This window comes from Nocardioides segetis (assembly GCF_051390595.1).
Classification (GTDB): domain Bacteria; phylum Actinomycetota; class Actinomycetes; order Propionibacteriales; family Nocardioidaceae; genus Nocardioides.
In genome coordinates this window covers 1-57671 of record NZ_JBNINR010000002.1, presented here as the reverse complement: position 1 = coordinate 57671, position 57671 = coordinate 1, and the positions used below count along the sequence as shown (strand labels likewise).

General features: G+C 72.1%; 46 protein-coding genes and 1 tRNA gene (1 of these 47 running past the window's edge). 35 read left to right on the top strand and 12 right to left on the bottom strand.

Going from position 1 to position 57671, the window contains the following annotated elements; genetic code table 11:
* Positions 1-1777, top strand: the 3' portion of a protein-coding gene (locus ACPZVR_RS03885; protein ID WP_436698262.1) for an ABC transporter ATP-binding protein. Its footprint begins 44 nt before the window's first position; the window shows 1777 of its 1821 coding nt (coding positions 45-1821); its start codon lies off the left edge, out of view; it ends in the stop codon at positions 1775-1777.
* 11 nt (positions 1778-1788) lie between these two features.
* On the opposite strand, the gene ACPZVR_RS03880 is transcribed toward ACPZVR_RS03885, so the two are convergent.
* A complete protein-coding gene (locus tag ACPZVR_RS03880) occupies positions 1789-5220 on the bottom strand; it encodes a fibronectin type III domain-containing protein (RefSeq protein ID WP_436698261.1) in 3432 nt (1143 codons plus the stop codon).
* Positions 5221-5384: 164 nt separating this feature from the next.
* Between ACPZVR_RS03880 and hisI the strand changes: the two genes are divergently transcribed.
* The 4 genes from hisI to ACPZVR_RS03860 are packed head-to-tail and all read left to right on the top strand — an operon-like array spanning position 5385 to position 7078.
* Entirely contained in the window at positions 5385-5735 is a 351-nt protein-coding gene (gene hisI / locus ACPZVR_RS03875; RefSeq protein WP_436698260.1) for a phosphoribosyl-AMP cyclohydrolase, read from the top strand.
* A complete protein-coding gene (locus tag ACPZVR_RS03870; RefSeq protein ID WP_436698259.1) occupies positions 5719-6390 on the top strand; it encodes a Trp biosynthesis-associated membrane protein in 672 nt (223 codons plus the stop codon). Before hisI ends, ACPZVR_RS03870 begins: the two co-directional genes overlap by 17 nt.
* 42 nt (positions 6391-6432) lie before the next feature.
* On the top strand, positions 6433-6633 hold the full coding sequence (locus ACPZVR_RS03865; RefSeq protein WP_436698258.1) for an HGxxPAAW family protein: 201 nt from the start codon (positions 6433-6435) through the stop codon (positions 6631-6633).
* Positions 6634-6637: 4 nt separating this feature from the next.
* Positions 6638-7078: a DUF2752 domain-containing protein gene (locus ACPZVR_RS03860; RefSeq protein ID WP_436698257.1), complete on the top strand. Its 441-nt coding sequence runs from the start codon at positions 6638-6640 to the stop codon at positions 7076-7078.
* 92 nt (positions 7079-7170) lie between these two features.
* On the opposite strand, the gene ACPZVR_RS03855 is transcribed toward ACPZVR_RS03860, so the two are convergent.
* Positions 7171-7503 carry a DUF4190 domain-containing protein gene (locus tag ACPZVR_RS03855; RefSeq protein WP_436698256.1) on the bottom strand — a complete coding sequence of 111 codons (333 nt, stop codon included), beginning with the start codon at positions 7501-7503 and terminating at the stop codon, positions 7171-7173.
* Between the two features lie 182 nt (positions 7504-7685).
* Between ACPZVR_RS03855 and trpC the strand changes: the two genes are divergently transcribed.
* From trpC to pyk, 8 genes are all read left to right on the top strand, one after another.
* Complete coding sequence (gene trpC, locus ACPZVR_RS03850) at positions 7686-8510, top strand: indole-3-glycerol phosphate synthase TrpC (protein ID WP_436698255.1); 825 nt, start codon at positions 7686-7688, stop codon at positions 8508-8510.
* A complete protein-coding gene (gene trpB / locus ACPZVR_RS03845) occupies positions 8507-9721 on the top strand; it encodes a tryptophan synthase subunit beta (RefSeq protein ID WP_436698254.1) in 1215 nt (404 codons plus the stop codon). The genes trpC and trpB overlap by 4 nt, the downstream gene beginning before the upstream one ends.
* On the top strand, positions 9718-10527 hold the full coding sequence (trpA, locus tag ACPZVR_RS03840) for a tryptophan synthase subunit alpha (protein ID WP_436698253.1): 810 nt from the start codon (positions 9718-9720) through the stop codon (positions 10525-10527). The genes trpB and trpA overlap by 4 nt, the downstream gene beginning before the upstream one ends.
* A complete protein-coding gene (locus ACPZVR_RS03835; protein WP_436698252.1) occupies positions 10520-11113 on the top strand; it encodes an SCO family protein in 594 nt (197 codons plus the stop codon). Before trpA ends, ACPZVR_RS03835 begins: the two co-directional genes overlap by 8 nt.
* A gap of 39 nt (positions 11114-11152) precedes the next feature.
* Positions 11153-12202, top strand: coding sequence for a prolipoprotein diacylglyceryl transferase (gene lgt / locus ACPZVR_RS03830; RefSeq protein WP_436698251.1), 1050 nt, complete (start codon positions 11153-11155; stop codon positions 12200-12202).
* Positions 12203-12347: 145 nt separating this feature from the next.
* Positions 12348-16928, top strand: coding sequence for a glutamate synthase large subunit (gene gltB / locus ACPZVR_RS03825; protein ID WP_436698250.1), 4581 nt, complete (start codon positions 12348-12350; stop codon positions 16926-16928).
* A complete protein-coding gene (locus ACPZVR_RS03820; protein ID WP_436698249.1) occupies positions 16921-18402 on the top strand; it encodes a glutamate synthase subunit beta in 1482 nt (493 codons plus the stop codon). Before gltB ends, ACPZVR_RS03820 begins: the two co-directional genes overlap by 8 nt.
* Before the next feature lie 109 nt (positions 18403-18511).
* The gene (gene pyk, locus ACPZVR_RS03815) at positions 18512-19975 is read left to right on the top strand and encodes a pyruvate kinase (protein WP_436698248.1); all 1464 of its coding nucleotides are present in this window, start codon (positions 18512-18514) and stop codon (positions 19973-19975) included.
* A gap of 12 nt (positions 19976-19987) precedes the next feature.
* On the opposite strand, the gene ACPZVR_RS03810 is transcribed toward pyk, so the two are convergent.
* Positions 19988-20071: transfer RNA gene (locus tag ACPZVR_RS03810), tRNA-Leu, on the bottom strand.
* 78 nt (positions 20072-20149) lie between these two features.
* Between ACPZVR_RS03810 and ACPZVR_RS03805 the strand changes: the two genes are divergently transcribed.
* From ACPZVR_RS03805 to ACPZVR_RS03780, 6 genes are all read left to right on the top strand, one after another.
* Positions 20150-20767 carry an ANTAR domain-containing response regulator gene (locus ACPZVR_RS03805; RefSeq protein WP_436698729.1) on the top strand — a complete coding sequence of 206 codons (618 nt, stop codon included), beginning with the start codon at positions 20150-20152 and terminating at the stop codon, positions 20765-20767.
* Positions 20768-20942: 175 nt separating this feature from the next.
* Complete coding sequence (locus tag ACPZVR_RS03800; protein WP_436698247.1) at positions 20943-22091, top strand: branched-chain amino acid ABC transporter substrate-binding protein; 1149 nt, start codon at positions 20943-20945, stop codon at positions 22089-22091.
* Positions 22092-22184: 93 nt separating this feature from the next.
* Positions 22185-23174 carry a branched-chain amino acid ABC transporter permease gene (locus ACPZVR_RS03795; protein WP_436698246.1) on the top strand — a complete coding sequence of 330 codons (990 nt, stop codon included), beginning with the start codon at positions 22185-22187 and terminating at the stop codon, positions 23172-23174.
* Positions 23171-24304, top strand: coding sequence for a branched-chain amino acid ABC transporter permease (locus ACPZVR_RS03790; RefSeq protein ID WP_436698245.1), 1134 nt, complete (start codon positions 23171-23173; stop codon positions 24302-24304). Before ACPZVR_RS03795 ends, ACPZVR_RS03790 begins: the two co-directional genes overlap by 4 nt.
* Positions 24297-25076, top strand: a complete 780-nt coding sequence (locus ACPZVR_RS03785) for an ABC transporter ATP-binding protein (protein WP_436698244.1) — start codon at positions 24297-24299, stop codon at positions 25074-25076. The genes ACPZVR_RS03790 and ACPZVR_RS03785 overlap by 8 nt, the downstream gene beginning before the upstream one ends.
* Positions 25066-25785 (top strand): ABC transporter ATP-binding protein, encoded by a 720-nt coding sequence (locus ACPZVR_RS03780; RefSeq protein ID WP_436698243.1) that lies wholly within the window; start codon positions 25066-25068, stop codon positions 25783-25785. Before ACPZVR_RS03785 ends, ACPZVR_RS03780 begins: the two co-directional genes overlap by 11 nt.
* 166 nt (positions 25786-25951) lie before the next feature.
* Here ACPZVR_RS03780 and ACPZVR_RS03775 read toward each other — a convergent pair whose 3' ends face one another.
* From ACPZVR_RS03775 to ACPZVR_RS03765, 3 genes are read right to left on the bottom strand one after another with little or no spacing between them, the layout of a single operon-like run.
* Positions 25952-26713 (bottom strand): amino acid ABC transporter ATP-binding protein, encoded by a 762-nt coding sequence (locus ACPZVR_RS03775; RefSeq protein WP_436698242.1) that lies wholly within the window; start codon positions 26711-26713, stop codon positions 25952-25954.
* Entirely contained in the window at positions 26710-27516 is an 807-nt protein-coding gene (locus ACPZVR_RS03770; RefSeq protein WP_436698241.1) for an amino acid ABC transporter permease, read from the bottom strand. The genes ACPZVR_RS03775 and ACPZVR_RS03770 overlap by 4 nt, the downstream gene beginning before the upstream one ends.
* 26 nt (positions 27517-27542) lie before the next feature.
* Positions 27543-28337: an ABC transporter substrate-binding protein gene (locus ACPZVR_RS03765; RefSeq protein ID WP_436698240.1), complete on the bottom strand. Its 795-nt coding sequence runs from the start codon at positions 28335-28337 to the stop codon at positions 27543-27545.
* 214 nt (positions 28338-28551) lie between these two features.
* On the opposite strand from ACPZVR_RS03765, the gene ACPZVR_RS03760 reads away from it, so the two are divergent.
* The gene (locus tag ACPZVR_RS03760) at positions 28552-29142 is read left to right on the top strand and encodes a GNAT family N-acetyltransferase (protein WP_436698239.1); all 591 of its coding nucleotides are present in this window, start codon (positions 28552-28554) and stop codon (positions 29140-29142) included.
* Positions 29143-29184: 42 nt separating this feature from the next.
* Here ACPZVR_RS03760 and ACPZVR_RS03755 read toward each other — a convergent pair whose 3' ends face one another.
* Positions 29185-29607: a hotdog fold thioesterase gene (locus ACPZVR_RS03755; protein ID WP_436698238.1), complete on the bottom strand. Its 423-nt coding sequence runs from the start codon at positions 29605-29607 to the stop codon at positions 29185-29187.
* Positions 29608-29660: 53 nt separating this feature from the next.
* Between ACPZVR_RS03755 and polA the strand changes: the two genes are divergently transcribed.
* The gene (gene polA, locus ACPZVR_RS03750; protein WP_436698728.1) at positions 29661-32345 is read left to right on the top strand and encodes a DNA polymerase I; all 2685 of its coding nucleotides are present in this window, start codon (positions 29661-29663) and stop codon (positions 32343-32345) included.
* 63 nt (positions 32346-32408) lie between these two features.
* On the opposite strand, the gene ACPZVR_RS03745 is transcribed toward polA, so the two are convergent.
* The gene (locus ACPZVR_RS03745; RefSeq protein WP_436698727.1) at positions 32409-33662 is read right to left on the bottom strand and encodes an oligosaccharide flippase family protein; all 1254 of its coding nucleotides are present in this window, start codon (positions 33660-33662) and stop codon (positions 32409-32411) included.
* 128 nt (positions 33663-33790) lie between these two features.
* On the opposite strand from ACPZVR_RS03745, the gene ACPZVR_RS03740 reads away from it, so the two are divergent.
* The 7 genes from ACPZVR_RS03740 to ACPZVR_RS03710 all read left to right on the top strand — a co-directional run bounded on the left by ACPZVR_RS03740 (position 33791) and on the right by ACPZVR_RS03710 (position 43705).
* Positions 33791-37897 (top strand): alpha-(1->3)-arabinofuranosyltransferase domain-containing protein, encoded by a 4107-nt coding sequence (locus ACPZVR_RS03740; protein ID WP_436698237.1) that lies wholly within the window; start codon positions 33791-33793, stop codon positions 37895-37897.
* A gap of 29 nt (positions 37898-37926) precedes the next feature.
* A complete protein-coding gene (locus tag ACPZVR_RS03735) occupies positions 37927-39585 on the top strand; it encodes an MmpA family trehalose lipid delivery protein (protein ID WP_436698236.1) in 1659 nt (552 codons plus the stop codon).
* 68 nt (positions 39586-39653) lie between these two features.
* Positions 39654-39785 carry a hypothetical protein gene (locus tag ACPZVR_RS03730; RefSeq protein ID WP_281285791.1) on the top strand — a complete coding sequence of 44 codons (132 nt, stop codon included), beginning with the start codon at positions 39654-39656 and terminating at the stop codon, positions 39783-39785.
* A gap of 106 nt (positions 39786-39891) precedes the next feature.
* Entirely contained in the window at positions 39892-40656 is a 765-nt protein-coding gene (locus ACPZVR_RS03725) for a dolichyl-phosphate beta-glucosyltransferase (protein WP_436698235.1), read from the top strand.
* The gene (locus ACPZVR_RS03720; RefSeq protein WP_436698234.1) at positions 40656-41891 is read left to right on the top strand and encodes a glycosyltransferase family 4 protein; all 1236 of its coding nucleotides are present in this window, start codon (positions 40656-40658) and stop codon (positions 41889-41891) included. The genes ACPZVR_RS03725 and ACPZVR_RS03720 overlap by 1 nt, the downstream gene beginning before the upstream one ends.
* Positions 41892-41905: 14 nt before the next feature.
* Positions 41906-42877 carry a cell envelope lipid trafficking protein PgfA gene (gene pgfA / locus ACPZVR_RS03715; protein WP_436698233.1) on the top strand — a complete coding sequence of 324 codons (972 nt, stop codon included), beginning with the start codon at positions 41906-41908 and terminating at the stop codon, positions 42875-42877.
* Between the two features lie 21 nt (positions 42878-42898).
* Complete coding sequence (locus ACPZVR_RS03710) at positions 42899-43705, top strand: class I SAM-dependent methyltransferase (protein ID WP_436698232.1); 807 nt, start codon at positions 42899-42901, stop codon at positions 43703-43705.
* On the opposite strand, the gene ACPZVR_RS03705 is transcribed toward ACPZVR_RS03710, so the two are convergent.
* From ACPZVR_RS03705 to ACPZVR_RS03695, 3 genes are all read right to left on the bottom strand, one after another.
* Positions 43690-44409 (bottom strand): class I SAM-dependent methyltransferase, encoded by a 720-nt coding sequence (locus ACPZVR_RS03705; RefSeq protein WP_436698231.1) that lies wholly within the window; start codon positions 44407-44409, stop codon positions 43690-43692. The genes ACPZVR_RS03710 and ACPZVR_RS03705 overlap by 16 nt on opposite strands.
* Before the next feature lie 74 nt (positions 44410-44483).
* The gene (locus tag ACPZVR_RS03700; protein ID WP_436698230.1) at positions 44484-47306 is read right to left on the bottom strand and encodes a beta strand repeat-containing protein; all 2823 of its coding nucleotides are present in this window, start codon (positions 47304-47306) and stop codon (positions 44484-44486) included.
* A gap of 177 nt (positions 47307-47483) precedes the next feature.
* Positions 47484-48326, bottom strand: coding sequence for a class I SAM-dependent methyltransferase (locus ACPZVR_RS03695; protein ID WP_436698229.1), 843 nt, complete (start codon positions 48324-48326; stop codon positions 47484-47486).
* A gap of 149 nt (positions 48327-48475) precedes the next feature.
* Here ACPZVR_RS03695 and rpsA point away from each other — a divergent pair, with 149 nt between their 5' ends.
* Entirely contained in the window at positions 48476-49957 is a 1482-nt protein-coding gene (rpsA, locus tag ACPZVR_RS03690; protein ID WP_436698228.1) for a 30S ribosomal protein S1, read from the top strand.
* A gap of 120 nt (positions 49958-50077) precedes the next feature.
* On the opposite strand, the gene ACPZVR_RS03685 is transcribed toward rpsA, so the two are convergent.
* Positions 50078-50344 (bottom strand): hypothetical protein, encoded by a 267-nt coding sequence (locus ACPZVR_RS03685; RefSeq protein WP_436698227.1) that lies wholly within the window; start codon positions 50342-50344, stop codon positions 50078-50080.
* Between the two features lie 93 nt (positions 50345-50437).
* Between ACPZVR_RS03685 and ACPZVR_RS03680 the strand changes: the two genes are divergently transcribed.
* From ACPZVR_RS03680 to ACPZVR_RS03655, 6 genes are all read left to right on the top strand, one after another.
* The gene (locus tag ACPZVR_RS03680; protein WP_436698226.1) at positions 50438-51379 is read left to right on the top strand and encodes a helix-turn-helix domain-containing protein; all 942 of its coding nucleotides are present in this window, start codon (positions 50438-50440) and stop codon (positions 51377-51379) included.
* A 17-nt stretch (positions 51380-51396) separates the two neighbouring features.
* On the top strand, positions 51397-52746 hold the full coding sequence (locus ACPZVR_RS03675) for a helix-turn-helix domain-containing protein (protein ID WP_436698225.1): 1350 nt from the start codon (positions 51397-51399) through the stop codon (positions 52744-52746).
* A gap of 134 nt (positions 52747-52880) precedes the next feature.
* A complete protein-coding gene (locus ACPZVR_RS03670; protein WP_436698224.1) occupies positions 52881-54320 on the top strand; it encodes a purine-cytosine permease family protein in 1440 nt (479 codons plus the stop codon).
* Positions 54320-55642, top strand: a complete 1323-nt coding sequence (locus tag ACPZVR_RS03665) for a flavin monoamine oxidase family protein (RefSeq protein ID WP_436698223.1) — start codon at positions 54320-54322, stop codon at positions 55640-55642. Before ACPZVR_RS03670 ends, ACPZVR_RS03665 begins: the two co-directional genes overlap by 1 nt.
* Complete coding sequence (gene speB, locus ACPZVR_RS03660) at positions 55639-56577, top strand: agmatinase (protein ID WP_436698222.1); 939 nt, start codon at positions 55639-55641, stop codon at positions 56575-56577. The genes ACPZVR_RS03665 and speB overlap by 4 nt, the downstream gene beginning before the upstream one ends.
* A 63-nt stretch (positions 56578-56640) precedes the next feature.
* Positions 56641-57671: DUF222 domain-containing protein (locus tag ACPZVR_RS03655; RefSeq protein ID WP_436698221.1), on the top strand; the 1031-nt coding region annotated here is incomplete at its 3' end.

Below are 57671 nucleotides of genomic sequence, written 5' to 3'. Positions count from 1 at the left end.
CGGCGAGGACATCGGCGCGTGGGAGACCATCCGCCGCGGCGTACGGCACTCGCCGGAGCTGGTGGAGGGCATGGGCTGGACCCTCGTCCTCGCCGTGCTGGCGTCGGTCGGCCAGGTCGTGGTGCCGATCGCCGTGCAGCAGACCGTGGACAAGGGCCTGCGCGGCCCCGAGGGGCCCGACCCCTCCTTCACCGCCTGGCTCGCCCTCGCCGCGGCCGTCGCGATCGTGGTGACCAGCTGGGCGTCGTACGCCATGACGGCCCGGCTGTTCTCCTCCGCCGAGCGCGGTCTGGCGACGCTGCGGATCAAGGCGTTCCGGCACGTCCACGACCTGCCGCTGCTCACGCAGAACACCGAGCGCCGCGGAGCGCTCGTCTCCCGGGTGACGAGCGACGTCGACCAGGTCAGTCAGTTCCTCGTGTTCGGCGGGCTGATCTTCGTCGTCAGCGTCGGGCAGATCCTCATCGCGACGGTCGTGATGATCTTCTACAGTTGGCAGCTCGCGCTGGTCGTGTGGATCTGCTTCGCGCCGCTCTTCTTGAGCCTGCGCTACTTCCAGCGCAAGCTGTCCGCCGCCTACGGCACCGTACGACGCCAGGTCGGCGTGCTGCTCTCCGCGGTCTCCGAGCCGGTGGTGGGCGCGGCGGTCGTGAAGTCGTACGCGATCGAGGCGCGCACGCAGGAGCGGATCGACACCGCCATCGACACCCACAAGGCGGCGAGCACCCGTGCCCAGGGCTTCACGGCCTTCTCGTTCAGCCTCGGCGGCATCTCGGCCGGCGTCGCGAACGCCGGCGTGCTGATCGTCGGCATCTGGCTGGGCCAGGGCTTCGCCTGGGGGGAGGGGATCACCGCCGGCGAGGTGCTCGCGTTCGCGTTCCTGGTGACGCTGTTCGTCGGCCCGGTGCAGATGGGCACCCAGATCCTCACCGACGCACAGAACGCCATCGCGGGCTGGCGGCGCGTGATCGGCATCCTGGACACCCCGGCCGACCTCGTCGATCCCGGCCCGGACGGGCAGGTCCTGCCGAAGGGCGCGATCGACGTCCGGTTCGACGGGGTCTCGTTCGCCTACCCCGGCGGGTCCCCGGTCCTGAGCGACATCGACCTGGAGATCCCCGCCGGCCAGCGGGTCGCGGTCGTGGGCGAGACCGGCTCGGGCAAGTCGACGATCGCCAAGCTGCTGACCCGGCTGATGGACCCCGGTCGCGGCCGGGTCCTGCTCGACGGCATCGACCTGCGCGAGATCGCCGAGCACGCGCTGCGCCGCAGTGTCGTGCTCGTGCCGCAGGAGGGCTTCCTCTTCGACGACACCCTCGCCGCCAACGTCCGCTACGGACGGCTGGGCGCCACCGAGGCCGACATCCGCGAGGCCGCCGAGACGATCGGCCTCGGCGACTGGCTGGCCGGACTGCCCGCCGGGGTCGAGACCCGGGTCGGTCAGCGCGGGGAGGCGCTCTCAGCGGGGGAGCGGCAGCTCGTCGCGCTGCTGCGTGCCCAGCTCGCCGACCCGGACCTGCTGGTCCTCGACGAGGCCACCAGTGCGGTCGACCCCGAGCTGGAGACCCGGATCGGCCGGGCGCTCGAGCGGCTGATGAGCGGGCGCACCTCGGTGACGATCGCCCACCGGCTCTCGACGGCCGAGGCCGCCGACGTCGTGGTCGTCGTCGACCGCGGCCGCATCGTCCAGCACGGACCGCACGACGTGCTCGTGCGGCAGGAGGACACGCCCTACGCCCGGCTGCACGCGTCCTGGGTCGCCCAGCACGGCCGGTAGGCCGTCCTCTCCTAGGAGCGCTGGACCCGGATGGTCGTGGCGCGGCTCGCCTTCGCCTCGCCCACCTCGTTGGCCGCGACGACGCTCACCCGGTAGGTGCCCGGGACGACGTTGCGGAGCACGAAGCGGTGCTTGGTCGGCGCGAGCTCCCAGGACCTGCCGTTCACCCGGACGACGTACCGGGTCAGCGGTGCGCCGTGCTCGGCGGGCTGGCGCCACCGCACGACCAGGCGCGCGCGCTCGCCCTTGACGGCGACGCTCGGCTTGGCGACGCGTCCCGGCCGGCGGGAGGGCACGACGCCGTTGGACGGGGCCGACGCCTCGCTCGTGCCGGCCGCCGACGTCGCGGCCACGGTGAAGGTGTAGGTCGTCCCGTTGACCAGGCCCGGGACGACGACCTCGCGGGCGTCGGCACCGACCATCGTCCGCTGGCCGCCGGGGAGGGTGGTCACGACGTAGCCGGTGATGGGGGAGCCGTTGCCGTCCGCCGTCGTCCAGCGGACCGTCGCGGAGCGGTTGCCCCGCTCGGCGCTGACCGAGGCCGGCGCGTCGGGCGTGCCCGGCGTCTGCCCGGGTGCCGGGGCCGGCGTCACCGGGGCGGACGCGGCGGACGGCGTGCCGTTGCCGACGTCGTTGGTGGCGATGACCGTGAAGGTGTACGCCGTGCCGTTGGTCAGGCCGGTGACCGTGCAGGTGAGCTCGGTGGCCGTCGCGCACGCGCCGCCCGCGGGCGAGCTGAGGACGGTGTAGCGCTCGACCGGCGCACCGTTCCCGTCCGCGGCACTCCAGGTCACGACAGCGGAGGCGTCGCCCCCGACGGCACCGGGCCGGGCGACCGTGCTCGGCACACCCGCCGGGGTGATCGCGCTCGACGGCGTCGAGGCCGGTCCGTCGCCGAGAGCGTTGGTCGCCAGCACGGTGAAGGTGTAGGCCGTCCCGTTGTCGAGTCCGTCGACGACGGCAGCGGTCGTGGTGCCCGCGACGACGACCTGTCGTCCGCCGGGCGCCGCCTTCACGGTGTAGGCCGTGACGCTCGAGCCGTTCCCCGACGCCACGTCCCAGGTGACGGTGGCGGCGCGGTCCCCGCGGGTGGCGGCGACCCCGGTCACCCGCTGCGGGACCGCGGCCGGGGTGACCGCGGCGGACGGCTGCGAGGGGGTGCTGTCGCCCGCGACGTTGGTGGCGACGACGCTGAACGTGTAGGCGGTGCCGTTCGTCAGGCCGTCCACCGTGGCGGTCGTGGCGTCCCCGGCCACGGACGCGGTCCTGCCGCCCGGCGCCGCGGTGACGGTGTAGCCGGTCACGACGGCACCGTTCCCGCTCGGTGCGCTCCAGGTGACGGTGGCGGAGGCGTTGCCACGGACCGCGGTGGGCCGGGCGACCTGGCCGGGGCGTCCGGCCGGGACCACCTCGTTCGACGGGGCGGAGACGGCACCGGAGCCCAGGGTGTTCGCGGCGGTGACGGTGAAGGTGTACGCCGTGCCGTTGGTCAGGCCGTCGACCGTCGCTGCCGTGGAGGTGCCGTCGACGATGACGGTCCGCCCACCCGGCATCGCCCTGACCGTGTACGCCGTGACGGCGTACCCGTTGCCGCCCGCGGCGGGCCAGGTGATCCGGGCGCCCCCGTCGCGCCGCTCGGCGCTGGGCGCGGCGACCTGATCGGGCACCGCTCCGGGCACGACGCCGGACGACGGGTCGGACGCCGCCCCGTCGCCGATGGCGTTGGTGGCGCGCACGGTGAAGGTGTAGCTGGTGCCGTTCGTGAGGCCGGGCACGGTCGCGCGGGTGGTGGAGCCGTCGACGGTCACGCTGGCGCCGCCGGGGGCGGCGACGACCGTGTAGCCGGTCACGGGCGATCCGTTGCCGTTCGCGGCACTCCAGACGACGGTCGCCGACCGGTCGGCGCGGGCCGCGATCGGCTGGGCGACCTTGAGCGGGACGCCCGCGGGCGTCACGGCGCCGGACGGCTCCGAGGCGGGGCCGTCGCCACTCGCGTTGGTGGCCCGCACGGTGAAGGTGTAGGAGGTGCCGTTGGTCAGCCCGGTGACGGTCGCCGCCCGCTTGGTGCCGTCGACCGTGACGAGGTTGCCCCCGGGCGACGTGGTCACGGTGTATTTCGTCACGTCCTGGCTCTCGTTGCCCTCATCGGTCCACGTCACGGTCGCGGAGCCGTCACCGGCGGTGGCGGTCGGCGTGGCGACGCGGTGGGGAGGTCCGACCGGGACGACACCGCCCGACGGGGCGGACGGGGCGCCGGTCCCCACGGCGTTGGTGGCCCGCACGGTGAAGGTGTAGCCCGTGCCGTTCGTCAGACCGGTCACCGTGGCGCTCGTCGTGTCGCCGTCCACGCTCACCTCGCGGCCCCCGGGGCTCGCGGTCACGGTGTAGGCGGTGATCTCGGCGCCGTTGCCGTCGGCCGCAGCCCAGGTGACGGTCGCGGACTCGTTGCCCCGCGCGGCGACGGGGGTGCCCGGCGCGCCGGGCAGCCCGGCCGGAGTGGTCGCCTCGGAGGCGGGGGACAGGGGGCTGTTGCCCAGCGCGTTGCTCGCCACGACGGTGAAGGTGTAGGCCTCGCCGTTCTGGAGTCCCGTGACCGTGCAGCTCAGGCCGTCGGTCGCGGCGCAGGCCTTGCCACCGGGGCTGGCCACGACGGTGTAGCTGGTGATCGGCGAGCCGTTGTCGGCGGGCGCCGTCCACGACACGGTCACGCTCCCGTCGCCGCGGGCGGCGGTCGGCCGGGCGACGCGGCTGGGCGGCCCGACCGTGGCGTCGGTCGGTGCGGAGGTCGCGATGCCGGTCAGGTCGCCGACGGTGTTGTAGACGCGGACCGAGATCTGCTGGCCGGCGTCCGCGGCGAGCGGCGTGTACGACGTCCCGGTGGCCCCCGGGACCGGGATGCCCGCCACCAGCCACTGCCGCGCGAAGGTGCCGGTGGCGCTCCAGGTGCCGTGGTCGGCGCTGAGGGGTACGCCGACCACCGGCGTACCACCGCCCGCGCTGGTGATCGCCGGAGCCGTGGTGCTCGTCGGCGAGGACGCGCCCGTCGAGGCCTTGACCGTCACGGTGCCCGAGGTCGCGCTGGCGTCGGCGTAGCCCTCGTGCGAGGCCGTGACCCGCACGCTGAACTTGCGCCCGCCGATGACCCAAGGGCTGACCGTTGGCGTGTACGTCGGTGCCGTCGCCCCTGCGATCGCGTCGCCGTTCATCAGCCACTGATAGGCGAACTCCGTGTCCGACGCCGGCTCCCACACGCCTGGATCCGCCCGGAGCTCCGAGCCCGACCCGGCGGTGCCGCCGATCGTCGGCGGCAGCGCGTTCGTGACGGGCGGCAGTGGGTCCGCGGTCGCGGAGCCCGCGGGGACCACGAGCACGGCGAGCGCCAGCAGGAGGGTCGTGACCGGCGCGAGCAGGATCAGGGCTGCGCGACGAGCGCGGGGGGACATGGTGCCTCCAGGGACAGGGATCGGTACGGCGCAGCCGAGCCCCCGATGGCGCGGTGACGTTGCGGCGCTCAACGAGAACGTGTTCACATTCGTTACGGACGCCGGGTGACGCCGGCACGGACGCCGGGCGACGCCCGCTGGCCCGGTTCGCGATACTGGAGCCTGTGAGTTCCCTCGACCCGGCCCTGGCCGACCGCCTCCACCGCACCCCCGACGGGCTGGTCCCGGCGATCGTGCAGCAGCACGACTCCGGGGAGGTGCTCATGCTCGCGTGGATGGACGACACCGCCCTGCACCGCACGCTCACCACCGGCCGGGCGACGTACTGGAGCCGCTCGCGCCAGGAGTACTGGGTCAAGGGCGAGACCTCGGGCAACCCGCAGCTGGTCAAGGAGGTGCGCCTCGACTGCGACGGCGACACCCTGCTCGTCAAGGTCGACCAGATCGGCGTGGCCTGCCACACCGGGACCCGCACCTGCTTCGACGACGGACTGCTCGATGGCTCCGCGGACTGACGCGCGCGCCACCTTCGGTCCCGTCGTCCTGCTCGGACTCGCGGCGAGCGGCTTCGCCGCGGTGGCGGGCCACCGGGAGATGCTGTCGATCCCCGAGGCGACCGTGACCGCCGCCGGCGGGCTGGCCCCCAGCGTGCAGGAGCGCTCCGTCGAGTTCCCCCTCGCCGGCGCCCTCGCCCTCGTCGCCCTGGCCGCCTGGGGTGTGCTGCTCGTGACCCGCGGCGTGACCCGCCGCGTCGCGGCGCTCCTGGCGCTCGCGGCGTCCCTCGGCATCGGCGTCGTGGTGGTCGTCGGCGGATTCGTCCAGGACGGCGACGCGGCGGCGGACCTCGCGACCCGGCTCGGGCTCAACCTCGCGGCGGTCGACGTCGAGCGCACCGTCTGGCTGTGGGTCGCGCTCGGCTGCTCCCTGCTGGCGGTGGTGGCCGCGGGAGCCGCGGTCCGCCTGGTCCCCGGCTGGCCGGAGATGGGCAGCCGGTACGACGCCCCGACCTCGACCTCCGCACCGGGCCGGCCGGACGCGTCGTCGGCCACGGACCGGACGGCGGCCGAGCAGTCCAACCTCGATCTGTGGAAGTCCCTGGACGAGGGCCACGACCCGACCGACGACCCGACCGACGACCCGACGGGCGGTCGCGGTCCGGCGACCCCCTAGAATCGGCCATGATCCACCCGTACGAGCGAGGAGTTCCCACCCATGGCCGACAACCACGGCAACACCCCCGCGGCCTGGACTGCCGTCCTGGTCTCGCTGGTCGGCTTCGTCCTGGGTGCGATCGGCATGTCCATCAGCCCGCTCAACTGGGTGCTGTTCTGGGTCGGCACCGCGGTCATCGTCGCCGGTGGCGTCGTCTTCCTGGTGATGGCCAAGATGGGGCTGCACGAGTCGGGTCACTGACCCCGTGAGCCTCGCGGCGACCGCCGTCCGGGCCACCGACGCGAACTCGCGCCGGCGGCGGATGACGGCGCCGCTCCTCGTCGCCGGCGGCATCGCGGCCGCGACGATCGCCCTGCACCTCCGCGACCCCCACGACCAGGGGAGCTGGGGGATGTGCCCGTCGGCTGCCCTCGGCTTCGCCTGCCCCGGCTGCGGCGGGCTGCGCGCGGTCAACGACCTGTCCCACCTGCGGCTCCTCGAGGCCGCGTCGAGCAACCTCCTCTTCGTGGCGACGATCCCGCTGTTCGGGTGGGTCTTCTGGCGCTGGGCCGCGGGCCGCTGGACCGGTCGCGCCTGGGAGCCCGACACCCGCACCGTCGCGCGGGTCTCCGCGGTGCTCATCGCGGTCATGGTGGTCTTCGCGGTCGTACGCAACATCCCCGCGGGCGCCTGGCTCGCTCCCTGAGCCGCTCCGAGCCCGCCGCCTCCTCCGGCCCGGACGCACGACGCCCCCTGTCCCGACCGGGACAGGGGGCGTCGTGAGGTCCGCCGACCGGCTCAGCTGTCGCCGAGCGCCAGGGCGAAGATGATGCCGTAGACCACGATGCCGACGACCATCAGGATCGTCGCGATCATGCCGCAGATCCGGCCGGCGTTGATCGTGCCGCGGTTGGTGTAGGCGGTCGGGTTGGCGTCGATCTCCTGGATGGCCTTGTTGCCCATCACCCACGCCGCGATGCCCAGCGGGCCACAGCAGACGAGGCCCAGGATGCCGAGGATCAAGATGGTGGTGCCCTGCGGGTGGTCGCCCCCGCCGAAGCCCCCGGCGCCGTAGCCGCCGGCCGGCGGCGGGGGCGGGGTGCCGTAGTTGGGCGGCTCGTTGTAGCTCACGTTGGGTCCCTTCTCAGGTCTGCAGGTGTCGTGGGGCCCGACCGAGTTCCGGGCGGTGTGTGGAACCCTAACGGCCGCGTGCCACACTCGACACCATCCGTCGGTGTTTCGGTGTCGTCGGACCTTGCCCACCCGGGCGGGCTTTGAACCTGCCCACGCCAGAAACGTCACGGAGGCGTCAGATGTCGGCCCCCCAGGCCCCCCAGCCCACGGTGCTCGACGGGATCGTCGCCGGAGTCCTCGACGACCTCGCCGTCCGCCGGGAGATCACCTCCGAGGCCGACCTGCGCGCCGCCCTCGCCGACGTCGACCCGCCGCGGGACCCGATGCCGCACTTCCGGGCGCCCGGCTCGAGCGTGATCGCCGAGGTGAAGCGGCGCAGCCCCAGCAAGGGCGCGTTGGCCGAGATCCCCGACCCCGCCGCGCTGGCGCGGGAGTACGCCGCCGGCGGCGCCGCCGCGATCAGCGTGCTGACCGAGCAGCGTCGCTTCGGCGGCAGCCTCGACGACCTGCGCGCGGTCCGGGCGGCCGTCGACGTGCCCGTGCTGCGCAAGGACTTCATCGTGACCGAGTACCAGCTGCTCGAGGCCCGCGCGGCCGGGGCGGACCTGGCGCTGCTGATGGCGGTCTCCCTGCCGGGCGACCTGCTGCGCCGGCTCCACGACTACGCCCGCGAGCTGGGGCTGACGGTCCTCCTCGAGGTCCATGACGAGGAGGAGACGGCTCGCGCCGTCGAGGTCGGCGCCGAGGTGATCGGCGTCAACGCCCGCGACCTCAAGACCCTCGAGGTCGACCCGTCCGTCTTCGGCCGCCTCGCGCCCCACATCCCCGACGACCGGGTCAAGGTCGCCGAGTCCGGCATCTTCGGGCCCGCCGACGTGGAGCGGTTCGTCGGCGAGGGCGCCGACGTGGTCCTGGTCGGGGAGGCGCTCGTGAAGGACGGTGCCCCCCAGCGGGCAGTGGCGGCCATGACAGGCCTGCGGAGGATGGAGCAGAGGCAGGGATGAGCACGTACGAGGCCGATGCGCTCGGCTGGTTCGGTGGTCCGGGCGCGTTCGGCGGCCGCTTCATGCCGGAGGCGCTGATCGCGGCGCTCGACGAGCTCGACGTCGCCTGGCGCGAGGCGATGGCCGACCCGGCCTTCACCGCGGAGTTCGACCGGCTGCTTCGGGAGTACGCCGGGGTGCCCAGCATGCTCTACGACGCGACCCGGCTCTCCGAGCACGCCGGTGCCCGGATCCTCCTCAAGCGCGAGGACCTCAACCACACCGGCGCCCACAAGATCCGCAACGTGCTCGGCCAGGCCCTGCTGACCCAGCGGATGGGCAAGACCCGGGTCATCGCCGAGACGGGTGCCGGACAGCACGGCGTCGCGTCGGCCACCGCCGCGGCGTACCTCGGGCTCGACTGCACCGTCTACATGGGCGAGGTCGACACCGAGCGCCAGGCGCTCAACGTGGCGCGGATGCAGCTGCTCGGTGCCGAGGTGATCCCGGTGACGAGCGGTTCGCGGACCCTCAAGGACGCCATCAACGAGGCGTTGCGCGACTGGGTCGCCAGCGTCGACGAGACCGCCTACCTGTTCGGCACCGCCGCCGGGCCCCATCCGTTCCCGAGCCTGGTGCTCAGCTTCGTGCGCGGCATCGGTGACGAGGCGCGCCGGCAGTGTCTGGACCAGTTCGGTGCCCTGCCCGACGCGGTCGCGGCGTGCGTGGGCGGCGGGTCCAACGCGATCGGCCTGTTCGCGGGCTTCGTCGACGATCCCGACGTCGCGATCTACGGCTTCGAGGCGGGCGGCGACGGCGTCGAGACCGGTCGTCACGCGGCGACCATCTTCGCCGGCTCGATCGGCGTGCTGCACGGGGCGCGCACCTTCGTATTGCAGGACGACGACGGCCAGACCATCGAGTCGCACTCGATCTCCGCGGGCCTCGACTACCCGGGCGTCGGGCCCCAGCACTCCGCGCTCTCGGCGGCCGGCCGGGCGACCTACCTGCCGGTGACCGACGCCGAGGCGATGGACGCGATGGCGCTGCTGGCCCGCACCGAGGGCATCATCCCGGCGGTCGAGTCGGCGCACGCCGTCGCCGGTGCCCTGCGGATCGCGAAGGAGCAGCCGGGCCGGACCATCCTGGTCAACCTCTCCGGGCGCGGTGACAAGGACATGGGCACCGCCCTGGAGTACTTCGGGCTGGGCACGGCGGGGGAGAAGAAGTGAGCAGCACCAGCACCGCGTTCGCGAAGGCGCGGGCCGAGGGACGTGTGGCGCTCGTCGGCTACCTGCCGGCCGGATTCCCCGACGTCGACGGCAGTATCGCCGCGCTGAAGGCCATGGTCGCGGCCGGCTGCGACGTCATCGAGATCGGCCTGCCCTACAGCGATCCCGTCATGGACGGCCCGACCATCCAGGCCGCCGCGCAGCAGGCGCTCGACGCGGGGGTGCGGACCTCCGACGTGCTGCGCGTCGTCGAGGCGGTCGCCGCCACGGGCACGCCGACGCTCGTGATGACCTACTGGAACCCCGTCGAGAAGTACGGCGTCGAGCGCTTCGCCCAGCAGTTGGCGGATGCCGGGGGAGCGGGGCTGATCACGCCCGATCTCACGCCCGACTTCGCGCCGGAGTGGATCGCCGCGGCCGACGCGCGCGACCTCGACAAGGTCTTCCTCGTCGCGCCGTCCTCGACCGACGAGCGGATCGCGATGACCACGGCCGCCTCGCGCGGCTTCGTCTACGCGACCGGCATCATGGGCGTCACCGGCACGAAGCAGGCCACCGCGGCGGGGGTGGCGCCGCTGATCGCCCGGACCAAGGCACTGAGCCCCGCCGGGAGCGACCTGCCGGTCGGGGTCGGTGTCGGAGTCAGCTCCGGCGCCCAGGCGGCGGAGCTGGCGTCGTACGCCGACGGGGTGATCGTGGGCTCCGCCTTCGTCCGCGCCCTGCTCGACCACCCCGGCGACCGCGCGGCCGGACTCGCGGCGCTCGCCGCGCTGACCGAGGAGCTGGCCGGGGGTGTCCGTGCGTAGGCTCGCTGTGCTGGTCGCCCTGGTCGGGCTCCTCGCCTCCGGGTGCAGCGCTGCGCCGGAGGAGTTCACCGGCAGCCGGCTCAAGAACCCCTACCAGGCGGCCGACATCGCGCTCACCGACACCAGCGGGGCGCCGTACTCCCTCGGCTCCGACACCACCAAGCCGCTCACGGTCGTGTTCTTCGGCTACACCCACTGCCCCGACTTCTGCCCGATGGTCATGAACAACCTCGCGGCGGCGATGAACCGGCTCGACTCCGAGGACCGCGAGGCCGTGGACGTCGTCTTCGTGACGACCGACCCCGCCCGGGACGACCAGCAGACGCTGCGGACCTATCTCGACCAGTACGACAAGGACTTCATCGGCCTCACCGGCGACCTCGACACCATCATCGACGTGGGCGATCCGCTCGCCATCTACGTGAACGACGGCGTCAAGCTGCCCTCGGGCGGCTACGACCTCGGCGGCCACTCCACCTTCACCCTCGCCATCGACAGCAGCCACCAGGCGATCGCGCTGTGGAACCAGGAGACCTCCAGCGCGGAGTTCGCCGCCGACATCCACACGCTGCTGACCGAGGACTGATCCCCGCCCATCGTTGGCCCGCACCCGTCAGGAGTCGCCGTGCTTCCCGAGATCCCCACTGTGATCGCCGCCAGCATCCCGAGCCCGTCCGAGGGCGTCTGGAACCTCGGGCCGTTCCCGCTGCGCGGCTACGCCCTGTGCATCATCCTCGGCATCGTCGTGGCGATCTGGATCGGCGAGCGCCGGTGGCGGGCGCGCGGCGGCACGATCGGCGAGGTCCAGGACGTCGCCATCTGGGCGGTGCCCTTCGGCCTCGTCGGCGCGCGGCTCTACCACGTCGCCACCGACTGGAAGAACTACTTCGGCGCCGACGGCGACCCGGTGGAGGCCCTCTACGTCTGGCACGGCGGGCTCGGCATCTGGGGCGGCGTCGCCCTGGGGGCGGTGGGCGCCTGGATCGGCGCGCGGCGCAAGGGGATCAAGCTGCTGCCGCTCCTCGACGCGCTCGCGCCCGGCGTCCTCGTCGCGCAGGCGATCGGGCGGTGGGGCAACTGGTTCAACCAGGAGCTGTACGGACGCCCGACGGACCTGCCCTGGGGACTGAAGATCGACAGCGACCACTTCAGCAGCGCCTACCTGGCCAGCACGGACTACCGGGACGCCCTCGCCGCCAACGGCGGGATCCCGCCCGAGTTCGTGACCTTCCACCCGACCTTCCTCTACGAGTGCCTGTGGAACCTCGCGGCCTTCGCGCTCATCATCTGGCTCGACCGCCGGTTCCGGCTCGGTCACGGTCGGGTGATGGCGATCTACGTGATGGCCTACACACTCGGCCGCGGGTGGATCGAGTACATCCGCATCGACGACGTCCAGCTCAACGACGTCCTCGGACTGCGGTTCAACGTGTGGACCTCGATCGTCCTCTTCGTGCTCGCCGCGGCCTACTACGTCTGGTCCGCGAAGAACCTCCCCGGCCGTGAGGAGAGCGTCTACACCGACGCGCGCCCGGCCGGCGAGGAGACCGACGGCCTCGAGTCTGCTGAGACCGAGCCCGCCGACGAGCCCGCTGAGCCCGTCGAGGCCGGGTCCGCCGAGGCGGCGCCCGCCGCCGATGTGACGGGCGACGCATCCACCAAGGAAACAGAGTGAACACCGGCAGTTGACATGCTGCTAACCTGAAGCCTCCGCCGCGTGGGCCAACGCCGTCCCTTGCGCCCCACCTTCTGTGGTTCCGAACGCCCGCTCCGGCCGGCGTGCAGCGCGAGCACAGACAGTCGTCGACGGGAGGCTTCCCATGCCTTATCTCCACAAGTTCCCGCCGCCCCAGGGTCTCTACGACCCCCGCCACGAGAAGGACGCCTGCGGCGTCGCCTTCGTCGCGACACTGACGGGCGAGGCCAGCCACGACATCGTGGCCAAGGCCCTCACCGCGCTGCGCAACCTCGACCACCGCGGTGCCGCGGGCGCGGAGGTCAACTCCGGCGACGGCGCCGGGATCTTGATGCAGGTCCCCGACGCCTTCCTGCGCGCGGCCGCGGCCGAGGCGGGCTTCACCCTGCCCGCCGCCGGTGGCTACGCCGTCGGCACGGCCTTCATCCCCGGGGACGACGAGGAGGTCGCCAAGACCCGGGGCCGGATCGAGGAGATCGCCGCGGAGGAGGGCCTGAGCGTCCTCGGCTGGCGCGAGGTCCCCGTCGACCCCACCATCCTCGGCACCATGGCGCGCAGCGTCATGCCGACGTTCACCCAGCTCTTCGTCCAGGCCGCCGGCGGCCCGCTGAACCAGAGCAGCGCGCAGGACATGGGCCTCGAGCGGCTCGCCTTCTGCCTGCGCAAGCGCGCCGAGCACGAGACCGACGTGTACTTCCCGTCGCTGTCCTCGCGCACGCTCGCCTACAAGGGCATGCTGACGACCGACCAGCTCGACCACTTCTTCCCCGACCTGGTCGACGAGCGGATGGCCTCGGCCCTCGCCGTCGTCCACTCGCGGTTCTCGACCAACACCTTCCCGAGCTGGCCGCTGTCGCACCCCTTCCGGTTCATCGCCCACAACGGCGAGATCAACACCGTCATGGGTAACCGCAACTGGATGCGGGCCCGCGAGGCGCTGCTCGCCTCCGACGCGATCCCCGGCGACCTCGAGCGGCTCTTCCCGATCTGCACCCCCGGCGCGTCCGACTCGGCGTCGTTCGACGAGGTGCTCGAGCTGCTCCACATGGGCGGTCGCAGCCTGCCCCACGCCGTGCTCATGATGATCCCCGAGGCGTGGGAGAACCACACCGAGATGGACGAGCGGCGCCGTGACTTCTACCGCTTCCACTCCACGATGATGGAGCCGTGGGACGGGCCGGCCTGTGTCGTCTTCACCGACGGCACCCAGATCGGCGCGGTTCTCGACCGCAACGGGCTGCGCCCCTCCCGCTTCTGGGTCACCGACGACGGCCTCGTCGTCCTCGCCTCCGAGGTCGGCGTGCTCGACCTCGACCCGGCCACGGTGGTCCGCAAGGGCCGGCTGCAGCCGGGCCGCATGTTCCTCGTCGACACCGAGGAGCACCGGATCATCGAGGACGAGGAGATCAAGGACGAGCTCGCCGCGGAGCACCCCTACGGCGAGTGGCTGCATGCCGGCCTCGTCGAGCTCGACGACATCCCCGAGCGCGAGCACATCGTGCACACCCACGCCTCGGTCACCCGGCGCCAGCAGATCTTCGGCTACACCGAGGAGGAGCTGCGGGTCCTGCTCACCCCGATGGCGAACACGGGCGGCGAGGCGCTCGGCTCGATGGGCACCGACGCGCCGATCGCGGCGCTGAGCGAGAAGCCGCGGCTGATCTTCGACTACTTCAGCCAGCTGTTCGCCCAGGTGACCAACCCGCCGCTGGACGCCATCCGCGAGGAGCTCGTCACCTCGCTCTACGGGTCCATCGGTCCCGAGGCCAACCTGCTCGAGCCCACCCCGGCGTCGTGTCGTCAGGTCGTGCTGCCGTTCCCGGTCATCTCCAACGACGACCTGGCCAAGATCCGGCACATCAACCGTGAGGGCGACCACCCGGGCTTCGTGACCCACGTCTCGCGCGGCCTCTACCAGGTCGAGGAGGGTGGCGCCGCGATGGTGCGGCGGATCGACGAGATCTGCCAGGAGGTGTCCGACGCGATCGCCGGCGGCGCACGGATCATCGTGCTCTCCGACCGCCACGCCGACCAGTTCAACGCCCCCATCCCGTCGCTGCTGCTCACCGCCGCCGTGCACCACCACCTGGTGCGCGAGAAGACCCGGACCCAGGTCGGACTCCTGGTCGAGGCGGGCGACGTCCGCGAGGTCCACCACGTGGCCCTGCTGGTCGGCTACGGCGCGGCCGCGGTCAACCCGTACCTCGCCATGGAGACGGTCGAGGACCTCGCTCGCGAGGGCTACTACGTCAAGACCGACCCGGAGCAGGCCGTCAAGAACCTGATCAAGGCGCTCGGCAAGGGCGTGGTCAAGGTGATGTCGAAGATGGGCGTCAGCACGGTCGCGTCCTACACCGGCGCCCAGATCTTCGAGTGCGTCGGCCTCTCCCAGGAGGTCATCGACCGCTACTTCACCGGCACCACCTCCAAGCTCGGCGGCATCGGCATCGAGGAGATCGCCCGCGAGGTCAAGATGCGCCACGACGTGGCGTACCCGGTCAGCGGCATCCCCGCTGCCCACCGCGAGCTCGAGATCGGCGGCGAGTACCAGTGGCGTCGCGAGGGGGAGCCGCACCTGTTCAACCCGGACACGGTGTTCCGCCTGCAGCACTCGACCCGGACCGGTCGCTACGACATCTTCAAGCAGTACACGAAGGCCGTCGACGACCAGTCCGAGCGGCTGATGACACTGCGGGGGCTGTTCCGGTTCAAGGACGCCGCCGCGTACGGCCGCGCGCCGATCTCCATCGACGAGGTCGAGCCCGTGTCCGAGATCGTCAAGCGGTTCTCGACCGGCGCCATGTCCTACGGCTCGATCTCGCGTGAGGCGCACGAGACGCTCGCCATCGCCATGAACCGGCTGGGCGCGAAGTCCAACACCGGCGAGGGAGGCGAGGACTCCGAGCGCCTGCACGACCCCGAGCGTCGCAGCTCGATCAAGCAGGTCGCCTCCGGACGCTTCGGCGTCACCTCGGAGTACCTCACCAACGCCGACGACATCCAGATCAAGATGGCGCAGGGCGCGAAGCCCGGCGAGGGTGGGCAGCTGCCCGGCAACAAGGTCTATCCGTGGGTGGCCAAGACCCGGCACTCCACGCCGGGCGTGGGCCTGATCAGCCCGCCGCCGCACCACGACATCTACTCGATCGAGGACCTGGCGCAGCTGATCCACGACCTCAAGAACGCCAACCCATCGGCCCGCGTCCACGTGAAGCTGGTCTCCGAGGTGGGCGTCGGGACGGTCGCGGCCGGCGTGTCCAAGGCGCACGCCGACGTGGTGCTCGTCTCCGGTCACGACGGTGGCACCGGGGCCTCGCCGCTGACCTCGCTCAAGCACGCCGGCGGTCCGTGGGAGCTCGGTCTCGCCGAGACCCAGCAGACCCTGCTGCTCAACGGCCTGCGCGACCGGATCGTCGTGCAGACCGACGGTCAGCTCAAGACCGGTCGCGACGTCGTGATCGCCGCGCTGCTCGGTGCCGAGGAGTTCGGCTTCGCGACGGCTCCGCTGGTGGTGTCCGGCTGCATCCTGATGCGGGTCTGCCACCTCGACACCTGCCCGGTGGGCGTGGCGACGCAGAACCCGACCCTGCGCTCGCGCTACAGCGGCAAGGCGGAGTACGTCGTCAACTTCTTCGAGTTCGTCGCCGAGGAGGTCCGCGAGCTGCTCGCGCAGCTGGGCTTCCGCTCGATCGAGGAGGCCGTCGGCCAGGTCGACGTCCTCGAGACGGCCGACGCCGAGCGCTACTGGAAGGCCCGGGGGCTCGACCTGGCGCCGATCCTGCACAAGGTCGACGTCGCCGACACGCACTTCCCCGACCAGGACGTGCGCAACACCGGCGGCCAGGACCACGGCCTGGAGAGGTCGCTCGACGTCACGGAGATCCTGCCGATCGCCGCACCGGCGATCGAGTCCGGAAAGCCGGTGCGGGCGCAGCTGCGCATCCGCAACGTCAACCGGACGGTCGGCACGATCCTGGGGCACGAGGTGACCAAGCGGTACGGCGGCGCCGGACTGCCCGACGGGACGATCGACCTGACCTTCCTCGGCTCCGCGGGCCAGTCCTTCGGCGCGTTCGTGCCCCGCGGCATCACGCTGCGGCTCGAGGGCGACGCCAACGACTACGTCGGCAAGGGGCTCTCCGGCGGTCGGATCGCGATCCGGCCCGACCGGACCGCGACCTTCCCGGCCGAGGAGCACGTGATCGCCGGCAACACCATCGCCTACGGCGCGACCTCCGGTCAGATCTTCATCCGCGGCGGTGTCGGCGAGCGGTGCTGCGTGCGCAACTCGGGCGCCACCGTCGTCACCGAGGGTGTCGGCGACCACGGCTGCGAGTACATGACGGGCGGCCGCGTGGTCGTCCTCGGGCCGACCGGCCGCAACTTCGCGGCCGGCATGTCGGGCGGCATCGCCTGGGTCCTGGACCTCGATGAGGCCCGGGTCAACGGCGAGCTCGTCGACCTGACCCCGGTCACCGGCGCGCGGGCGGCGGAGCTGGAGCAGATCGTGCGCACGCACCTGGAGGAGACCGGCTCGGCGGTCGCCGAGGCGCTGCTGACCGACTGGGGCGCCGCGCTGACGCGGTTCACCGAGGTCATGCCGCGCGACTACGCGAAGGTCCTGGCGGTCCAGGCCGAGGCGGAGGCCGAGGGCCTCGACGCCGACGCCGCCGCCAACCGGATTATGGAGGTGCTCCATGGCTGACCCGAAGGGCTTTCTCAAGCACACCCGCGAGGTGGCCGGGCGTCGTCCGGTCGAGGAGCGGGTCGGCGACTGGGACGAGGTCTACCCGGGCGGGATCGGCCGCGCGCTGCTGCCGATCATCAACGTCCAGGCCAGTCGCTGCATGGACTGCGGCATCCCGTTCTGCCACTCCGGCTGCCCGCTGGGCAACATCATCCCGGAGTGGAACGACCTCGTCTGGCGCGACGACTGGGACGGCGCGATCGAGCGCCTGCACGCGACCAACAACTTCCCGGAGTTCACCGGTCGTCTGTGCCCGGCACCCTGTGAGACGGCGTGCGTCCTCGGCATCAACCAGCCGGCGGTCACGATCAAGAACATCGAGGTCTCGATCATCGACCGGGCCTACGACTCCGGTTTCGTCCGGCCGCAGCCGCCCGAGTGGCTGACCGGAAAGACGGTCGCCGTCATCGGCTCGGGGCCGGCGGGCCTCGCCGCGGCCCAGCAGTTGACCCGCGCCGGCCACACCGTGGCCGTCTACGAGCGCGCGGACCAGCCGGGCGGCCTGCTGCGGTACGGGATCCCCGAGTTCAAGATGGAGAAGAAGCACCTCGAGCGCCGCCTCGACCAGATGCGGCGCGAGGGGACGGTCTTCCGCTCCGGGGTCGAGGTCGGTGCCGGCAAGCTCACCGGGGCCGCGCTGCGCGACCGCTTCGACGCCGTCGTCCTCGCCATCGGCTCCACCGTCCCGCGGGACCTGCCGGTCCCCGGGCGCGAGCTCGCCGGCATCCACCAGGCGATGGAGTTCCTGCCGCAGGCCAACCGGGTCGCGCTGGGACAGCCCGCGACGGCCGACGGCTCGGAGCAGATCCGCGCCGACGGCAAGCACGTCGTCATCATCGGCGGCGGTGACACGGGCGCCGACTGCCTCGGCACCTCCATCCGCCAGGGCGCGGCCTCGATCACGCAGCTCGAGATCATGCCCCAGCCGACCGAGGACCGTCCGAACGGCCAGCCGTGGCCGACGTACCCGATGATCTACCGGGTCTCCTCCGCGCACGAGGAGGGTGGCGAGCGGGTCTACTCGGTCTCGACCAAGGAGTTCCTGGGCGACGCCGACGGCAACGTCAGGGCGCTGCGGCTGGTCGAGGTCTCCTTCGAGGACGGCCGGCTCGTCGAGCACGAGGGCACGGAGCGGGAGATCCCGGCCGACCTGGTGCTGTTCGCGATGGGCTTCGTCGGTCCCGAGCGCGACGGCATCGTGGAGCAGCTCGGTGTCGAGCTCGACGAGCGCGGCAACATCCGGCGCGACGACGACTACGCCACCAACGTGGACGGCGTGTTCGTGGCCGGTGACGCCGGCCGCGGCCAGTCGCTCATCGTGTGGGCGATCGCCGAGGGCCGCGCGGCCGCGGCGGGTGTGGACAAGCACCTCACCGGCAGCACCCAGCTGCCGGTGCCCATCCCGCCGACCGCCCGGCCGCTGGTGGTCTGACTGGTCTGACCGACCGGTCGCATCGAACCGGTCCACCGACGCCGGCCCGCCGCGTGCCCACGCGACGGGTCGGCGTTTGCACGTTCCAATCGACCGATAGGCTCTGATCGTGCGGAGAGCCAAGATCGTGTGCACCCTGGGCCCGGCCACCAGCTCGGAGCGGAGGATCCGCGAGCTGGTCTACGCCGGGATGGACGTCGCGCGGCTCAACATGAGCCACGGCAGCCACGAGCAGCACGCCGAGGCCTACCGTCTCGTGCGTGAGGCCTCGGACGCCTCGGGCCACGGTGTCGGCATCCTCGCCGACCTCCAGGGCCCCAAGATCCGGCTCGAGACCTTTCCCGACGGTCCCGTGGTCCTGGCCCGGGGGCAGCAGTGGACGATCACCACGCGCGACGTCGCCGGCGACGCCCGAGCCTGCGGCACGACGTACAAGGGCCTGCCGGGGGACGTCGCGCCCGGCGACCCGATCCTCATCGACGACGGCAAGATCCGGCTGCGGGTGACCGAGGTGACCGACACCGACGTCGTCACCGAGGTGCTGGTGGGCGGCAAGGTCAGCAACCACAAGGGCATCAACCTGCCCGGTGTCGCCGTGTCCGTCCCCGCCCTCTCGGACAAGGACACCGAGGACCTGCGGTTCGCGCTGCGGCTCGGCGTCGACTTCATCGCCCTCAGCTTCGTGCGCAACGCCGCTGACGCGGAGGACGTGCGCGCGATCATGCGCGAGGAGGGCGTCCTGGTCCCGGTGATCGCGAAGATCGAGAAGCCTCAGGCCATCGAGAACCTCGACGAGGTCGTCGACGCCTTCGACGCCTTCATGGTCGCCCGCGGCGACCTCGGCGTCGAGTGCCCGCTGGAGGAGGTGCCCTTCTTGCAGAAGAAGATCATCGTCGCGGCGCGCCGCAACGCGAAGCCGGTCATCGTCGCCACGCAGATGCTCGAGTCGATGGTCGCCAACCCCGCGCCGACGCGCGCCGAGGCGAGTGACGTCGCCAATGCGGTGCTCGACGGTGCCGACGCGGTGATGCTGTCGGGCGAGACCAGCGTGGGGGAGCACCCCGTGCACACGGTCGAGACCATGGCGCGGATCATCACCGCCACCGAGGCGCACGCACTGGTGGACGAGAGCTTCAGCCGGTTCGGCCGCATCGAGTGGGACCCCCACACCACCTCCGGGGTGATCACCAAGGCCGCCGAGGAGGTCGCGCAGCGGGTCGGCGCGAAGTACGTCGTCGCCTTCACCCAGTCCGGTGACTCCGCCCGGCGCCTGGCCCGGCTGCGCAGCCCGATCCCGGTCCTCGCCTTCACCCCGGAGGCCCGCGCCCGCTCCCAGCTCGCGGTCAGCTGGGGGGTCGAGGCGTTCAAGACCTCCACGGTCGAGCACACCGACGAGATGGTCCGCCAGGTCGACGAGGAGCTGCTCAAGATCGGCCGGGTCAAGGAGGGCGACCGGGTCGTGATCGTCGCCGGCAGTCCGCCCGGGATCCCCGGCTCCACCAACGCGCTGCGGGTGCACCGCATGGGCGACGCGATCAACGAGGTCGCGCCGGCCTACCGCCGCAGCCGCTGAGTCGCGATCGAGTGCCGAGTGTGGGACTCGAACCCACATGCCCTTTCGGACAACGCTTTTTGAGAGCGCCGCGTCTACCGATTCCGCCAACCCGGCTGGGTCGGGTGACACCGTAGCCGAGACGCACCCGACGGCCCACACCGGCCGGCCCGATAACCTGACCCCGTGACCGAGATCGTCCCGACCGAGCCGCCCGCACCGTCGCAGCCCCGCACTGTGGTCATCGCCGAGGACGAGACGCTGATCCGGATGGACCTCGCCGAGATGCTCGCCGAGGAGGGGTACGACGTCGTCGGCCAGGCCGGCGACGGGCAGAAGGCGATCGAGCTCGCCGAGCAGCTGCGGCCGGACCTGGTCATCCTCGACGTCAAGATGCCGGTGCTCGACGGGATCGCGGCGGCGGAGGCGATCGCCGGCCAGCGGATCGCCCCGGTCGTGATGCTGACCGCGTTCTCGCAGCGCGACCTCGTCGAGCGGGCGCGGGAGGCGGGGGCGATGTCGTATCTCGTGAAGCCCTTCTCACAGTCCGACCTGGTGCCGGCTATCGAGATGGCCGTGAGCCGCTTCGCGGAGATCCGGCAGCTCGAGAGCGAGGTGAGCGACCTGACCGAGCGCCTCGAGACGCGCAAGGCGGTCGACCGCGCCAAGGGCGTCCTGCAGGAGCAGCTCTCGCTCTCCGAGGCCGAGGCGTTCCGCTGGATCCAGAAGACGGCCATGGACCTGCGCATGTCGATGCGCGAGGTCGCCGACGGCATCGTGAGCCACGGTGTCCCGGGCAGCCCCGCCTCCTGACGTGACGTAAATCGTCCGACGTTCGTGTCCTCTAGGTAACAGATTCGTCATGATTTGTGACCTGGACCACTGAGTTGCTTCCCCGCGCCGCGGTGCCGGTGTAGGTTCCCGCGGCAGGAACCACCGGTGGGCGGCGACCGCTGCCGGCCGGCACGAACAAGGAAGCGGGACTGTCTTGAGGCGTAACAACGTATTCGCGGCCGGTGCTGCGGCGCTGGCTCTCGGCCTGAGCCTGACGGCATGTGGCACGACGGACGACAACGACGGCGGCGACGCCGGTGGCGGTGGGGACGCCGCCTGCGACCTGAAGCTCGCGTTCTTCGGACCGGAGACCGGCCCCGCGGCCGGCCTCGGCAAGCCCATCATCCAGGGCGCCCAGCTGGCGGTGGACCAGTACAACGAGGACGCCGACTGCGAGGTCGAGCTGGTCAAGTACGACTCCCAGGGCTCGCCGGACGAGGCGCCGTCGCTGGCCACCGAGGTCGCCGGCGACGAGTCGATCATCGGCGTCGTCGGTCCCGCGTTCTCCGGCGAGTCGGCGGCCGCCGGCCCGATCTTCGCCGAGGGCGGGGTCCCGACCATCACCCCGTCGGCGACGAACCCGACGCTGGCCGACAACGGCTGGGACACCTTCCACCGCGCGCTCGGCAACGACGCGACCCAGGGCCCGGCCGCGGCGAAGTACATCCAGGACACCCTGCAGTCGAAGGGCACCTTCGTCATCGACGACGCGTCGGAGTACGGCGCGGGCCTGGCCGGCATCGTCGAGGAGACCCTCGGCGACACGGTCGTCGGCACCGACACCATCCAGGCCGGTGACACCGACTTCTCCGCGACGGTCACCAAGGTGACCGACGCGAAGCCGGACGCGGTCTTCTTCGGTGGCTACTACGCCGAGGCGACGATCCTCATCGGCCAGCTGCGCAACGGCGGCTTCGACGGCACCTTCGTCGTCGCCGACGGTGTCAAGGACCCCGCCTACCTCGACGCGAAGGACGCGGCCGAGGGCACCATCATCACCTGCCCCTGCATCCCGGACACCGACCCCGCCGTCGCGACCTTCGCCGCGGACTACGAGGAGGAGTTCGGCGAGGCGGCGGGCACCTACGCCGCCGAGGCCTTCGACGCCGCGAGCATCTTCCTCGCCGGCATCGAGGACGGCATCGACAACCGCGAGGACATGCTGACCTTCGTCAACGACTACGACGAGAAGGGCATCACCAAGCAGCTGAAGTTCGACGACAAGGGCGAGCCCGCCGACGTCCACGTCTACGCCTACACGGTGAAGGACGGGGCGATCGTCCCCGAGGGCGAGATCAAGTGAGCGAGGACTGATCCGTCCGATCGACAGAGGAGCGGCCGGGGGCCACCGTCCCCGGCCGCTCACCTGTCCAGACCTTGGCGCCAGGAGGCCTGGGTGAACTTCGATTTCCTCTTCAGCAACCTGCCGCAGCTGACGATCGGCGGACTCGCCTTTGGCGCCATCTACGCGCTGATCGCACTGGGCTACACGATGGTCTACGGCGTGTTGCAGCTCATCAACTTCGCGCACTCCGAGGTGTTCATGTACGGCACCTTCGCGATGCTGTGGACCGTGATGGCGCTCGGCGGCGCGGATGCCGGCGGCATCCAGCTGGTCGCCATCCTGATCGCCGCCCTCTTCGCGGCCATGGCGATGTCGGCGATCATCGCGCTCCTGCTCGAACGCGTGGCCTACCGGCCACTCATCAAGAAGGACGCGCCACGCCTGATCGCGCTCATCTCGGCGATCGGCGCGTCGTTCGTGCTCGCCGAGCTGATGGGCCTGCGTGACCGCATCGCGGGCTGGGTCGGGCTGGACGACAACCTCTCCGAGTACGTCGGCAAGGCGCGCATCAACAACAGCATGGCGGGCGTCCTCGACGCTCCCCGCTGGGAGATCGGCAACGTCACGATCTCCAGCATCGACGTGCTGGTCATCGTCGCCGCGGTCGGCATGATGATCCTGCTCGACCAGTTCGTGCGTCGCTCCCGGCTCGGCAAGGGCATCCGGGCGACGGCACAGGACCCCGAGACCGCCGCCCTCATGGGCGTCAACCCGACCCGGACCATCCAGATCACCTTCCTCATCGGCGGTCTGATGGCCGGCATCGCCGCCTTCCTCTACATGCTGAAGATCGAGACCACCAAGTTCGATGTCGGCTTCCTGCTCGGGGTCAAGGCGTTCACCGCCGCCGTGCTCGGCGGCATCGGCAACCTGCGCGGCGCCCTGCTGGGCGGTCTGGTCCTCGGGGTCGCCGAGACCTGGGGATCGGCGCTCTTCGGCACCGAGTGGCGCCACGTGGTCGCCTTCGTGCTGTTGGTCGTGATCCTGCTGTTCCGCCCCACCGGACTGCTGGGTGAGTCGCTCGGAAAGGCCCGCGCATGAGCAAGATCAAGCAGAGGTTCATCGCCCTGCCCAAGCCGGTCAAGATCCTGCTCTGGGTCGTGTTGGCGCTGTTCGCCTACGCCCTGCCCCTCCTGGAGCCACCGATCATCTCCACGCCCGGCGTGGACTTCGGCGGCGTCCTCTTCGTCGTGACCATGTACTGCCTGGTGGCGATCGGCCTCAACATCGTGGTCGGCTACGCCGGCCTGCTGGACCTCGGGTACGTCGGTTTCTACGCCATCGGCGCCTACACGGCGGCGGTCCTGACGTCTTTCCACGCACACTGGCCGCTGCTGCTGGCGATCCCCGTGGCCGTCGTCGTCACCACGATCTCCGGCGTCCTGCTGGGCGCGCCGACCCTGCGGGTCCGCGGCGACTATCTCGCGATCGTGACCCTCGGCTTCGGCGAGATCATCCGCCTGGTCGCGGTCAACTCGGAGTGGCTCAACCAGCGCAAGGGCATCTCCGACATCGCCCGCCCGCCGAGCATCGGGGGAGAGGACGGCCTCTTCGAGATCCCGCACCTCTACTGGGGCGACGGCACGGTCCTGGTCGACACCAAGGACACGACCCAGTTCCTGACGTTCGGCGTGATCGACCAGATCCCGTACTACTGGCTCGGTCTCACCGTGGTCATCCTGATGCTCTTCGCGGACCGGCTGATCAAGAACAGCCGGGTCGGCCGGGCCTGGGAGGCCACCCGCGAGGACGAGGACGCCGCGGAGCTGATGGGCGTCCCGACGTTCAAGTTCAAGCTGCTGGCCTTCGCCACGGGCGCCTTCGTCGGCGGCCTGGCAGGTTCGCTCTACGCCAGCCGGCAGAACTTCATCAACCCCGACTCCTTCCTGTTGCTCTACTCGATCCTGTTCCTGGCGGCCGTCGTCGTCGGCGGCCAGGGCAACCGCTGGGGCGTGATCGTGGGTGCGGTCCTGGTGGCCTACCTGCCGCAGCGGTTCCGGGAGTTCGACGACTTCCGGGTGCTGGCCTTCGGGCTGGCGCTGGTCCTGCTGGCGACGCTGCGCCCGGAGGGCCTGTTCCCGCCGCGCCGCACCGTGCGCGCCAAACACCTGGAACAGGAGCTCGAAGAGCTCGAGGAGGGCACCGGTGGAGAGGAGACCGCCCGTGTCTGAGGCGATTCTCGAGGTCCAGAACCTCACCTTGAAGTTCGGTGGTCTCACCGCGCTGGACGACGTGACCTTCCGGATCGACGAGGGCGAGATCCTCGGCCTGATCGGCCCCAACGGCGCCGGCAAGACGACCTGCTTCAACGCGGTCACCGGCGTCTACCGGCCCACCAGCGGCAGCATCCTCTTCCAGGGCAGGTCGATCGTGGGGCTGAAGAAGCACAAGATCACCCAGCAGGGGATCGCGCGCACCTTCCAGAACATCCGGCTCTTCCCGACGATGACGGCCCTGGAGAACGTGCTCGTCGGCGCCGACGCCCAGCACACGACGGGGATGCTCTCGGCGCTGTTCCGGCTGCCGAAGCACTGGCGCGAGGAGCAGGACGGTCACGAGCGGGCGATGGACCTGCTCACCTTCATGGGCATCCAGCGCAAGGCCGACGAGCTCGCGGCGAACCTGTCGTACGGCGACCAGCGCCGCCTCGAGATCGCGCGGGCGATGGCGACCAACCCGAAGCTCATCTGCCTCGACGAGCCCGCGGCGGGCTTCAACCCGGCCGAGAAGGTCGAGCTGATGAACCTCATCCGCCGGGTCCGCGACCGCGGCTACACCGTGCTGCTCATCGAGCACGACATGAAGCTGGTCATGGGCGTGACCGACCGGATCGTCGTCTTGGAGTTCGGCCGCAAGATCGCCGAGGGCAGCCCCAGCGAGATCCGTGACAACCCGGCGGTCATCGCCGCCTACCTGGGAGTGGACGAGGAAGATGCTTCTTGAGGTCGAGGGCCTCTGTGTCAACTACGGACACATCGAGGCGATCCGTGACATCAGCTTCAGCGTTCCCGAGGGGACCGTCACGACCCTGATCGGCGCCAACGGCGCCGGGAAGACGACGACGCTGAAGACCATCTCGGGCCTGCGCAAGGTGCGGGCCGGCTCGATCCGCTTCGAGGGCAAGGACATCACGTCCGTGGAGCCCTTCGACCGGGTCAAGCTGGGGATAGGCCAGTCGCCGGAGGGGCGGCGGTGCTTCATCGGCATGACGGTGCGCGAGAACCTGGAGATGGGCGCGTTCACCCGCAACGACCGCAAGTCCGCGGCCTACCGCGAGGACATGGAGCGGGTGCTCACCCTGTTCCCGCGGCTGCGGGAACGGATCGACCAGGTCTCCGGCACGATGTCGGGGGGCGAGCAGCAGATGCTGGCCATCGGCCGGGCGCTCATGTCGCGACCGCGCCTGCTGCTGCTCGACGAGCCGTCGATGGGACTGGCGCCGAAGCTGATCCAGCAGATCTTCACGATCATCACGGAGATCAACCAGCAGGGCACCACCGTGCTGCTCGTGGAGCAGAACGCGGCCCAGGCGCTCAAGCGGTCGCACGACGCCCACATCCTCGAGACCGGCGAGATCGTCCGGTCCGGCACCGGCCGGGACCTGGCCGTCGACCCGGCGGTCAAGGCCGCCTACCTCGGCGGCGACGTCTGAACTGATGGCGGAAGCGTGTCGCCTGTCGTGCTCGCCACCCGGGGACCTCGCAAGCTCGGCCCCGCGGGCGTCACACGACGCGGCTTCGCCGCGGGCGACACGCTTCCGCGCGCAGTTGCCGCCCTAGGCCCCGCCTCGGCGTGGCGGCAAGACGATGGCAGGAGCGTCACAGCACCTTCGAGAGGAACGAGCGGGTCCGCTCGTGCCGGGGGCTCGAGAGCACCTCGGCCGGGCGGCCCTCCTCGACGACCACGCCGCCGTCCATGAAGACGAGCTTGTCGCCGACCTCCCGCGCGAACCCCATCTCGTGGGTCACGACCATCATCGTCATGCCCTCCTGGGCGAGCTCCTTCATGACGGCGAGCACGTCGCCGACCAGCTCCGGGTCGAGCGCGCTGGTGGGCTCGTCGAAGAGCATCATGTCGGGGTTCATCGACAGCGCGCGGGCGATCGCGACCCGCTGCTGCTGACCACCGGACAGATGGGCCGGATAGGCCGCCTCCTTCTCGGAGAGCCCGACCTTCGCGAGATTGCGCCGGGCGATGTCGACCGCCTCCTCCTTGGTACGCCGGCGCACGTTGCGCTGGGCGAGGGTGAGGTTCCTCAGCACCGACAGGTGCGGGAAGAGGTTGAACTGCTGGAAGACCATGCCGATGCGTGAGCGCACCTCGTCGAGGTCGACCCGACGGTCGCAGATGTCGACGCCCTCGATCAGGATCTCGCCGGCGGACGGCTCCTCGAGCCGGTTGACGCACCGCAGCAGCGTCGACTTGCCTGATCCGGACGGGCCGATCACGCACACCACCTGACCGGCGTCGACGTGGAAGTCGATGCCCTTGAGGACCTCCTGGTGACCGAAGTGCTTGTGCAGGCCGCGGACCTCGATGGCGGGTGCGGCCCCGGGGACCGGGTGGACGGACGCGGTCATCGGACCGACCTCCTCTGGCGTCGCTCCAACCAGGCGACGAGTTGGGTGAGCGGCAGCGTGATGACGAGGTAGAGCAGCGCGGCCTGGATCAGGCTCGTGGCGGTGCCCGCCGACGGCCCCGAGGTCAAGAAGTCCTTGGCCACCGACGTCAGCTCGCGCTCGTCGGCTGCGGCGCCGAGCAGGAACAGCAGCGCGGTGTCCTTGATCAGCAGCACGAACTCGTTGGTGAGTGGCGGGATGACGATCCGGAACGCCTGCGGGAGCACCACCTTGACGGTGGTGGCCCCCGGCCGCATGCCGAGCGAGCGCGCCGCCTCGGTCTGCCCCTTCGGGACGGCCTGGATGCCGGCGCGCAGGGTCTCGGCCATGTAGGCGCCCGCGACCATGATCAGGCCGATCAGGCCGGCGCCGACCGTGCCGCCCGGTGGCGTCCAGCCGAAGGCGATGGGCAGGCCGGTCGACATGAAGATCATCACGACCAGGGCCGGGAGCCCGCGGAAGAACTCGACGTACGCCGTCGCCAGCCACCGGTACGGCGCCACCGGGGACAGGCGCATCAGCGCCAGCACCAGTCCGAGCGCCAGCCCGCCGGCGAACGCGATCGCGGTGTACTTGACGGTGTTCACCATGCCGATGGCGACCAGGTCGCCCCAGTTGCCGTCGGCCCAGCCGACGCCGTCGGCGTTCCAGAAGTTCTCCCGGATCGTCGGCCAGTCGGCGCCCAGCACCAGGGCGACGACGGCCGCCGCGAGGACGACGTACAGCGTGATCTGGACCAGGAGCGCGCGTCGCCGCCGACTCATCCCCACGGTTCCCCCCCCGTTCGGCGTCAGTTGTCGGTCGAGAAGTACCTGTCGTAGATCTCGTCGTAGGTGCCGTCCCCGCGCATCTCCTCCAGGACGCCGTTGACGTCCTCGACGAGCTGGCTGTTGCCCTTCTTGATGGCGAAGCCGTACTGCTCGTCGGTCTCGTAGGTCTCGACGACCGCGAAGGTGCCGTCGGTCGTGTGGTCGAGGTTGACCGGCAGGTCCTGCAGCAGTGCCTGGACCTGGCCGGCCTTGATGGCCTGGAACATCTCCGCGTCGCTCGGGAAGGAGACGATCTCCGCGCCGGTGGCGTTCTCCTCGGCGTAGGACTTGCCGGTCGTGCCCTGCTGGACCCCCACCTTGACGCCCTTGAGGTCGGCGATCGACGCGATGTCGCTGTCGGCCGGGACCAGCAGCGACTGCTGGGAGTCGTAGTAGCCGTCGGAGAAGTCGAGGTTCTTCTTCCGGTCGTCGGTGATCGTCATCGCCGAGGCCGCCAGATCGCACTGCTTGGCGTTGAGGGCCTGGCCGCTCTGCAGCGCGTCGAAGGAGGAGTCCTTGATCGAGAGGTCGAGGTCGAGCCGCTCCGCGATCTCCGAGACGATGTCGACGTCAAAGCCCTTGAACCCGCTGTCACTGGACTCGTCGAAGTCCTCGAAGGGTGGATAGGGCACGTCGGAGCAGACCGTCAGCGTGTCCTTCTTGACCAGGTCGGCACCGGTGGCAGAGGTGCCGCCGTCCTCGGAGCCGCAGGCGCCGAGTGCGAGGGCGGTGAGTGTCGCCACGGTGAGGGCGGTGATGCGCGACTTCTTCTGCATCTCGGCACTGTAGGTCCGATTCGGCACCGTGACGAGAGCCCCGCGACACCACGTCACGGGTTGTTCCAGGATCGTGACCTGGGCGTCACCATGCGGCCCGGGGGAGATCCGGACGTCCCCCTGTCGGGGACGCGCGGGTGAGCGTAATGTGTCCGTCCGGGCCGCCCGCCGCCGTGCGGTCTGTCGTTCGGGGTCGAGGAGAAGGCAGGGCCGGATGAGTCGCTATTCGCTGATCACGCGCGTCGCCACCCGCGACGACGCCGCCGTCCTGGCCGAGCTGTGGAGCGACGCCGTACGCCGCGCGGACCCCGCCGATCAGGTCGCCGACCTGGAGCTCATCATCAAGGGCGCCGCCGCGTCGCCCGAGCAGCGCCTGGTCGTGGTCGAGTACGACGGCCAGGTGGCCGGTGCGGTCTACCTGCGGATCACGACCCTCTCGCCGCTCAACCTCGAGCCCTGCGTCCAGTCGATGCACCCGCGCGTCTTCGACCACTGCCGCCGGCACGGCGTCGGCCACGCGCTGCTCGAGGCGGCGACCGCGTTCGCCGAGGAGAACGGCATCCTGCACGTGGTCGCGGCCGTCCCACACTCCTCGCGGGAGTCCAACCGGTTCATGGCGCGCCTCGGCCTCGCGCCGGTCGTGATGTACCGGATCGCGCCCACCGCGCTGCTCCGCAGCCGGGTGTCCCCGCAGCGCCAGCAGGGCGGCGTCGAGGGCAGCCGCAACCGGGTGCTGGCCGCGCGGCGCTCGCTGCGCCGCGTGCGGACCGAGCGGCTGACGCTCCCCGAGCCCGAGCAGGCCTGAGACGCTTCTATGGGTTGACAACCCATAGAAGCGTCTGCGGGGCTACTTCTTCGCGGGGTCGCGCTCCAGCAGTGCGCACGTGATCCGGGAGGTGCAGACCCGGCGCCCGGTGTCGTCGCTGACGACGATCTCGAAGCTGGCCATGGTGCGGCCGCGGTGCAGCGGCGTCGCGACGCCCGTCACGACCCCGCTGGTGGCGGAGCGGTGGTGGGTGGCGTTGATGTCCGTGCCGACGGCGAACCGGTCCGGCCCGGCGTGGATCGCGGCGGCGACCGAGCCGAGGGTCTCGGCGAGCACGACCGACGCGCCGCCGTGGAGGAGGCCGTAGGGCTGCGTGTTGCCCTCGACGGGCATGGTGGCGACCACGCGGTCGGCGGTGACCTCCACGAGCTCGATGCCCATCCGCTCGTTGAGCGCGCCCATGTGGGCACGCATGAAGTCGGCGATCTCGTCGATGCTGGTCATGGGCCGAAACGATAGTCGGCGGGCCTCGGTAGAGTCGCCGGGTGCCCCAGCCCATGACGGAGACGCCCCGCCCCCGACTGCTGCTGCTCGACGGCCACTCGCTGGCCTACCGTGCCTTCTTCGCCCTCCCGGTCGAGAACTTCTCGACCGCGACCGGGCAGCACACCAACGCGGTCTACGGGTTCACCTCGATGCTGGTCAACGTGCTGCGCGACGAGCAGCCCACGCACGTGGCGGTCGCGTTCGACGTCTCACGGCAGACCTTCCGCACCGAGGAGTACGCCGACTACAAGGCCAAGCGCAACAAGACGCCGGGGGAGTTCAGCAGCCAGCTGCCGCTGATCGAGCGGATGCTCGACAGCTTCGCGATCCGCTACATCAAGCACCCCGGCTACGAGGCCGACGACATCATCGCCACGCTCGTCACCCAGGCGCTCGCCGACGAGACGAGCGGTCTCGAGGTGCTCATCCTCACCGGCGACCGCGACTCCATCCAGCTGGTGACCGAGCGCTCGACGGTGCTCTACCCGATGCGCGGGGTCTCCGACCTGTCGCGGATGACGCCCGCCTACGTCGAGGAGAAGTACGGCGTCCCGCCGCACCGCTACCCCGAGCTCGCCGCCATCGTCGGCGAGCAGTCCGACAACCTGCCGGGCGTGCCGGGCGTCGGCGCCGGCTTCGCCGCGAAGTGGATCAACACCTACGACGGCCTCGACAACGTGATCGCCCAGGCCGACAAGATCACCGGCAAGAAGGGCGAGGCCTTCCGCGAGCACCTCGGCGACGTCATCCGCAACCGGCGCCTCAACGCGCTGGTGCGCGATCTCGACCTCGGCCTCGCGATCGACGACCTGGTGCTGGGGGAGTGGGACCGCCCCGCGGCCCTCGAGCTGCTCGACGAGCTGGAGTTCCGCGGCGAGCTGCGCACCCGCATCCTCGATGTCGTCGCGCCGGGGGAGGACACCCCGGTCGAGGCGGGCGTCGAGCTGGACGGCATCACCCTGGCGCCCGACACGGTCGGCTCCTGGCTGGAGGGCATCGGCGAGGAGACCGTGGGTCTGTCCGTCCGCGGCAGCTGGGGCAGCGGCACCGGACGGGCGACCGGGCTCGCGTTCGCCCTGGCCGACGGGCGGGCGGCGTACGTCGACGTCGAGACGATGAGCGCCGCGGACGACAAGGCCGTCGCCGGATGGCTCGCCGACCCGGCCCGCCCGAAGGTGCTCCACGACGCCAAGGGGCCCCTGCTCGCGCTGGCCGCCCAGGGGTGGCGCCTGGAAGGGGTGGTCGAGGACTCCGCCCTCGCCGCCTATCTCGTCGCTCCCGACCAGCGTTCCTACGACCTCGCCGACCTGTCCCTGCGCTATCTGCACCGCGAGCTGGCGGTCGCGGAGGACGACGACCAGGGGATGCTCTTCGACGAGGACGCCAACCTGGCCAAGGCCTCGATGGTGCAGGCCCGGGCGGCGCTCGACCTGTCCGCCGAGCTGGCCGACGAGGTCGAGCGGGCGGGCGGGCGCAGCCTGCTGACCGACGTCGAGATGCCGCTCGTCGGCGTCCTCGCGAGGATGGAGCAGACCGGCATCGCCGTCGACATCGAGCACCTCGAGGGCCTCGAGGCGCACTTCGGCGAGGAGGTGCGCAAGGAGGCCGAGGAGGCGTACGCCGTCATCGGCAAGGAGATCAACCTCGGCTCGCCCAAGCAGCTGCAGGTGGTGCTCTTCGACGAGCTCAACATGCCGAAGACCAAGCGCACCAAGACCGGCTACACCACCGATGCCGACGCGCTGCAGAAGCTGGCCGCCAGCAATCCCCACCCCTTCCTGCTGCACCTGCTGCGGCACCGCGAGGTGATCCGGCTGCGGCAGACGATCGAGGGCCTGCTCAAGACGGTCCAGCCCGACGGTCGCATCCACACCACCTTCCACCAGACGATCGCGGCCACCGGGCGGCTGTCGAGCACCGAGCCCAACCTGCAGAACATCCCGGTGCGCACCGAGGAGGGCCGCCGGATCCGGGAGAGCTTCGTGGTCGGACCCGGCTACGACTCGCTGATGACCGCCGACTACAGCCAGATCGAGATGCGGATCATGGCCCACCTGTCCGAGGACGAGGCGCTCATCGAGGCGTTCCGCTCCGGCCGTGACTTCCACGCCGAGACCGCCTCGCGGGTCTTCGACGTCGCGCCCGACGACGTCACCCAGGAGATGCGGGCCAAGATCAAGGCGATGAACTACGGCCTCGCGTACGGCCTGTCCGCCTTCGGGCTCTCCCAGCAGCTCGGCATCGAGCCGCGCGAGGCCAGCGGGCTGATGGAGGAGTACTTCGACACCTTCGGCGGCATCCGCGACTACCTCACCGGTGTGGTCGACGAGGCCCGGCGCACCGGGTTCACCGAGACGATCATGGGCCGGCGCCGCTACCTGCCCGACCTGACCAGCGACAACCGGATGCGCCGCGAGGGCGCCGAGCGGATGGCGCTCAACGCCCCGATCCAGGGCTCCGCGGCCGACCTGATCAAGGTCGCGATGCTCCGCACCGATGCCGCGCTGCGCGACTCCGGCCTCCGCTCGCGGATGCTGCTCCAGGTGCACGACGAGCTCGTGTTCGAGGTGGCCGACGGCGAGCGGGAGGCGCTCGACACCCTGGTCCGCGAGCAGATGGCCGGTGCCGCCGACCTCACCGTGCCGCTCGACGTCTCCGTCGGCACCGGCCGCAGCTGGCACGAGGCCGCGCACTAGCTGGATGGCGCGAGCGTGTCGCTCCGTCGCCCTCGCTTCCCGCGATGACCGACGGGTGACCGGCTACTGGTCAGCGGGCGCGAGCTCGTCGTCGCGGCGATGCCGGAAGGCCTGGAGTGCCAGGAGCACGCACAGCACCACGAGGTCGACGATCGCGACCGTGGTCGCCAGCCCGGTGACCGTGGAGGCCAGCGCGCCGGTGATCACGAGGGCGACGACGCCGGTGCCGACGAGGTACTTGGTCGCGGCGCCGCGGCTGGCGAGGCCGGCGTAGACGAGCATCTGGAGCAGGGCGAGCAGGGCCCCCAGCACGGCGAACATCCACAGCCGGTCCGCGACCTCGGCGTACTCCTGGCCGCCGATGAAGACGAGGGCGACGTCGGAGAGCAGGTAGGTCGCGACCACGCAGGCCGTGCCCAGCACCGTGAGGAACACCAGGCCCTTGGCCAGCGCGGCCCGGCTCTCGTCGCCGGCCGACATGGACGGGAAGAGGACCACGACCGCGAACTGAGGCAGGAAGAGCACGGCCTTGGTGACGATGAGGCCGCCGGCGTACAGGCCCGCGTCGTGGCCGTCGAGCACGCCCCGGGCGACGACGACGTCGAGGTTGGACAGCGCGAAGAACGCGAGCAGCGCCACCGAGCTGCCGGCCGTCTCGCGGAGCACGTCGTGGCGGATCTCCGACTCGGACACGCTGCTCGTCGGGCGCGGATGGCGGCCGAGCGCCCACGCGCCCACCGCCACCGGGATCCACGACGACACGAGGACCGCGAGCATCGCGCTGGTCTCGCTGCGCCAGGCCAGCAGGAAGGCCAGGCCGAGCACGACCCGGGGGACGCCGACCGAGAGGTAGACGAGGCTGAGGGGCAGCCACCGGCGCTCGCCCTGCAGCACACCGGCCTGGGCGCCCATCACGGTGATCGGGACGACGCACAGGCCGAGCAGGACCGCCGGCAGCAGGCCGTCGAGTCGCAGCAGCTTGGTGACCACCGGGGCGGCCAGGACCGTGACCAGGCCCAACCCGAACGCCGTGCGCCAGGCCGCGCGCAGGACCGTGGTCTCCACCGCGGCCACGTGCTCGGGGTCGGCGGCGATGCGTCGCGCGGACGTCGCCTGGAGGCCGAGCTGGAGGACCGAGAGGACCATCAGCAGCGCCATGACGCCGGCCAGGGCGCCGTACTGGCCCGGACCGAGGAGGCGCGCGGCGACGATCTGGAAGCCGTAGGTGCCGACGTTCATCACCGCCATCGCGATCGCGATGCCGGCGCTGCTGCGCAGCAGCCGGGTGAGGCGCGCGCCCACGGGTGGGAAGGTCATCGTCACCAGAGCAGATTAGGGGGTGGTCCCGCCGATCCCGGAAGCGGAGGCGGCGTCGGCATACAGTGACCCTCGCCGCGCCCTCGGGGCACGGCGACCCCAGGGAGGGCCACGGCAGCGGAGGCGGGATGCGGGACGAGCGGCGCGGTCGCGTGGTGCTGCTGACCCTGTACGCCGCGCTCGCGGTGTTCGTCTTCACCGAGAAGTGGGGTCGGTCCACCAGCGACACCCGCTTCGAGCTCACCGAGGTGCCCGGCCCCCACCTCGCCGGTACCTTCCACCTGTGGAACCCCGAGGTGTCGCTCGGGGAGATGCAGAACCAGGCCTACGGCTACCTCTTCCCCCACGGCCTGTTCTTCTGGCTGGCCGAGCTGGCGGGGACCCCGGGCTGGGTGGCGCAGCGCCTGTGGTCGGTGCTGATCCTGCTCCTCGCCTGCGAGGGGCTCCGTCGGCTCGCGCGCGCCCTCGGTACGACGCCCGTGGCCGCCGCGGTCGCCGGACTCGCCTACGGCCTGACGCCGCGCCACGTCACCGAGATCGGCACCCGCAGCGCGGAGATCCTCCCGGGCGCGATGCTGCCGTGGGCGGCGCTCCCGGTCGTGCTGGCCGTCCAGGGCCGGATGCGCCCGCGCACCGCGGCGGTCCTCTCCGCGGCCGCCTTCGCCTGCTCCGGTGGCGTCAACGGCACCGCGACGGCGGCGCCGGCCGCGCTGCTCGCGATCATCGTGCTCTGGGCCGTGCTGACCCGCCGGTTGAGCTGGCGCTTCGGCGCCGGCTGGCTGGTCCTCGTCGGAGCGGTGAGCGCCTGGTGGATCCTGTCGCTGCTGCGGCTGGGTGCCTACAGCCCGCCCTTCTACGACTTCGTCGAGGACGCCCGGGCCACGACCTCGACGGCGGGCTTCGCGTCGGTGCTCCGCGGCGCCAGCAACTGGGTGGGGTTCATCTCGGTCGGGGGCGACCGCTGGTGGCCGGCCGGCTACGACCTCGCCTATGAGCCGTGGCTCGTGCTCGGCTCGGGGCTCGTCGCGGTCGCGGGCTTCGTCGGCCTGCTCCGGATGCGCAGCGCGTGGCGGACCCCGCTGCTGCTCGCCGCGGGATTCGGGCTGGTCTGCCAGGTGATCGCCCATACCGGAGCACTCGACGGGCCGCTCAGCCAGGCGCTGCGCGACCTGCTCGACGGCCCTCTGGCCCCGCTGCGCAACGTCGCCAAGGTGGACCCGGTGCTCCGGATCCCGATCGCGGTCGGCCTCGCCACCCTCGTCGACGACCTGCTCCCGTTGCTGGGCCGCCGGCCCGGCACCGGGAGGCACGGCGCCCGGAGGGCCGCCGCGCGGCGGGTGGCGGCGGGCGGCCTCGCCGTGGCGATCGCCGGCGGCCTGCTCGCGATGGCCCAGCCCATCGCGACCGCCGACACCCGCACGCCCGGCTGGACCGAGCTGCCGTCGTACTGGTGGGAGGCGGCGGCCTTCCTGGAGGAGCGGGCCGACGAGGCCGCGGACGGCGGCGGGGCGACGTGGGTCATCCCCGGGTCGGGCTTCGGCATCCAGCAGTGGGGCTGGACCATGGAGGAGCCGATGGAGGCGGTGGCACGCAGCCCGTGGATCACCCGCTCCCAGGTCCCGCTCACGCCACCTGCCACGATCCGGCTGTTCTCCGCGATGGAGACCTTCCTCGAGACCGGCTCCGGGTCGCCGTACCTGCGGCACCTGCTGAACCGGATCGGCATCGACACGGTCCTGGTGCGGCACGACCTGGAGCCGGAGGTCTCCCAGGCGACCTCCGCGAGCCTGGTCGGCGTCGCGCTCGGCCGCTCCCCGGGACTGCGCTCGATCGCCACCTTCGGTGAGCTGGAGTTCGGACCCGCCATCGAGGTCTTCGACGTCGAGCCGGCGATCGGCGCCCAGGTCGGCACCGGTGGGTACGACGTGCGCGACGCCGATGATGCCGTGACCGTCGCGGGGTCCGTCGAGGCGGCGGTGGCCGCCGTCGGCTCCGGCCTGGTCGGGCCGGCCCAGGCGATGGTGCTGGCGGGCGAGCCCGGCTGGGACCGCGACGCCCAGGTGGTGGGCGACGGGTACCGGCTCCGCGAACGCTCGTTCGGCCGGATCCAGGACGCCGAGAGCAACGTGATGGCCGCCGACGACGCCTTCCACGGCGACCGGGTGGTGCCGAACTACCCGGGCGCCGCCGGGGCCGACCCGGTCGTCGCCCGGTACGACGGCATCGCCGGCGTCGACGCGTCGAGCTCTCGGGCGTGGACGAGCTCGCTGGGACCGGTGCATCCCGAGAACGCTCCTTGGTCGGCGCTCGACGGCGACCCGTCGACGTACTGGCGGCCCAGTCCCTTCGCGGACGCCGTGGGCCAGTGGCTGGAGGTGGATCTCGGTCGCGAGCGGCGGATCGGCGCGGTGCGCCTGAGCCAGCCGTTCGCCGAGGACGTGAGCCGGGTGGTCCGCTGGCGGGTGACGGCGGGCGAGCGCACCCGGACGGTCGTGACCGACCCGGTCACCGGCGAGGGCTCGGTGCGCCTCGACGTCCGCGCCGACCGGGTCCGGGTCGAGGCCCTCGACGCTCCCGACCGCGAGGCCACGATCGGCCTCGCCGAGATCGGGATCGACGGCGTCGCGCCGAGCCGCACGCTCGTCGTTCCCGACGCCGCGACCGACGGCCCGCCCGACCTCCTGTTCGCCGCGGCGCCCGAGACCCGCTCCTGCGTGCTCACGCTGTTGGGGCCCGACTGCGGCCGGCACCGGGCCCGGGCGGCCGAGGAGGCCGCCGGGATCGACCGGACCTTCACCCTCGACGAGGGCGGCCGGTACCGGGTCCGCGGCCTCGTCGTCGGACGCAGCCGTCCGGGCACCCTCGACCTCCTACAGCCCCTGGGCGGCGTGACGATGACCGGCTCGTCGTGGCTCGGGAACGACCCGGCCGTCTCGCCGCGGATGGCCTACGACGGCAACGACGCGACCTCGTGGGTGGCCGATCCCCGCGACACCGATCCGGTGCTCACCGTCGACCTCGGTCGCGAGCGGACCCTGCGCCGGCTCACCGTCAGTCCTCCGGCCGGCGTGGCCGTGCGCCCCGACCATGCGGTGATCCGGGCCGAGACCGCGGACGGCGAGGTGGTCCGCCGGGCCGATCTCACCGGGTACGGCGCCTTCGAGCCGGTCCGCGCCCGTCGGCTCACCATCACCTTCGGTCGCTCGGGCGGCCGGGTGGACGGTGCTCCGCTCGGCGTCGGCGAGGTCAGGCTCGGCGGTCCGCGGTTCTCCGCGACGCTGGACGGCGGTGGGCCGACCGGCGCGGTCTGCGGGTTCGGGCCGCAGCTCGTCGTCGACGGGCGCGTCGTCGAGACCCGCGTCGACGGCCTGATGGGGGACGTGGTCGCCGCCGGCCAGCTGGCGCTCGAGCCCTGTGACGACACCGGACCGTTGGAGCTGACGGCCGGCACGCACCGGGTCGAGCTCCGCTCGACCGAGCAGTTCCAGCCCGTCGGGCTGACCCTCGACTCGATCGGCGGCGGGGCGGCGCCCGAGCGCGGTCCGTCCCGGTCGCGCACGATCCGGCTGCTGTCAGCGGACGACACCCGGGTCCGGCTCGACGTCGGCGCGGGGGAGGACGCCGTCCTGTCCTCGCCCCACAACGTCAACCTCGGCTGGAAGGCGCGTGTCGACGGCCGCGAGCTCGAGCGCATCACCGTCGACGGCTGGGCCCAGGGCTGGGTGCTGCCGGCGGGCGTGTCCGGTGAGGTCGAGCTGGTCTACGCCCCTCAGCGGGGCTACCTGATCGTTCTGGTCGCGGGCCTGGTGGTGCTGGGCGCCGTGCTGCTCACGGCACTCGGGATCCTCGCGGCCGGTGCGCTCCGCCGTCTCCGGCACCGCGGGGAGGGGCCGGCGGACCGCGCTGCCCTCGCCGGGAGCGAGCCGGGCGCCGCCGTGCCGTCCTCGTGGCGGAGGACCGTCCTCACGGCCCTCGTCGCGGGCGTCGTGGCCGGTCTCGTCGGCGGCCCGGTCGTCGCCGCGGCGGGGGTGCTCGGTGCGGTGCTCGCCCGGTGGCCGCGGCTGGTCCAGGCCCTCGTCGGGGCGGTCCTGCTCGGTGCGCTCGTCGCGCTCGTGGTCGCCCTGACCGACGCGCCGCGCCTGCCGTCGCGACCCGTCGACCTGGTGACCGGCGCGGCCCTCGCGCTCGGCTTCGCCGCCGTGCTCGGCCGGCGAACGCCCACGGAGCGCTGGTGAGGCGAGGGTGAGGCGACGGTGAGGCGACGGTGAGGCGGCCGGGTCCCGACCTCGGGGTGACCGCGGCGATCACCCTGCTCGTCCTCGGCCCCCTGCTCGTCGGCGGCGGCTACTGGCTCGTCGGCGACATGGTGTTCGTCCCGCACCAGCCCTGGAAGAGCGCCTGGCTGGGGCTGGACGGCTCGCTGCCGCGCGCGGTGCCGATGGATGCCCTCGTGTCGTTGGCGACGCACGTCGTGCCCGGCAGCGTGGTCCAGCGACTGCTGCTCGTCGGCGGCTTCATGGCCGGAGGGCTTGGGGTCGCCCGGCTGGTCCGCGACCAGCGCTGGTACGCGCGGGCCGCGGCGATCACCCTCTTCTGCTGGAACCCGTGGGTCTACGAGCGCCTGCTGATCGGCCAGTGGGCGATCCTCCTGGGCTACCTGCTCCTGCCTTGGGTGGCGCGCGCCGCGCTCCGGCTGCGGGCGGATCCGCGCGACTGGGGGCCGACCGCGGTCATGCTCGTCCTGTCCGCTCTGTGCAACCCGTCGAGCGGTGTGATGGCGGTCGGTGTCGTCGCGGTGCTTGCGCTCGGCAGGGACCGCCGGGCCTGGTGGCGGGTGGCCGCGCTGGCCGTCGGCGCGAACCTGACCTGGGCCCTGCCGGCGCTGACGGCGACCACCGCCCGGGTGACGACCACCGGGGTGTTCGACGGCTTCGCCGCGCGCGCCGAGTCCGCGGCCGGCACCGCGGCCAGCGTGCTGTCCCTGGGCGGCATCTGGAAGACCTCCATCGTGCCCGCCGAGCGCACGAGCGCGGTCCTGGTGCTGCTGTCGTGCCTGCTCAGCGTCGCGGCGCTCGCGGGACTCGCCCGCAGTGGCCCGGACCGCCGGCGCTGGGTGGTCCTGGGCGGCGCGGCGTTCGGCCTCGCGCTCCTGCCCGCCCTGCCGGGCGGCAGCGACCTCCTGGAGGGGCTGGCCGACGAGCTGCCCGGGCTGGCCTTGCTGCGCGACTCGCACCGGTTCCTGGCGCCGCTCGGACTGGTCCTCGCGGTCGGGTCCGCGCACGCGGTCGCGGCCGTGCGCGAGCGGATCCGGCCCGCCACGACGGCGTTGTGGAGCGCCGTCGCGCTCCTCGTCGTCGCGCCGCTGCTGCTCCTGCCCGGCCTGGCGTGGGGCGCGCTCGGCGAGCTGCAGCGCTCGTCGTACCCCGAGGCGTGGACGGAGGTCGCGGACCTCGTGGGTCCCGGGGACACCACCGTCGTGCTGCCCTGGGTGGGCTCCTACCGCGGCTACGCCTGGAACCACCGCCGCGCGGTGCTCGACCCCGCGCCCCGCCTGCTGCCCGGCGAGGTGCTCGTCGACGACCGGGTGCTGCTCGGCGGCGACCGCGTGGTCCCGCCGGAGGACCCGCGGGTGGTGGCCGTGACCGGTGCGCTCGCCGCGGCCGAGCCTGCGGCCGCCCTGCGCGCCCTCGGCGTGCGCTGGGTGCTCGTCGAGCGGGGGATGGGCGATCCGGAGGTCCCCGACGGCCGGGTCGCGTACGACGGCGGCGGGCTGCGGCTGGTCGACCTCGCGGCCGACGGCACCGTGAGGGAGGTCACGACGGACGTCCCCCGAGTGCGCCAGATCCTCCTGTCGTTCGGACACACTTGCGCGTTTCTTTTGCTTTTGGCCGGTGCCGCATGGATACTCCCGAGTAGGGAGTAACGAGCATCACATTCATGACAGTCATGGGGACTGATGCTCTGTGCCGGTCTTTGGGAGGGGACCAGCGCATGAACACGATCATCGCCACTGTGGTGGGGGCTCTCGCCTCGACCGTCGTCCTCGTCGCCGGCGTCAACGCCGCGCAGGGTGAGCACAAGCCCGTCAGCAACGAGAAGCTCTACAGCTACGCCGACCAGTAGGTCGCCCTCGCCTGCGCCCCCGTGACGTCCTGTCACCCGGGTGCGTGGGCCCGTCGTACGTCCTTCGCGAGGAGGGCGGGTTGAGCAGACGGCTTGGGAGGGTCCGATGCTGCAGATCGTCATTCCGGCGTACAACGAGGAACGCCGGCTGCCGCGCACGTTGCGCGAGCTGCGTCGTCACGTGACGGCGCACCGCGGGGTGCTCGGCCGCGTGGAGGTGCTCGTCGTCGACAACGCGAGCACCGACCGCACCGCGGAGGTCGCCCGCGCCGCCGACTCGGCCGCACTGCCGGTCCGGGTCGTGCGGTGCGCGCGTCGCGGCAAGGGTGCCGCCGTCCGGGCGGGGCTGCTGGCCACGGACGCCGAGCTGGTGTGCTTCATGGACGCCGACGGCGCGACCGGGCTGGACGCGATCGAGGAGGCCTGGCGGCACCTGCTGCTCGGCGCCGACGTCGTCATCGGCTCGCGGGCGCTCGCCGGGAGCACCACCGAGGCGCGGCACTGCCGCACCCGCTCACTCGGCGCGGCGGCGTACCGGCGCCTGGCCGGCCGGCTCGTGCCCGGTGTCGCCGACACCCAGTGCGGCTTCAAGGTGTTCCGCGGCAGCGTGGCCCGGCAGGCCGCACGGAGGCTGCGCACCGCGGGCTTCTCCTTCGACGTCGAGCTGCTGGTGCGCCTGCGCGCGACGGGCGCCGAGATCCAGGAGATCCCGGTGACCTGGACCGACGTGCCCGGGTCGACGTTCGTGCCGTCCCGGCACGGCGCGGCGGCCTTCGCCGAGCTGGCCCGGATCGCCTGGCGCTGCCGCTCGCTCGACCGGCCCGCGCCGGTCGGCGCGCCCGCCCCGGTGGCCCTTGTGGGGAGCCACTGATGGCGCGGCGCGGACCCGAGCTGGCCGGCCGCCGGGTGGTCGTCGTCAACTGGCGCGACCTCGACCACTCGCTGGCGGGTGGGGCGGAGATCTACGCCTGGCAGTTCGCCCGGGCGCTGCACGAGGCCGGAGCACGGGTCCACTTCGTCACCGCCCGCGACGAGGGGCAGGCGCCGCGCGAGACCCGCGACGGGATCGCCGTACGCCGCGGTGGCGGTGCGCTGACCTTCTACCCGTTCGTGCTGGCGTGGCTGCTGCGCCACCGCCGCCGGATCGACGCCGTCATCGACCCCGCCTGCGGACTGCCGTCCTTCTCGCCGCTGGTCCTGCGGCGCACGACGCCGGCGCTGCTGCTGGTGCACCACGTCCACCAGGCGCAGTTCGCCGCGCACTTCCCGGCTCCGGTGGCGGCCTTCGGCCGCTGGATGGAGCGGGTCGCGATGCGGCGCGTCTACCGGCGCCAGGTCACCGCGGCCGTCTCCTCGTCCACCGTGGCCGAGATGCGTGAGCAGCTCGCCTGGACCGGCGACATCAGGATCCTCGAGAACGGTGCCGACCTGCCCTCCGCCGAGCGGTCGGCCGCCCTCCTGGACCCGGCGACCAAGGACCCCGACCGGATCGTCGTCCTCGGCCGGCTGGTCACCCACAAGCGGGTCGACCTGGTGCTGGAGGCGGTCGGCCGCGCGCAGTCCCGCGCCGAGCTCGCCGGGCGCCGGCTGCGGGTCGACGTCGTCGGCCGCGGCCCGGAGCAGGACCGCCTGGTCGCCCGCGCCGCCGAGCTCGGGCTCGCCGAGCAGGTGGCTTTCCACGGCTTCGTGCCCGCGGCCGAGAAGGACGCCCTGCTCGCCCGGGCGTCGGTCCACGTCTGCGCCTCCGACGCCGAGGGCTGGGGCCAGGCGGTCATCGACGCGGCCGCCCACGGCGTCCCCACCGTCGCCCGTGACGTGCCCGGCCTGCGCGACTCCATCCGCCCGGGTGAGAGCGGCTGGCTGGTCCCGGACAGCGCGGACCCGGACATCGTGGTCGACCGGCTCACCGAGGCACTGACCGGCGCGCTGGTCGACGCCGACGACCCGCGGACCCGGGTCCTGCGCGCCGAGGCGTGCGTGGCCTGGGCCCACAAGTTCGACTGGTCCCAGATGCGCGCCCAGGCGCGCGACCTGACCCTGCAGCTCCTCGGGCACGTGTCCACGCGGCCCGATCGTCACCACCCACGCGACCGCGTGGCCGTCTGAGAGGTTCTCCGCCCATGCGCAGCAAGCTCGCCGCCGTGTCCGTCGGACTCGGTGTCTTCCTGATCGTGGCGGCCGCCCTGGTCCGCTTCTACGCCTACCCGGTCCTCGCCACCGTCCCCCCCGACTACGAGGGTGTGACCCAGCTCGAGGCCGAGGGCGCCGAGGTCTTCAACTCCGACCCCGACGTGCTCGCGCCCGAGACCACCGACCTGCGGATCAGCTCCCGCACCATCGCCGACAGCGGTGCCGACGCGCCCGACGGCGTCGTGGTCTGGGTGAACTCCACGACCGTCAACCGGGCCGACGGCACGATCTTCCAGCAGTCCCGGGAGCGGGCGCCGTTCGACGGCACCAGCGGCGCGGCGGTCGAGTGCGAGAAGTGCGACTCGTGGACCGAGGTGGCCGCCGGCGAGCGGGAGCCCGCCGTGCGTGAGGGCCAGATCTACAAGTTCCCCTTCGACACCGAGAAGAAGGACTACCCGGTGTGGGATGCCAACGTCGGCGAGGCCGTGCCGGCGACCTACGAGGGTGAGGAGACCATCGACGGGCTCACCGTCTACAAGTTCGTCCAGCGCATCGAGCCCACGGTGATCGAGGACCGCGAGGTGCCCGGCTCGGTGTTCGGCTCGACCGAGGCCTCCGTCCGGGCCGAGATGTGGTACGGCATGACTCGCACCTTCTACGTCGAGCCCGAGACCGGCTCGCCGGTCGACCGGGTCGAGGAGCGCGTCCAGGAGCTGCGCTACGACGGCGTCAGCGTGCCGGCCTTCACCGGCACCGTCCAGTACACCCAGGACCAGGTCGACGAGCTGGTCGACGACGCGAAGTCCAACGCGACCCGCCTGGGTGGGATGAAGCTGCTGTTCCCGGCCCTGCTGGTGCTGCTCGGTGCGGTGCTGCTCGCCGGCGGGCTGTTCCTCGGCCGTGGTGCGCGCCGGGGCTCTGACGGTGCCGAGCGCCGGGACCAGGAGCTCGCCGGGGTCTGAGCGACCCGGAGAATCAGGAGCATGCAGGAGTTCAGAGAGCGGCTGCGCGCCTTCTACGACAGCCGGATCGGGCTGCCGATCCCCGACGACGGGCTGGTCCTCGACGTCGGCAGCGGCGACAAGCCGTCGTGGCGCGCCGACGTGCTGCTCGACCGCTATCCCGGCGACGCGTACGCCGGGCAGCGGTCGGGCAGCGGCCGCACCCGGGTCGACCGTCCGCTGTTCGACGCGGACGCGGCGGCGATGCCCTTCGCCGACGGGGTCTTCGACTACGCCATCTGCTCGCACGTGCTCGAGCACGTCACGGACCCGGTCGGGGTCGTGGCGGAGCTGACCCGGGTCGCCAAGGCCGGCTACATCGAGGTCCCGGAGGCGGCCGCGGCGAAGATCATCGACTTCCCCAGCCACCTGTGGTGGTGTCGCCTGGACGACTCCACCGAGCCGCCCACCCTGGTGATGGAGGCCAAGCAGGCGGCCAGCTTCGACCCCGAGATCGACGCCTACCTGCGCCGCTCGGAGCTGGCCGACCCGGTGAAGCGGCTGATCGACAGCCGCCACCACCACAACGTCATCGCCCTGCGCTGGCGGGGCACCCAGCCGGTGCGCACCGTGGGGACCCACGATCCGGACTTCGTCGAGCGCACCGTCAACGCCGAGGCGCACCACACCCGCGGCGGCGAGGCGCTGGTCGCCCGCGCGCTCACGGCGGTCCTGACCCACCGCAAGCCGCGCCGTCGTACGCCGGTCGCGTACGACGACATCGTGCGCCCCGAGCTGCGCCGCGGCGACGGTGCGCTCCTCGAGCCCCGGATCTACCGCTTCGACTGACCTTCCCGGGGCCGGTGCGCGAGGAGCACCAGGCTGACACCGGGAAGCCGCCCGACCGGGAGCGCACGCTCGAGCGCGAGGGTCGCCCGCAGGCCGGCGTTCAGCACCGGGTGCACCTCCTCCATCTCGCTCTGGGCGGCGTGCTTGGTGCGTCGGCGGGCGCGCACGACCGGGCGGAGCAGGACGTTCCAGGACCGGAGGTCGTCGATCACCAGGCCCGCGCCGGTGGCGAGGTCGGCGAGCTGCTGCCGCTCGTAGCGCCGCACGTGCCCCAGCGCCACGTCATGGCCGCTCCACAGGGCCATGCCGGCCGGGACCGCGATCAGCGCCCTGCCCCCGGGCCGCAGCACCCGGACGGTCTCGCGGGCGACGGCCCGGTCGTCGTCGATGTGCTCCCAGGCGTCGGTCGACAAGACGAGGTCCACGGAGGCGTCGGCGATCGGGAGGACCCGGCCGTCGCCCTGGACCACCGGGATGCCCCGTCCCGCGGCGATGTCGGCGCCCGTGTCGGTGTACTCGACCCCGACCGCCCGCCAGCCCAGCTCGCGCAGGACCGCTGTGTTGCCGCCCATCCCGCAGCCGACGTCGATGGCGCGCCCCGCCGGCCAGTCGCGGACCGTACGCCGCACGAGCGCCCGCCGGGCGGCGTACCACCAGTGCCGGTACTCGAGCGCGGCCGACCTGGCGATCTCCTCCGCATCCACGGCACCAGCCTAGTGACGACGACGGTCCCGCGGGCCGGTGCCCGCGGGACCGTCGTCAGCGCGGATCCGGTCGATCAGCCGTGCCGGCTGGGGTCGGTCCTGGTCTTGACCTCCCGGCCGTCGCGGCCGCCGCCCCAGTCGGTGTCGGCGAGGGTCGGGTCGGTCTTGCGCTTCTGGTAGCGCTTGTTCTTCGAGCCGGTGACCTCCTGGTGGTCGGTCAGCCCGTCCCGGTCGGTGTCGGCGCGGGTCGGGTCGGTCATCCGGACCTTGATCTTGTACGTCCCGCCGTTGGCCTTCGAGCGGGTGATCCGCTGACCGATCCTGATGCCGGTGACCTCCTGGAAGTCGGTCAGCCGGTCGCCGTCGGTGTCCTGGACGCAGGGGTTGGTCCTGACCAGGCCGATGGTCTTCGCCTTCTTCTTCGCCGGCTTGCCGCGACTGGTCCAGTACCGCTGAGCGACGGACAGGCCGTTGACCTCCTGGCCGTCGGTGAGGCCGTCGCTGTCGGTGTCGGGCTTCAGCGGGTCGGTGTGGCTCACTGCGCCGGTCACGGTGACGCAGCCGGTCGGACCGTTGACCTCCTGACCGTCCCGGAGGCCGTCGCCGTCGGTGTCCGCCTTCTTCGGGTCGGTGCCCGCCGTCTGCTCGGCGCCGTCGTTCAACCCGTCGCCGTCGGTGTCCGGGTTGTTCGGGTCGGTGCCGTTCTCCGACTCCTCGCTGTCCGGGACGCCGTCACCGTCGGTGTCGGTGGCCTCGGTGTCGACGGTGAAGGTCACCGTGTCGTCCGTGCCGGCGCCGTTGGCATCGCCGTCGACCGTGACGGTGTGGCTGCCGTCGGCGAGGTCGGTGGTGGGCGTGTAGCTCCACCGGCCGTCGGGGCCGACCGTGGCCGGGACCGCGGTGCCGCCGTCGATGCTGACCCCGACGGTCGAGTTCGGCTCGGCCGTGCCCGAGATCGTCGGCGTCGCGTCGGTGACCGTGCCGCCCTCGGTGGGGGAGGTGATCGCCGTCGGATCGATCACGTCGTCGGCGGGGTCGAGCGGGTCCGTGCCGTTGTCGACCTCGGCGCCGTCGTCGACCGTGCCGCCGTCGGTGTCGGCGTCGTTGGGGTTCGTCGCGTGGTCGTTCTCCTCGCCGTCGAGCAGGCCGTCGTCGTCGGAGTCGTCGTCGGTCGGGCTCGTCGGGGTGCCGTCGTACTCGTTGCCGGCGCCCGAGACCTCGTCGCCGTCGTTGATGGCGTCGTCGTCGGTGTCGGGGTCGTTCGGGTCCGTGCCGTGCTCGGCCTCCTCGGCCGCGGTCAGGCCGTCGTCGTCGACGTCGGTGTCGACGGTGAAGGTGGTGGTGTCGTCGATGCCGGTGCCGTTGGCGTCGCCGTCGGCGGTGATGGTGTGGGTGCCTTCGGTGAGGTCGGTGGTGGGGGTGTGGGTCCAGGTGCCGGTGCCGTCGACGGGGAGGGTGATGGGGGTGCCGCCGTCGATGACGAGGGTGACGGTGGAGCCGGGTTCGGCGGTGCCGGTGATGGTGGGGGTGGCGTCGGTGACGGTGCTGCCGTCGGCGGGCGTGGTGATCTCGGTGGCGGCGGCGGGGACGGCGTCGACGGTGAAGGTGGTGGTGTCGTCGATGCCGGTGCCGTTGGCGTCGCCGTCGGCGGTGATGGTGTGGGTGCCTTCGGTGAGGTCGGTGGTGGGGGTGTGGGTCCAGGTGCCGGTGCCGTCGACGGGGAGGGTGATGGGGGTGCCGCCGTCGATGACGAGGGTGACGGTGGAGCCGGGTTCGGCGGTGCCGGTGATGGTGGGGGTGGCGTCGGTGACGGTGCTGCCGTCGGCCGGGGTGGTGATCTCGGTGCCGGCGGCCGGGTCCTGGGCGTCGCACTCGACGCCGCCGGCCGGCGCGGTCGCCGTCACACTGCCGGCACCGATCGCCAGGTCGAGGTCCGCCAGCGCGGTGCCGAGCAGCTCGGCCTGCAGCTGGATCCGGAGGACGGCGTCGAGCGCGCCCTCGCCGGTCGCCCCGGCGGAGGAGTCGGTGAAGTTCGCCAGGCCGATGCTGAGGTTGACCTCGGCCAGCCCGAGCTCGACCGGGACGCTGACCTGACCCTGGCCGAGGTCGACGGTCGCGACCGGGATGTTGGCGACGAGGACCTCGGCCGTCACCGCGGGGCTGACGACCCCGGCGGTGCCGGTCGTGCCGTCCGAGGTGGCGCGGGTGACCACGTCGTCGGACAGGCGGACGGTGATGCCGCCGAGCAGGCCGGTGAGGAGCCGGACGTCGCCGACCGACGTGCTGGTCTCGGAGACCATGTCGGAGGCGCCGTCGCCGTCGCCGTCGACGAGCTTGGTGGTCGTCGTGGCCTGCACGGCGCCGACCTCCGCGATGCCACCGGCGAGTGCCAGCGACGCGACCGACGTCGTCGAGCGTCCCAGCAGGCGCTCGTTGCCCGCGGCCGGCGGGCACGCGGTGGGGCTCACGTAGTTGGCCTCGACGGCGCCGTCGATGACGCCGAGGCTCGCCAGCCCGGGCACGGTGACCGGAAGCAGCGTGTCCGAGGAGCTGGCCGACGGGGGAGCGGTGACGCTCTCCTCGTCGAGGGTGACCGGGATGCCCGCGAGGGCGGCGTCGACGTTCGCGGCTGTCGCGGTCACGTTGTCGGTGGGCGCATCGCTGTCGACGGTGGTGAGGGAGTGGCCGATCGGGACGCGTGCCGCCTGTGCGTCCAGCACGTCGGCCGGCAGGTCGACGAGGTCGGCGTGGGCGGATCCCGAGAAGCTCGCCGGCAGCGGGTCGGCCTGCGCGGGTGGCGCCAGGGGCACCGCCAGGACGAAGGTCGCCGCGACGGCGGTGGATGTTACGAACAGCGCCGCGGACCTGATCCGGCGGCGGGCCTGGGACACGGACATGGGTAGTGCTCCCTCCGAGACGGGAAACCGATGGCCTCACTATTGACGCGCCCGGCCCGGCCCGCGAAGAGCCGCGGGCCAATTCGACCCGGAATCAGGACCCAGGTCCCGGTCGCACGCCGTCCGTCCGGACTAGACCGACGGCCCTTTCGGCGCGAGTACCCGGGATGACCGGGATCACACAGGTCGGTCGAGGTCGGCGCCGAAGATCGCCGTGCCGGGGGTGAGCCGTCCCCGCGTGCCGGACCAGCCGCCCCACAGCCGGTCGTTGCCCTCGGGCCACTCCGGCTCCAGCAGCGTCGTGAGCCGGAAGCCGGCGCCGGCGAGGAGGGCGACCCAGTCGCCGAGGGTGCGGTGGTGCTCGACGTACGACGTCGTGCCGGTCTCGTCGTCGACCTCGACGTAGGGCGTGCGGTCCCAGTAGGACTGGGCTGCGGTCAACCCGTCCTCGCCCGGGTCGTCGGGGAACATCCACCGGGTGGGATGGGTGATGGAGAACGCGAACCGCCCGCCCGGTCGGAGCACCCGCGCCGTCTCCGCGACCGCGAGGTCGATGTCGGCCACGAACTGCAGGGCCCCGAAGGACGAGAAGACGACGTCGAAGCTGGCGTCGGCGAAGGGGAGCGTGGTGGCGGTGCCCCGCACGCTCGGGACGACCACGCCGGTCGCCTCGTCGATCCGCCGGGAGTGCTGCAGCTGCCGGTGGGACAGGTCGAGACCGACCGCGCGACCGCCCTGGCTGCACACCCAGCGCGAGCACTGGCCGGCACCGGAGCCGACCTCGAGCACGTCGCGGTCCCGGACGGGGCCGAGGATGCCGGCGACCTCCTCGGTCAGCCCCTCCGGGCCCCAGACGAAGCCGATGTCACCCAGGAATCCGCCGTGCGTGGCCTGGTACTCGTCGGCGTACCGGTCCCAGTCGGCTCCATTGGCCCGGCGCGACTCGTCCTCGTCGGCGACCCGGCGGTGGGCGGTCACGGGCGGATGTGGCCACGCCTCGACGTCCTGGGGGTCCTGCACGCTGGTCAAGGATAGTGCCCGCCGGTTGGACTCCCGCGACCGGCGGCGCGTACCCTGGATCGTCTGTGTCTCCGCCTGCCCTCGTGCCGGTGACCGCGCAGACGAAACGTCCCGACTACATCTGCCCACCTCAAGGACTGACCGACTACATGACGAGCACCCTCTCGACCCCCCTCTCGAGCCACTACGACGACAACGCGCCCCAGGTCGCGGTCAACGACATCGGCTCGGAGGCGGACTTCCTGGCCGCCATCGACCAGACCATCAAGTACTTCAACGACGGCGACATCGTCGACGGCACCATCGTCAAGGTGGACCGTGACGAGGTCCTGCTCGACATCGGCTACAAGACCGAGGGCGTCATCCCCTCGCGCGAGCTGTCGATCAAGCACGACGTCGACCCGTCCGAGGTCGTCCAGGTGGGCGACAAGGTCGAGGCTCTCGTCCTCCAGAAGGAGGACAAGGAGGGTCGCCTGATCCTGTCCAAGAAGCGCGCCCAGTACGAGCGCGCCTGGGGCACGATCGAGGAGATCAAGGAGGCCGACGGCGTCGTCGAGGGCACCGTCATCGAGGTCGTCAAGGGCGGCCTCATCATCGACATCGGCCTGCGGGGCTTCCTGCCGGCCTCGCTCGTCGAGATGCGCCGGGTCCGCGACCTGCAGCCCTACGTCGGTCAGACCCTCGAGGCCAAGATCATCGAGCTCGACAAGAACCGCAACAACGTGGTCCTGTCGCGCCGTGCCTGGCTCGAGCAGACCCAGTCCGAGGTCCGCCACGGCTTCCTCACCCAGCTGCAGAAGGGCCAGATCCGCAAGGGTGTCGTGTCCTCGATCGTCAACTTCGGCGCGTTCGTCGACCTCGGCGGCGTCGACGGTCTGGTCCACGTCTCCGAGCTGTCCTGGAAGCACATCGACCACCCGTCCGAGGTCGTCACCGTGGGCGACGAGGTCACCGTCGAGGTCCTCGACGTCGACATGGACCGCGAGCGCGTCTCCCTGTCGCTGAAGGCGACCCAGGAGGACCCGTGGCAGCACTTCGCCCGGACCCACCAGATCGGTCAGATCGTCCCGGGCAAGGTCACCAAGCTCGTTCCCTTCGGCTCGTTCGTGCGGGTCGAGGAGGGCATCGAGGGCCTGGTCCACATCTCCGAGCTGGCCGAGCGCCACGTCGAGATCCCGGAGCAGGTCGTCCAGGTCGGCGACGACGTCATGGTCAAGATCATCGACATCGACCTCGAGCGTCGCCGGATCTCGCTCTCGCTCAAGCAGGCCAACGAGACCGTCGCCGCGGCGGACGTCGAGGAGTTCGACCCCACGCTGTACGGCATGGAGGCGACCTACGACGAGCAGGGCAACTACATCTACCCCGAGGGCTTCGACCCGGAGACGGGCGAGTGGCTCGAGGGCTTCGACGAGCAGCGCGCGAAGTGGGAGGAGCAGTACGCCAAGGCGCACGCTCGCTGGGAGGCCCACGTCAAGCAGCAGGCCGACGCCAAGCAGGCCGAGATCGAGGCCGGCGAGTCCAGCTCCTACTCCTCGGCCCCGGCCGAGGACGGCGCCAACGGCGGCGGCTCGCTCGCTTCCGACGAGGCGCTCCAGGCGCTGCGTGAGAAGCTGACCGGCGGCAACTGACCACCGGTCGTCGAGTGGTCCGAGCCCGTGGGCGAGGACCTGCTCAGACGCGACGAAGGCCCCGACCGCAAGGTCGGGGCCTTCGGGCTTTCTCGGACGCGGGGCGTCGGCGGGCCCGGGTCAGGACACCCGGGTCACGGTGGTGGTGACCCGCCGCGGCGCGCGGGCCGTGGCCCGGTGCGCCGTGCGGGTGACGACCGGGCGCTCGGACGCACCGGCGTCGGAGAGCTCGCCGGCGCTGGGCCTGCGATCGCGATGGGCGGCGGCCCGGTCGTCGATCGGCCCGCGGCCGGCCGCCAGCCGGTCGTTGCGCGCCCAGGTGACCATGGCGGTCAGCCCGGAGCCGAGCATGAGGAGCAGCAGGAAGAGGAGCAGCGCGGTGGTCATGGCAGTAATCCTGCTCTCATCGGATTCCTGCCACCAGTGGCAGAAAAGACGCTCAACGTTGATTCTCTGCCATTCGCCTGCGATGGTGGTGCGGTGCTGACCAACGTGGCCGTGATCGCCTTCGACGGCGTCGCCCCCTTCGAGCTCGGGATCCTCTGCGAGGCCTTCGGGATCGACCGGACCGCTGACGGCGTCCCGGCGATCGACTTCGCGGTGTGCGCCGAGGACGACCGACCGCTCCGGACCTCGATGGGCTTCACTGTGCAGGCCGAGCACCGTCTCGACCGGGTGGCCGAGGCCGACCTGGTCGGCATCCCGGCGATCAAGCAGGCCGAGGCGACCCCGGCGGTCCTCGACGCGATCCGCGCCGCCTACGAGCGCGGGGCCCGGCTGATGTCGGTGTGCAGCGGCTCGTTCATCCTCGGGCAGGCCGGCCTGCTCGACGGTCGCGAGTGCACCACCCACTGGATGTACACCGAGGAGCTGCAGCGACGGTTCCCGGCGGCCAAGGTGGTCCCCGAGGTGCTCTACGTCGACAGCGGTCAGATCGTCACCGGCGCCGGCAGCGCGGCCGGCCTCGACGCGGCACTGCACATCTGGCGCCAGGAGTACGGCGCCGCGGTGGCCAACGTGATCGCGCGGCGGGCCGTGGTCCCTCCCTACCGCGACGGGGGCCAGGCGCAGTACATCGCCCGCGCGGTCCCCGACTGCGACGCCGACACCCTGCGCCCGCTGCTCACCTGGATCCTGGAGAACCTCGGGGAGGACCACTCCGTCGAGGCGCTCGCCAAGCGTGCCCTGATGTCCCCGCGCACCTTCGCACGGCGCTTCCGTGACGAGACCGGCACCACGCCCCACCACTGGGTGACCCGGCAGCGGGTCGCGGCGGCCGAGGAGCTGCTCGAGCGCACCGAGCAGCCGGTGGAGTGGATCGCGGGTGAGGTCGGCTTCGGCAACGCCGCCACGCTGCGCCACCACTTCGTGCGCGTGCGCGGCGTCAGCCCCCAGAGCTATCGCCGCCAGTTCGCCTGCTGACCCGGAACGAGGGACACGTGCTGCTCCGCGAGCTGCTCGACGACGCCGCGCTGGGCTTGGAGGTGCTCGTCGACGGCGATGCCGGCCGCGAGGTCCGCTGGGTGCACAGCATCGAGGTCGCGGACCCCGAGGAGTTCCTCCGCGGCGGGGAGGTCGTGCTGACGACCGGCGCCTGGCAGCAGGTCGGCCGCGCCCCGGCCGCCTGGGTCGCCGAGGTCGCCGCGGCCGGCGCCGTGGCGATCGGCTTCGGTCGCCTGAGCGCCGCGGACGAGCCGCCCGCGGAGCTGGTGGCGGCTGCGGCGGCTCGTGACCTGACCTGCTTCGTCGTCCCGGTCGCGGTGCCCTTCGTCCAGCTCGTCGAGGCGTTCGTGGCCGCCAAGCGGGTGGAGTGGGAGGCTCCGCTGCGCCGCCAGCTGGAGCACCACGGCGCCATCGTCGCGGCACTGCGCGCCGAGCGGGGCGTCGACTCCGTCCTGCGCGTGCTGCGGCGCCGGCTCGGCATCGAGGTCGCCGTCGTCACCGGTACGACGACCCACGGTCCGGTGCCTGACGAGGGCTGCCCGGTCACGTTGATCGGCGAGGGCCTCGCCGACGCCTCCCTGGTCCTGCCCCGCCCGCTCGCCGAGCTCGACGTCGACGTCCAGGCGGCCGTGTCCAGCGCGATGCCGTTCCTCGCCCTCGAGCTGGAGCGGGAGCGCGCGGTGCGGGCCACCGAGCAGCGCTACGCCTGGGAGGTCGTCGAGTGGATCGCGACCGGGGTCGCCGCCACCGCGGTCGCTGCCCGCCTCGAGCTGCTCGGCGTCCCGGTCGACCGCGCACTGCGCTGCCTGGTCGCCCGCGACGTGACCCCGGAGGCCGTCGCGGCGGCGCTGGCGCCGTACCTGATCGTGGAGCGGGCCGACGACGTCGTCTGTCTCGTCGACGCCGAGGTGTCGCGGACCGCGCTGGCGGGCTACGTCGGGGTCGGCCAGGCGGTGGCCGTCGGCGAGCTGCGGATCAGCCTGCTCCAGGCGCGGCACGCCGCCGACGCGCTGGTCGCCCGCGGCGCCGAGGGCTGGCTGACGCACGAGGAGCTGGCCAGTCCCGCGGTCCTGCTGGCCGCGCAGGACCCGGCGGTGCTCGGGGCGCTGGCGCGCACCGTGCTCGGCGGCGTCCTCGACAGCGACCGCGACCGGGGGACCGAGCTGGTCGACAGCCTGCGGGTCTTCCTCGACAGCGGGGGCCGCTGGCAGGAGAGCGCCGACGCGCTGCACGTGCACATCAACACGCTGCGCCACCGGCTCAAGCGGGTCGAGGAGCTGACCGGCCGCTCGCTCGCCTCGACCGCGGACCGGGTCGACCTCTTCCTCGCCCTCCGGGCGCTCTGACCCGGTGCGTTGGAGGTTCCTCCAACGCGCCCGGGACATGTTGGACGATCCGCCCCTGCCCCGGCGGTGGTGACCTGGCTCACCCTGGACGGGCACGTCCGGGGAGTCCGGGTCGACCAGTCGAGGAGCCAGCCATGGGGGAGCCCACCAGCACCGGCATCGAGGTGCACGGCGTCGACACCATTCCGGAGGCCGAGCGCACCGCGGCGCCGCGGGACGTGGTCTCGATCCTCGTGGGCACCAACCTGTGCCTGGGCCTGGTCATCTTCGGCTGGCTGCCGGCGACCTTCGGCCTGTCCTTCTGGGCCTGCCTGACCGCGCAGGTCGCCGGGACCTTCCTGGCCATCGGTCTGGTCGCGCCGATGGCGCTGATCTCGATGCGGACCGGCACCAACCTCTCCACCAGCAGCGGCGCCAGCTTCGGCGTGCGCGGTCGGCTGATCGGCTCCGTGATCGGCCTGCTGCTCTCGCTGGGCTACGCCTCGCTGACGATCTGGACCGGCGGGGCGGCCGTGGTCGAGCCGCTCGCCGAGCTGGTCGGGCTGTCGAACGGGAGCACGTCGTATGTCCTCGTCTACGCCGCCCTCGCTGCCGGCGCCGTCGTGGTCGCGGTGTTCGGCTACCGGGTCCTGACCCGACTCGGCAGCTGGCTGGCGGTGGCGATGTCGGTGCTCATGGTCGCCGGCATGCTCGCCCTGGCTGGCAGGTTCGATCCCGCCCCGGTCGTCGACGGCGGCTACCTGCTCGGCGACTTCTGGACCACCTGGTTCCTCGCCTTCGTCGCCACCGGCATCTCCGGGCCGATCGCGTTCATCACGCTGCTCGGCGACTACACGCGCTACCTGTCGCCGCGGCGACACTCCTCGCGGCGGGTGCTCGCCGCCACCGCGGGTGGCCTCGCCCTGGGCCTGCTGCTGCCCCAGCTGTTCGGGATGTTCACGACCTTCGCGGCCCGCGCCGGCGACGACTACGTCGGCGCACTGGTCGCCGCCACGCCCGCGTGGTTCCTGCCCCTGCTGCTGGTCAACGGCGTCTTCGGCACCGTCGGCAACGCCGGCGTGCTGCTCTACTCGATGGGCCTCGACCTCGACGCCATCGTGCCTCGGCTGAGCCGGGTCAGGGCCACCGTGCTGGTCTCGGTGATGTCGATCGGGCTGGTCGTCACCGGCTACTTCGTCTGGGACGCCGCCGACGCCGTGACCGCCTTCCTGCTGCTGATGACCGCCGCGGGCACCCCGTGGGCCGTGATCACCGTCATCGGGTTCCTGCGCTGCCGCGGGACGTACGACGCCGACGCGCTGCAGGTCTACAACCGGCGCTCGCGCGGCGGGATCTACTGGTACACCGGCGGCTGGTCGATCACCGCCACCGTCGCGTGGGCGGTCGGCACCGTGCTCGGCCTGCTCTCCGTCGACTCCACGATCTGGCGCGGCCCCATCCTCGAGCTGACCGGCGGCGTCGACGTCAGCCCGCTGCTCGCCGGCGCCGCGGCCGCCGTCACCTACCTCCTGCTGTCCCGCCTCTCCGCGCAGCCGATGCCGGAGACCGCCCCGTCCCTCGTGAGGAGCACCTGATGGACCATCCGCACTACGACGTCATCGTGATCGGCGCCGGATTCTCCGGACTGACCGCGGCCCGTGAGCTGGGGGAGGCCGGCCGGAGCGTGCTCGTCCTCGAGGCGCGCGACCGGATCGGCGGCTCCACCTGGTACCGCACCGACCTGCTCGGTGGCGTCGGCCTCGAGATGGGCGGCACCTGGATCGTGCCGCAGCAGACCCACGTCTGGGGCGAGGTCGAGCGCTACGGCGTGCCGATCCAGGACTCGGTGCTGCCCGACCGGATGACCTGGTCCGCCCACGGCAAGGTGCTCGACACGCTGCTGCCGTGCACGCCCGCGGAGTACGGCGAGCTCGAGCACGCCGTGCGCCAGCTGCTCGCCGCGGGCGACCGGCTCGACTGCACCCGGCCGCTGTCCGAACAGGACCTCGCCGACCTCGACGTACCGATCGAGCAGTGGGCCGACGACGCCGGGCTGACGGGCAACGCCCGCGAGCTGCTCATCTCGTGGTTCTGCGGGTGCGCGAACGCCCACGAGTCGATCGGCTCGGCGCTCGACATCATCCGCTGGTGCGCGGCCATGGACAACTCGCTGTGGGGCATGGTCCAGGCCTCCGTGCTGGGCTACACGTTCACGAACGGCACGTCGTCGCTCGCGGACGCGATCCGCGCCGACCTGGCCGGCGAGCTGCGGCTCTCGTCGCCGGTCCGGCGGGTCGTCCAGGACAACGCGGGAGTCACGGTGTCGTACGACGGTGGCACCGCGCACGCCGAGCGGGTCCTCGTGACGGTGCCGATCGGCGTACTCAAGGACATCGTGTGGGAGCCGGCGCTGCCTGCCGACAAGCTCGCCGCCTCGCGGGAGAACCACGCCGGCCAGGGACAGAAGGTCTGGGCGCTGGCGACGAACGTGCCCGACGACCTCAGCGGCTACGGCTGGGGCACGTCCTTCGACTACGTCGGCGCCATGCACGAGTCGGCCGAGGGGACGGTGCTCGTCTGCTTCGCGCCCGAGCACGACCGGGTGGACGCGAGCGACCTGTCCGACGTGCAGCGCGCGGTCCGCGAGTACTGCCCGCAGGCCGTCGTCCTCGACGCCGCCACGCACGACTGGGTGCACGACGAGTTCTCCTACGGCACCTGGGCGACCTTCCGGGCCGGCCAGTTCGCGACGTACGAGAAGGCACTCGCCCGTCCCGAGGGACGGGTCCAATTCACGGGCTCGCACACCGCCACCCGGTGGCGCGCCTTCATCGACGGCGCGATCGAGTCCGGCAAGCGCGGTGCGAGTGAGATCCTGGACGTGGCGTCCGTTCACGGCAAGGGAGGCGCAGCATGACCGTCGGACCCGTCGACGCGACCCAGGTCCCGCGCTACGCGGGCGACACCACCTTCGCCCGGCTGCCGAGGCTGTCCGACGTCGGCGACGCCGACACGCTCGTGTGGGGCGTGCCGTTCGACGGCGGCGTCTCCTACCGGCCCGGCGCCCGCTTCGGCCCCAACCACATCCGCCAGTCATCCCGCCTCCTGCGGCCCTACAACCCCGCTCAGGACAGCGAGCCGTTCGTGCGTGCCCAGGTCGCCGACGCCGGAGATCTCGGCGTCAACCCGTTCTCGCTCGACGAGGCGATCTCCGCGATCGAGCTCGGCGCGCGTGAGCTGTCCGGCACCTCCCGGACCCTGCTCACCATCGGCGGCGACCACACCATCGCGCTGCCGCTGCTCCGCGTCCAGCACGAGCGGCACGGACCCATCGCGGTGCTCCACTTCGACGCGCACCTCGACACGTGGGACACCTACTTCGGTGCGCCGTACACCCACGGGACGCCGTTCCGTCGCGCCTCCGAGGAAGGGCTGATCGACTTCACCCACGCGATGCACATGGGCATCCGTGGCCCGCTCTACAGCAAGCTCGACCTCGACGAGTCCGAGGAGCTCGGCTTCTCCGCCGTCCACGCCCGCGACTTCGTGCGCTCGCCGATCGACGACATCATCAACCGGATGCGCGAGCGGCTGGGCGACCGGCCCGTCTACGTGTCCCTCGACATCGACGTCCTCGACCCCGCCTTCGCGCCCGGGACCGGCACCCCCGAGGCCGGCGGTCTCTCCAGCGCCCAGCTGCTGGAGGTGCTCCGTGGCCTGGAGGGGCTCCATGTCGTCGGTGCGGACATCGTGGAGGTGGCCCCGGCGTACGACCACGCCGAGATCACCGGCATCGCCGCCGCGCACGTCGCCTACGAGCTGCTCTCGGTGCTGCCGGGCAAGCCTGTCTGAGGGTGGTCCCCGGGTTGTGTCGGACCCCTCTGGTGGGGTGGGGGCATGGTCGATGAAGAGGCGGTGACGGATCTCGGGGATCTGTCGGTGGCGGGGGTGCTCGACTTCGTCGAGCACCAACACGCTGCGCGTCTCGAGGCCGAGCGTCAGGTGCTGCGGGCGGCGTACCAGTGGGCGGTGCTGCACCACCCCGACCGGCTCCCACCCGATGATCGGCGCGGCCGGTCCCGGGCTCGTCGCGCGGGTGGCGCGGGCACGCCGTTGGTGACCGAGCACGCCGCCGCGGTGTTCGGCGCCCGGATCCAGACCAGTCCCTACGGCGCACGGCGGTTGATCGCCGACGCGGTCGACCTCCACCTCCGCCTCCCCAGGTTGTGGGCCGGCGTCTGCGCCGGCACCGTGCGGGTGCCGCATGCCCGCCATGTCGCCGACGCGACCCGTCACCTCTCGGCCGAGGAAGCGGCGTGGGTCGACGGTGAGGTGGTCGAGGTCGCGGACGGGCGTCTGGCGTGGTCCCGGTTCGAAGCCGTGGTGGAGGGCAAGGTCGCCGCCGCCGCACCCGAGCTCGCCCGGGAGCGTGAGGAGGCGGCAGCGAAGGAGCGGTGCGCCCGCATGTCGCGGGTCAACAAGCACGGCATGGCCACCTTCACCATCAAGGCCGACGCGGTCACCATCGCCGGCATCGACGCCGCGGTGAGCGCGATCGCGGACAGGTTGAAGGACCGGCTGCCCGACGCCGACTCCAACGACCGACGCGTCGCCGCGGCGGCGATGCTGCTGAATCCCGCCGCGCACCGAGACCTCGACGAGAAGATCGGGCCGGTGAAGGTGCGGGCCAAGGTTTACCTCCACCTGTACGCCGACTCACCGATCGCGCGGGTGGAGGGCCACGGGCCGGTCACGATCGGCCGGATCGTGCAGTTGCTGGGCGACGCGGGAGCCACAGTCCGCGTGGCCCCGGTGGTCGACCTGCCCGGTACCGCGGCGGTCGATGCCTACGAGATCCCCGCCCGCCTGCGCGAGGCGGTGCACCTGATCCATCCCGCCGACGTGTTCCCGTTCGCCGCCAACACCAGCCGCCGGATGGACCTCGA

What these genes read in the sequence shown, in the direction of transcription:
- ACPZVR_RS03880 (WP_436698261.1), bottom strand. Translation starts at nt 5,220, where the DNA reads ATGTCCCCCCGCGCTCGTCGCGCAGCCCTGATCCTGCTCGCGCCGGTC.
- ACPZVR_RS03870 (WP_436698259.1), top strand. Translation starts at nt 5,719, where the DNA reads ATGGCTCCGCGGACTGACGCGCGCGCCACCTTCGGTCCCGTCGTCCTG.
- ACPZVR_RS03865 (WP_436698258.1), top strand. Translation starts at nt 6,433, where the DNA reads ATGGCCGACAACCACGGCAACACCCCCGCGGCCTGGACTGCCGTCCTG.
- trpC (WP_436698255.1), top strand. Translation starts at nt 7,686, where the DNA reads ATGTCGGCCCCCCAGGCCCCCCAGCCCACGGTGCTCGACGGGATCGTC.
- trpB (WP_436698254.1), top strand. Translation starts at nt 8,507, where the DNA reads ATGAGCACGTACGAGGCCGATGCGCTCGGCTGGTTCGGTGGTCCGGGC.
- gltB (WP_436698250.1), top strand. Translation starts at nt 12,348, where the DNA reads ATGCCTTATCTCCACAAGTTCCCGCCGCCCCAGGGTCTCTACGACCCC.
- ACPZVR_RS03820 (WP_436698249.1), top strand. Translation starts at nt 16,921, where the DNA reads ATGGCTGACCCGAAGGGCTTTCTCAAGCACACCCGCGAGGTGGCCGGG.
- ACPZVR_RS03790 (WP_436698245.1), top strand. Translation starts at nt 23,171, where the DNA reads ATGAGCAAGATCAAGCAGAGGTTCATCGCCCTGCCCAAGCCGGTCAAG.
- ACPZVR_RS03780 (WP_436698243.1), top strand. Translation starts at nt 25,066, where the DNA reads ATGCTTCTTGAGGTCGAGGGCCTCTGTGTCAACTACGGACACATCGAG.
- ACPZVR_RS03775 (WP_436698242.1), bottom strand. Translation starts at nt 26,713, where the DNA reads ATGACCGCGTCCGTCCACCCGGTCCCCGGGGCCGCACCCGCCATCGAG.
- ACPZVR_RS03770 (WP_436698241.1), bottom strand. Translation starts at nt 27,516, where the DNA reads ATGAGTCGGCGGCGACGCGCGCTCCTGGTCCAGATCACGCTGTACGTC.
- ACPZVR_RS03765 (WP_436698240.1), bottom strand. Translation starts at nt 28,337, where the DNA reads ATGCAGAAGAAGTCGCGCATCACCGCCCTCACCGTGGCGACACTCACC.
- ACPZVR_RS03760 (WP_436698239.1), top strand. Translation starts at nt 28,552, where the DNA reads ATGAGTCGCTATTCGCTGATCACGCGCGTCGCCACCCGCGACGACGCC.
- ACPZVR_RS03755 (WP_436698238.1), bottom strand. Translation starts at nt 29,607, where the DNA reads ATGACCAGCATCGACGAGATCGCCGACTTCATGCGTGCCCACATGGGC.
- polA (WP_436698728.1), top strand. Translation starts at nt 29,661, where the DNA reads ATGACGGAGACGCCCCGCCCCCGACTGCTGCTGCTCGACGGCCACTCG.
- ACPZVR_RS03745 (WP_436698727.1), bottom strand. Translation starts at nt 33,662, where the DNA reads ATGACCTTCCCACCCGTGGGCGCGCGCCTCACCCGGCTGCTGCGCAGC.
- ACPZVR_RS03740 (WP_436698237.1), top strand. Translation starts at nt 33,791, where the DNA reads ATGCGGGACGAGCGGCGCGGTCGCGTGGTGCTGCTGACCCTGTACGCC.
- ACPZVR_RS03730 (WP_281285791.1), top strand. Translation starts at nt 39,654, where the DNA reads ATGAACACGATCATCGCCACTGTGGTGGGGGCTCTCGCCTCGACCGTC.
- ACPZVR_RS03725 (WP_436698235.1), top strand. Translation starts at nt 39,892, where the DNA reads ATGCTGCAGATCGTCATTCCGGCGTACAACGAGGAACGCCGGCTGCCG.
- ACPZVR_RS03720 (WP_436698234.1), top strand. Translation starts at nt 40,656, where the DNA reads ATGGCGCGGCGCGGACCCGAGCTGGCCGGCCGCCGGGTGGTCGTCGTC.
- pgfA (WP_436698233.1), top strand. Translation starts at nt 41,906, where the DNA reads ATGCGCAGCAAGCTCGCCGCCGTGTCCGTCGGACTCGGTGTCTTCCTG.
- ACPZVR_RS03710 (WP_436698232.1), top strand. Translation starts at nt 42,899, where the DNA reads ATGCAGGAGTTCAGAGAGCGGCTGCGCGCCTTCTACGACAGCCGGATC.
- ACPZVR_RS03700 (WP_436698230.1), bottom strand. Translation starts at nt 47,306, where the DNA reads ATGTCCGTGTCCCAGGCCCGCCGCCGGATCAGGTCCGCGGCGCTGTTC.
- rpsA (WP_436698228.1), top strand. Translation starts at nt 48,476, where the DNA reads ATGACGAGCACCCTCTCGACCCCCCTCTCGAGCCACTACGACGACAAC.
- ACPZVR_RS03685 (WP_436698227.1), bottom strand. Translation starts at nt 50,344, where the DNA reads ATGACCACCGCGCTGCTCCTCTTCCTGCTGCTCCTCATGCTCGGCTCC.
- ACPZVR_RS03670 (WP_436698224.1), top strand. Translation starts at nt 52,881, where the DNA reads ATGGGGGAGCCCACCAGCACCGGCATCGAGGTGCACGGCGTCGACACC.
- ACPZVR_RS03665 (WP_436698223.1), top strand. Translation starts at nt 54,320, where the DNA reads ATGGACCATCCGCACTACGACGTCATCGTGATCGGCGCCGGATTCTCC.
- speB (WP_436698222.1), top strand. Translation starts at nt 55,639, where the DNA reads ATGACCGTCGGACCCGTCGACGCGACCCAGGTCCCGCGCTACGCGGGC.